Source organism: Flavobacterium sp. FG139, from assembly GCF_057809695.1.
On sequence record NZ_JBMDKL010000007.1, the window covers coordinates 115,343 to 173,013 of the forward strand.

Sequence of the window (57,671 nt, forward strand, 5' to 3'; positions counted from 1 at the left end):
TTTTGCTGGCTTGAATTACTGAGTTTACCAATCGTTCTAAAAAAGAATTCACCATACCATTGGATTTGCTTTCATTAAAAGCGATTTTTATTTGGCTAATGATTTCAAAATCACCAAGAATTTGACTATCTAAACCGGTTCCAACACGAAACATATGGTTGATGGCCTCTTGATTTTTATAGATGTAGGCTACTTCCTGAAACTCTTCAACGGTACCCTTACTGTTGGCGCACAAAAGTTTAATTAACTGATAGGGATGTTGTGCAAAACCATAAATTTCTGTTCTATTGCACGTAGAAGTAACGATTAAAGATTCAATTCCTTCGGCTTCAGCCTGGATAAGCAACGTAGCTTTCGCGTTTGCATCCAAACTAAACTTTCCTCGCATCGTAGCATCCGCTTTTTTATAACTTATTCCAAGTGCATAAAAAGTTGGGTGCTTTGACATATTATAATTTTCCATAGTTACTTCCCTAAAGTTCAACAAAAATATTATTATCCTATTTATAAAAGTAACGCTATAAGTACTTTTTGTATCGCTTAATGATTTTTAAAACCAAAATTGCCTTTTTAGCGTTATTTATTATAAATTTGTAGTGAAATCAAGACTTTCAAACCGTCTTATGTAGATTAATTCTAAATAACATTTGGACTTGTTTCAAAACTATATACGAAAAAATATCGCTATGGGTTCTCAAGAAGTAATAACTATTGAAAATGATTTTACGTTAATTCGTTTTCAAAATGATGAAAATGAAAGCTTTCAAGTGAAAAGGCACATTGCACAAGGCTTGATTCAATTTCACTTTGGTATCAAAGGAAAGGCAAAATTTGTCTTCAATGAAGGGAATTATGCCTTAGATTTAAAGGAAGAAAAATCACTTTTGTTTTACAATCCGCAGAAAGAATTGCCCTTAAATTTAGAATTGGCTCCACATTCATGGGTCATTTCGGTAATCATTTCTATTCAAAAGTTTCATGGTTTATTTTCAAATGATTCGAGCCATATTCCTTTTCTTAGTGACGACAATATCGATCGAAAGTACTATAAAGAGAACGACATAAGTCCGTCTATGGCTATTGTATTGAGTCAATTATTCCATTACAATCTGAATCCATCTATTAAAAATTTATATTACAAAGGCAAAGGATATGAATTATTAAGTTTGTTTTTTAACCGTTCTGAAGATCCTGATGCCGAACAATGTCCGTTTTTAATTGATGAGGAAAACGTATTAAAAATTAAAAAAGCCAAAGAAATCATTATCAACAATATGGCCGAACCACCGGGATTGGAAGAACTTTCAGAACAAGTAGGCTTGAGTTTGAAAAAACTAAAAATGGGATTCAAACAAATTTACGGCGACACCGTTTACGGATTTTTATTTGATTACAAAATGGACTACGCAAGGCAATTACTAGACAGCGGCTCTTATAACGTAAACGAAGTAGGTTTGAAGATTGGCTACAGCACTGGAAGTCATTTTATAGCTGCTTTCAAGAAAAAATTTGCCACAACACCCAAAAAATATTTAATGTCAATTAATCCTAATACCTAAGCTTATTAATTTCGTATATCAAACAATCAATAAAAAATTGTTAATCGATTACTAAAAAAAAGAAGTTTAATTACATTTATAAAAAATAAAATCGCACATAATGAAAGGAGTATTATTAGTAAATTTAGGTTCGCCAGAAAGTCCAACACCCAAAGATGTAAAACCTTATTTAGATGAATTTTTAATGGATAAATACGTCATTGACGTTCCGTTTTTATTACGTGCCTTGTTGGTTCGAGGAATCATTTTACAAACACGACCAAAAAAATCGGCTGAGGCATATGCTCGAATTTGGACTAGTGAAGGTTCGCCATTAATTGTACTTTCGAAAAAAATGCACCAAAAAGTGCAAAAGCTTGTAGATATTCCTGTGGCTTTAGCGATGCGATATGGCACTATGACCATTCAAAAAGGATTGCAAGAATTGAAAGATCAAGGTGTGACCGAAGTAATGCTTTTACCTTTATATCCGCAACACGCTATGGCTTCGACCACAACTATTGTGGTGTTGGCTGAAGAGTTGCGTCAGAAGTATTTTCCAGAAATGACGTTTACCAATGTACCAGCGTTTTACAACAAACCCGATTACATTCAGGCTTTAGCTAATTCGATGAAAAAACATTTGGAAGGATTTGATTACGACCATTTATTGTTTTCCTATCATGGTATTCCGAAGCGTCACATTCGCAAAACCGATGTTACCAAATCACACTGTGCCATTGATGGTTCGTGCTGTAACACGCCTTCGCCAGCACACGAATTTTGCTACCGTCATCAATGTTATGAAACCACCAAACAAGTGGTAAAATTATTAGGAATTCCCGAAGGAAAATACAGTCAAACGTTTCAATCGCGTTTGGCAGGTGACAAATGGTTAACACCGTATACTGATGTTGAAATCAACAAAATGCCCGAACAAGGCATTAAGAAATTAGCCGTGGTAACTCCCGCTTTTGTTGCCGATTGTTTAGAAACTTTAGAAGAAATTGCGATGGAAGCTAACGAACAATTTTTACATCATGGTGGCTCAGCATTTATGGCGGTTCCGTGCATGAATGATGAAGACGAATGGTGTGGTGTGGTAGCAAATTGGGTGAAGGATTTTCAAAGAAAATAGAAGAAGGAGAATAGAAAAAAGACATTGATGGAACTCTACAACTACATAAAATCACTACACTTAATCTTTGTTGTAACTTGGTTTGCCGGATTATTTTACATCGTTCGTTTGTTTGTCTATCAAATTGAAGCCAACGAAAAGCCATCGCCCGAACGCGAAATTCTGTTACAACAATACAAAATAATGACCTACCGACTTTGGTATATTATCACCTGGCCAAGTGCTATTTTGGCTAGTTTTTTTGCCTTCTGGATGTTGTTTTTTACACCCTTAGGCAAGGGCTGGTTGCCAATGCCGTGGATGCATGTTAAGTTAGGTTTTGTTTTTCTTTTGTATTTATACCATCTAAAATGCCATCAAATTTACAAGCAATTGCAAAACGACCAATTCAACTATTCTTCTAATTTTATGCGCCTTTGGAATGAAGGTGCTACAATTATTCTTTTTGCAGTAGTATTTTTAGTAATTTTAAAAAATGAAATCCACTGGATTTATGGTGTTATCGGAATCTTTTTGTTTTCGATAATCATTATGTTAGGATTCAAATTTTACAAAAGAATCCGAAAGAAAAATAAGTCGTAAATGCTAAACGGAATTAAAATGTCAATGCTTTCTCTTCGAATTAGGATTTTCCTATCGATGATTGTATTGATATTAATTGCGTCTATTTTGATGGCGTCTATTTCGGCAATTCAGTTTAAAAACGAAGCCCGACGGTACCACCAAGAACGCCTTGACCGAAAAGAAGATGCCGTTAAAGAACACATCAATTATATTTTATCCAACACCACTTATCCCTTAACAGAGCGCAATCTTCCGTATATTTTCAAAGATAAAATTCATGAACTTTCAGACATTCACAATGTAGAAATCAACATCTACAGCTTGAATGGAAATCTGTTAAAATCTTCCAAAGCATCCTTTTCTGTTGATAATATTTCGCCACCCATTCCGAAATATGTGATCAAACTCGTACAATCTTCTATCGAAAAAAGATATGTTGATATTAAAAATATTGACGGTGTAAAAATTCGTTCTTCCTACAGTCAAATTAAAGACGATAAGTTCAAACCCTTGGGAATTTTAAACTTACCTTATGTAGAAGACGACAGTTTTTACGAAAATGAAATTCAGGATTTCTTAGTTCGCTTGAGTCAGGTGTACTTTTTTATGCTGATTATTGCTTTTGCGTTGGCGTATTTCCTATCGAGTTACATCACTAAATCATTGAAAACCATTTCGGATAAAATTAACGAAACGAGTTTGGATCAAAAAAACGAAAAAATCGTAATTGAAGCCAACAGTCGTGAAATCAATTCGTTGATAAAAGCCTACAATGCCATGGTCGATAAGCTGGAAGAAAGTGCTACGATGCTCGCCCAATCGGAACGCGAACAAGCCTGGCGCGAAATGGCAAAGCAAGTTGCACACGAGATCAAAAATCCGCTTACACCAATGCGTTTGACGGTTCAAAGTTTTCAACGAAAATTTGACCCCGAAGATCCCGATTTGAAACAAAAACTGAACGATTATACCAAAACGTTGATTCAGCAAATTGATACTATGAGTTCGGTAGCCTCAGCCTTTTCTAACTTTGCTTCGATGCCGGCACAGCAAAATGAAACACTTAATGTGGTAGAAGTAGTTGAGTTTTCTTTGGATATTTTTAATGAAGAATACATCCAATTTGAAAATGACGAACAAGAGATTATTACCATTATGGATCGTACTCAATTGATACGAATCATTACTAATTTGGTAAAAAATGCCATTCAAGCGATTCCAGAAGAACAAGAATTAAAATCAATTGTTGTAGCGGTAAAACGAACAGAAAATAGTGTAAATATTACGGTAAAAGACAACGGTATTGGGATTGAATTGGAAAATATTGAACACATATTTGAGCCAAAATTCACTACTAAAACCAGCGGTATGGGACTTGGTCTAGGAATTATCAAAAACATTATTGAAAATTACAAAGGAACTATTACATTTGAAACGCAATACGGAACAGGAACTACTTTTATTGTTTCACTTCCAATACTATAAAACAAATAACATGAACTTCGAAAACATAATCGTTACTACCGAAAACGGAATCGGTCTAATCACCATCAATCGTCCATCTAAATTAAATGCGTTAAACGTGGCTACCATCAATGAGCTTCATAACGGATTGGAACATTTAGACAATACTCCTGAAATACGTGTCATTATAGTTACTGGCGAAGGTGAAAAAGCCTTTGTAGCTGGAGCTGATATTTCTGAATTTGCAAATTTTTCAGTGGAAGAAGGCGCGCAATTGGCGCAACAAGGACAAGAATTGTTGTTTGATTTCATCGAAAACTTAAGAACTCCAGTAATAGCAGCCGTTAATGGATTTGCTTTAGGCGGCGGATTGGAACTGGCGATGGCATGCCATTTTAGAATAGCTTCAGACAATGCTAAAATGGGATTACCAGAAGTTTCTCTTGGAGTCATTCCGGGTTATGGCGGTACGCAACGCCTACCACAATTGATTGGGAAAGGCAGAGCTATGGAAATGATTATGACAGCCGGAATGATTACTGCAGAAGATGCCTACAGAGCCGGATTGGTAAATCATGTGGTACCACAAGCAGCGCTTTTAGATTTCACCAAATCGTTAGCGCAACGCATCATGAAAAACTCGCCTGTAGCTATTGGTCAAGCAATCAAAGCCGTAAATGCTAATTTTAAAGATGGTGTTGACGGCTATAAAACCGAGATAAAATCATTTGGAAAATGTTTTGGAACTGGCGATTTTAAAGAAGGAACCACCGCATTTTTAGAAAAAAGAAAACCCGATTTTAAAGGGAATTAATACGCATACCAATACTCATAACCTCTAACCCTTTTTACATGAAAAAACTTTTTTTCAGCATAGCCATTGCTTTGCTTTCACATGCTTCATTGCAAGCACAGGACATTCCATTTAAGATTAAAATGAGTGATGTCTTTAAAGACGAATACAAATATTCAACTATTATGTCGGTTGAAGAAGACGGAAATGGTGGTTTAATTATTGTTCGTTCCTTTAGAGGCGGCGCCTTTTCGAGTGCTTTTGGGTATTATTTTGAGCATTACGATTCGGAAATGAAACTGATAAAAGAATTCGAATACGATTCTAAACGCAGTGGTGTTATGGGAATTATCGTGAATGAAGACAAAGTTAATATCATCGATTTCACGTATGAAAAAGACAGAAAAGCTTTTGTTTGTAACTCAAATACTGCAAGTATAAACGACTTTAATTTTTCGAAAAAAGAGCTTTTTACCTTGCCGAGTGAAGAAGTTGGTGGGTTTTCCTTTTTTGGTTCTGGAGGAAATTCAGATAGTGACACTGGTGCTCAAATGATTGTGAACGAAGATAAATCGGCATTTTCTATCATTGTTGACATTTCCAACAAAAATCAAGAAACACACAAATTGTATTTATACGATGCCAAACTAAATCAAAAATTCATTCACGAATTTAAACGTGATATCAAAGACAAGAAGTTTCGATATGAAAACATCGATGTTTCTAAAGACGGAAACACATTATACCTTTTAGGAAAAGTATATTCTACGGAAAAGAAAAAGAAAAAAGAAGGTGGAAAATACCAATACGAATTGTCTCGAATTGACAAAGACGGAATAGCAACCCAAGTATTTGATACGGAAGAACATTTCTCTGGTTCTCTAAAAACAATCGTTTTTACCGATAGAGTGGCTTGTGTTGGATTCTATTCTGACCGAAACGATTCGCGTTACAAAGGGTTGAGTTATTTTGAAATGGATCCGAAAACATTAGTGATTAACAAATCAAAATTCAATCCGTTTACCGAACAATTTATGATTGATAAATACGGAAAAGACAAAGACAAAGAACTGCGTAACCTATCCTTTAGAGGGATTTCGATAACTGCTTCGGGCGATATTGTTTTTAATGCCGAAGAATTTTATGTGATTACTACTACTATGATGCAGCCAGGTGGCGGAATGTCGACCAGAACTACATATTATTACAATGATATTGTAAGTGCCAAACTAAACAGAAGCGGCGATTTAATTTGGGCGAGAAACATCAACAAACGTCAATCAACTAGTGGAGACGATTCGTATATTTCATATACCTCAACTATAAAAGGTGATGATACTTTTTTCTTTATTAATACGGGTGAAAAAGTTAAGAAGTTGAGTAATGACCGCATTCAATTTGGACAAACAAGCGCGAAACGTTCCAACTTAAACATCATTAGAATTAAACCTAATGGCGATTTTGACTACCAAGAAATTCTAGACGATAAAGACAGTGAAGTTCCGTTTATGGTTTCTGATGGTGCCGTTAACAATAACTCTACCTACTTTATTGGACGAAAAGGAAAGAAAAAACAACTTTTAAAAGTGACTTTGTAAAAAGTAAAAAGAGTCTATCTTTGGCAAATAATTATTTCAAACAAAATCAAAATTTAAAAGAATGAAAAAAATCACATTACTGTTAATTGCCTTAAGCATTTTTGGATGTAGTAAAAAAGACGTTTCTGAAGAAATTCCGGCTCCTACAATAGAAGGAAAATGGCAATTTACTAAAGAAGGAGGAATTGTTAGCGGACAAGAAGTCTTGACTGATTATCAACACTCTGCAGGATGCACAAAAGACTTTACTGAAATTCTAACTGGAGGTGTATTAAAAGATCATTATTTTAATTCTTCTTGTACGGAAAGTGTAGATACTGGAACTTGGGTGAAAAACAATACTACTTTAACGCTGAACTATCCTGGAGAATCTCCAACGAATGCAGAAATATTAGAGTTGACCGCAACAACTTTAAAAGTAAAAATTGTTACTTCTGGAACAATATACATCTCCGTTTTAACGAGAATTTAAACCGAAAAGCATAAATTAAAAACGCCTCAAATAATACTATTTGAGGCGTTTTTTTTATTGTTCTCCATCCCATTCGGCATAAAACTGCGACAGAAAAAGTTCCATAAATTCATGACGCTTTTGAGCAATTCGCTTCCCAGTTTGGGTATTCATTTTATCTTTCAGTAACAGCAATTTCTCATAAAAATGATTGATAGTAGGCGCATTATTATTTTTATATTCTTCTTTAGTCATATGAAGATTAGGCGCAATATTGGGATTATAAAGCGGTCTGTTTTTAAAACCTCCATAATTAAACGTTCTTGCAATACCTATAGCTCCAATAGCATCCAATCGGTCGGCATCTTGAACAATTTCAAGTTCTTTGGAATTGAATTTTTTTTCAAAATTTCCACCTTTAAACGAAATATTCTCAATAATATTCACCACGTGAACAATAGTTTCTTCAGAAGCATTTTGAGATTCTAAAAACGTTCGTGCCACTTTAGGACCAACAGTTTCGTCACCATCATGAAATTTACTATCGGCAATATCATGCAGTAAGGCGCCTAATTTTACAATCAACACGTCACAATTTTCACCTTCGGCAATCAATAACGCGTTTTTATACACGCGTTCTATGTGAAACCAATCATGGCCTGCTTCAGCATTTTCTAGTTTTTGCTGTACAAATAAAATCGTGTTCCCTATTAAACTCACTTTTGCATTATTTATATTAAAAATGTTGCCCTGAAAAACTCAAGGCAACATCTATTTTCTGTATTCTTTTATCTATTTATTTAACTAAGGCTGGTTGTACCCATTTGAAAATGTGATTTTCCTCTGGCAAGACCAATCGTTCTGATATTTTCGCCATTCTTCCTGGTAATTTCATCAAATAATCTCGTGCTTTTTCGGCTTCATCAGTCAAACCAGAAATTTTATCAATATCCCATTTTACTAATAATTTTTGCATGATTTCTACATAATCATTAGCCGTGTAAACGCCTAATTTCTGTGCCGAATTTGAAAATTGTTCAAAAGCAGTTCCTATTTTCTCTCCCGATTCTCTTAAAAAGTGAGCTGGCATTGAAATTTTTTGTTTCATCATGTATTGAAACGCCAACATCATTTCGGAAGGATCTACCTTGAATATTTGTGTGATAAATTCGGAATACGCATGATGGTGTCTCATTTCGTCGCCTGCAATCATTTTACACGCTTTAGAAAGCTTAACATCGCCATATTGTTTGGCAATTTGTGAAACTCTGTTGTGCGAAATATAGGTAGCTAATTCTTGAAAACTAGTATACACAAAATTCTTATACGGATCTTTTCCAGTTCCAATATCAAATCCGTCATTGATAAGATGTTGCGTAGTAATTTCTACTTCTCTCATGTTAATGCGACCCGATAAATAAAGGTATTTATTCAATAAATCTCCATGGCGGTTTTCTTCACCAGTCCATTGGCGTACCCATCTTGACCAACCATTTCTTCCTTCATTGTCTACGCCTTCAACTTCCATAAGCCACGACTCATAAGTGGGAAGCGCTTCTTCGGTAATGGTATCACCTACCATAGCCACCCAAAAATCATAGGGTAAATCTTTAGCAATTTCTTGCAATTCTTTTACGTCGTCAAAGAACGTTTCACTTTGTGCATCAGGAAGAAAATCGGAGGGTTGCCAAATTTTTTCAACTGGAATTAAGAATTGGTCAACAAAATCGTCCACCTTATTTTCCAGAAATTGCATTACTTCCAGACGAATGTTTTTTATAGACATTACTTTTTATTTTTAAGATTTTAGATTTGGGTCTAATAATCTAATTACTGTTTAATTGTTTTCACGACGGCCTGTTCGGTTTTTTCCATTAATTCTTCAAAAGAAAAATCTTTAACCGCCAAAGGCTCATGAATGGTAAATTCTAATTTATTTCCCAATCCCATTGGAAAGGCACCAAATTTAACCATTTTCCACGAATTATTAATGGTAATTGGCACAACATAGGCAGAAGGAGCATATTTGCATAGAATTTTCAATCCACTTTGTGCGAATTCCTTTGGTTTTCCATTTTTACTTCGGGTTCCTTCTGGAAAAATTACGGCCGAACGATTGTTTTTTTCAATGTATTCGGACAAACCTTTTATCAGTGGAATGGCTTGTTTTGGATCTTTTCTATCTATAAGAACGGAACCACCATGCCTTAAATTGTATGACACACTCGGAATTCCTTTTCCCAACTCTTTTTTACTTACAAATTTGGCATGTGCTTTTCGCAAATACCAGATTATCCCAACAATATCATACAAACTTTGATGATTTGCCACAAAAATTATAGGGGCATTTTCGGGAATTAAGTCTCTATTTTTAAAGGTATAGGTAGTTCCAAGAATATTGGTGCAGCGCACTAAAAAGAAGTTTAAATAATCAACACTTTTTTTATGTGCTTGATATCCAAAAACATTGAAACAAACCCACTGAATGGGATGAAATATACACAAAGTCAATCCAAAACAAAGGTAGTAAATGATTGAAATTGGATACGAAATCAGCTTTTCCATAACTGTTAAAAAATTGTTGGCTAAAGTAAGAAATATATTTTGGTTAGAATTGTTTAAAACTCATTTTGATAAACTTCTTTTACATCAAAAAAATATTTATTTTTACACTTTAATAGCCTTTAAAATTTAGTGAAATGAGTTCAGAAAAAGATGCCAAATTAAAAGCGTTACAACTTACGCTTGACAAATTAGACAAAACCTACGGAAAGGGAACCGTAATGAAAATGGGAGATAAAGCCGTTGAAGAAGTAGAAACTATTTCTTCTGGTTCGTTAGGTTTAGATTTAGCTTTAGGAGTAAACGGATATCCAAAAGGAAGAATAATAGAGATTTACGGACCAGAATCTTCTGGTAAAACAACCCTAACCCTTCACGCCATTGCCGAAGCACAAAAAGCTGGTGGTATAGCTGCTTTTATTGATGCAGAACATGCATTTGATAGAAATTATGCTGAGAAATTAGGTGTTGACATTGAAAATCTAATTATCTCACAACCGGATAATGGAGAACAAGCGTTGGAAATTGCAGAAAACTTAATTCGTTCAGGCGCCATTGATATTGTGGTAATTGACTCGGTTGCAGCTTTAACTCCAAAAAGTGAAATTGAAGGTGAAATGGGTGATTCTAAAATGGGATTACACGCTCGTTTGATGTCGCAAGCTTTACGAAAATTAACCGGAACCATCAGTAAAACCCATTGTACCGTTTTCTTCATTAACCAACTGAGAGAGAAAATTGGGGTAATGTTTGGAAATCCAGAGACTACTACTGGAGGAAATGCTTTGAAATTTTATGCTTCGGTGCGTTTAGATATTCGTCGTTCGTCACAAATTAAAGATGGTGAAAACGTAATCGGAAACCGAACCAAAGTAAAAGTGGTAAAAAACAAAGTAGCACCTCCATTCAAAACAGCCGAATTCGACATCATGTATGGTGAAGGCGTTTCAAAAACAGGAGAAATTTTAGATTTAGCTGTTGAATTTGAAATCGTGAAAAAAGCCGGTTCATGGTTTAGTTATGGCGAAACCAAATTAGGACAAGGTCGAGATGCCGTAAAAGCATTGATCAAAGACAATCCAGAATTAGCCGACGAGCTGGAACAAAAAATCAAAGCGTTTATCAAAGAAAACAACGCTTAAAAATTCATTATCCCGTTAAAATTTAACGGGATAATTTTTTTTATATTTTGACGCAACCTTTTAAACCTTTTTGCATCTAATCATAAAACACATTATATAATGAAACCTATTTTTTTAATTTTAGCAGTTAGTTTTTTAATCATTTCTTGTGATGCTAGCTATCAAGAACCCGAACAAACTCTGGAAACAATTCCTGTTTCTCTAGTAGACATGCCTACACAATATGCTAAGGACAGCATAACCGAAATTCCTGTTAGCTATATTCGACCAACGGTTTGTCACACCTTTTTTGATTTTTATTATACTAGAGAAAACAATGATAGAACTGTTGCCATAATCGCTTTAAAACAAAACAATTCGAGTTGCCCTGCAAGTCAGACTTCTTACACTGTGCCTTTAAAGTTTAAGCCTACAGCTTTAGGAACCTACCACTTTAAATTTTGGACTGGCGTAGATAGTGCTGGCGTAGATCAATATTTACAATACGATGCAATAGTTAATCATTAATTGAAACGGTTTGACTTTAGAACAACTCATAAATGGTTGTAAAAAAAATGATATTAAAGCACAAGAACTTCTATACAGGCAGTATTCGCCAAAGATGTTCTCTGTATGCTTAAAGTATTCACGCAGTCATGCAGAAGCTCAAGATCATTTACAAGATGCGTTCTTATTAATTTTTGAAAAAATACATTTATTTGAATTCAGAGGTTCTTTTGATGGTTGGATAAAAAGAGTTGTAGTCAATCACGTATTGCAACAATATCGAAACAAAAGTTTTTTGAGTGTAATTGATGAAGATGTTGCCGAAGAAGTTGAAGTTGAAATAGATGATGAAGTGTCAATGGAGTTTCTACTGAAAATTATTCAAGAACTGCCTGATAGGTACCGATTGGTTTTCAACTTAAATGTGTTTGAAAATTATTCGCACCAAGAAATAGCAGATGCTCTCGGAATTACTGTAGGCACCTCAAAATCGAATTTGGCACGAGCCAAAATGACTTTAAAAGAAAAAATAGAAAATAACACGGGTAGTGCCAAAATGCCTTCTATAAAATGAGTGAAAGAAAAGACATAAATAAACTCTTTCAGGAAAAATTTGAAAATTTCGAAGTAAGTCCAAATGAAATCGTTTGGGAAAATATCGAAATCGAATTAAAAGAAAAGAAAAAGAGACGCATAATTCCATTTTGGTGGAAGTTGTCGGGTATTGCAGCGGCATTACTTATCGGATTATTTATTTATAACAATAGCTTTAAGTCGTCTGTAACTGTTGAAAATGGTGTTGTTAACCAAGAAAGTAAAGACGCAAAATCCAATGGTTCGTCTGTCATTAAACCGTCTGAAACCAATACAATTTCTAAAACAATAAACAAGCCTAACACAACGGTTACTAATACCTCTACTACTGATGCGGTCGTAACGATTACTAATAAAAAAGCAGTAAATCCTTCTAATGATGAAAGTGTAACCACTATAAACAAGTTACCTAAAACCAATACAATCCACAACAATAACAACAGAACTGGAGTAGCAAGTTCTGAACATAATACAATCACTAATACATCAAATCAACAAAACGGTTTGAAAAATAATAACGTAATGTCTAATAATTCGGAAGAAAAATTAGCTTATCACACTTCAAAACATAAAAAATCTAATAAGAATAAAACTGCAGTACCATCTGAAAAAAACACTGCATTAGCGATTAAATCTTCTAATAAAAAAGAAGAAACATCGTTACAAAATGCCACTATAACTAAAGAATCTAACAATGGTGTTGCCAACAATACCATAGATAACAATAAATCGGTTTTAAACCCTTCCGTTAAAACTGATGGTACTATAAATAAAAAAATTGATTCAACAAAAATTGCTATTGTTGAGCCAAATGCGCTGGAAGAATTGCTAAACGAAAAAGAAAGCAAATCGATTACTGAACCAAAATTAAATAGGTGGCAAGTTTCATCAAACGTTGCGCCTATTTATTTTAGTTCAATTTCAAAAGGATCGCCTTTAGACGATGGTTTGAAAAACAATGACAAAAGCTATGCAGCCAACAATCAAAGTTATGGTATTGGCGTAAATTATGCTTTGAACAAAAAATTAAAAGTAAGAACGGGTGTCAATATTTTGAATGTAGATTACAATACCAACGGCATTGTTTATTATCAAACGCAATCGGTTAGTGGAAAATTGGCTAATGTAAATCCGAATTTAATTGGCTCTTCAATTATGATTGAAAACTTGAGCAACGTTAACAATGCTTTCAATAAAATGATTCAAAAATCGGAAGGAAGCTTGAACCAAAAATTAGGCTACATCGAAATGCCATTAGAAGTAACATATAAAGTATTAGACAAAAAATTAGGCATTGATTTTATTGGCGGTATGAGTACGATGATTTTGAACAGAAATGAGATTTACCTTCAATCGTCTGAATTGAATTTGAAAATTGGTGAAGCCAATAATCTTAATAACGTTCACTTTAGCGGAAATGTAGGTTTAGGGTTTAAATATGATATTTTTAGACGTATCGAAGCACGTATCGAACCTGTTTTTAAATATCAAATCAACACATTTAACAACGATGCTGGAAACTTTAAACCTTATGTGTTTGGAGTGTATTCAGGTATAAATTTTACTTTTTAGGTTAGATTATAAGGTTAGTTTAAAATTAGTTAAGTGATGTTATTGCTTCCGAGTAATAACGAAAAAGAGCGCCTAGTTAAGCGCTCTTTTTTATGGATTAAATTCTTGTAATTGCTTTAAAATTATTGTTCTGGTTTGCTCTTTAATTTCCTTTCTGTTGTCTAATGTTTTCCCTTTGGTTTCTATAAAAGGATGGACTTTCGCTCTTAACAAACCTGGACTGCCACTAAAAAATGTATAGGAAAAACGTTTTTTATTATCGGCAAACGTCATGGGTACAATTGGAATTTGATGCTCAATCGCCAATCGAAAAGCACCGTCCTTAAACTCATCCAAAACAATAGACTCATCGGGAACACCTCCTTCTGGAAAAATACAAATACTCATCCCTTGACTAAGGCGTTTTTGGGCTCTATTGTATACTTCACCTCTACTTTTCGGGCTATTTCTATCCACTAAAATACACGTTCTTTTGTAAAAAAATCCGAATAACGGAATGTTAACCAATTCTTTTTTCCCAACGAAAACAAAAGGGTTTTTATCAATTGCCAACATCAACATAATATCAATCATGGAAGTATGATTAGCAACCAACATGTAGCTTTTACCCACTTCCATTTCTTGTTCGCGCTCAATTTTAGTGCTAAATCCCATACAAAATAGAATGCCTTTAGCCCAAATTCGAGCCATCACAAAAAAATAAGGATACCATTCTTCTCTTAGAATTGATAATACCAAAAACGGAAACAATATCACAATTAATGCTCCCATAACAATATAAAACCAAACGCGCCAAAGAATCCAAAAAAGACATTTTACTATTCTCATAGTGTCAAAAATAAGGAATAGTATGCAATTTTTAATACAAAGGTTTAACTTTGCAATAAATAATATCAGATACTGAAAAATTTATCAGCACATGGCAAAAATACTCACAGGCGTTCAAAGCACCGGCACACCTCATTTAGGAAACTTATTGGGAGCCATCATTCCAGCTATTGAATTATCTAACAATCCGGCTAATCAATCCTTTTTGTTTATTGCCGATTTGCATTCTATTACGCAAATAAAAGATGGCGAAACCTTAAAAGCTAATACCTACAGCACTGCTGCGGCTTGGTTAGCTTGTGGTTTAGATATTGATAAAGTGACGTTTTACCGCCAAAGTGATGTGCCTCAAACTGCCGAATTATCTTGGTATTTGAGTTGCTTTTTCCCATTTCAACGGTTGACATTGGCACACTCTTTTAAAGATAAATCCGATCGATTGGAAGATGTAAACGCTGGATTATTTACCTATCCCATGCTTATGGCTGCCGATATTTTATTATACGATGCCAATTTTGTTCCTGTTGGGAAAGACCAAATGCAACACATAGAAATCACGCGTGATGTAGCTTCACGTTTCAACCATCAAATGGGCGAAACTTTTGTCATTCCGGAAGGAAAAGTACAAGAAGAAACCATGTATGTTCCAGGCACTGACGGACAAAAAATGAGTAAATCTCGGGGTAACTTAATTAATATTTTTATTGACGATAAAGCCCTTCGAAAACAAGTGATGAGTATTGAAAGTGACAGCACACCATTGGAAGAACCCAAAAATCCGGATACGTGTAAAATATTTGCTATTTATAAATTGGTTGCCAATGCGGAACAAATTACTGCAATGAGAGCGCTTTACTTGGGTGGTAATTATGGTTACGGTCACGCCAAACAAGCCTTATTTGAACTCATTTGCGAACGATTTAAAACAGAAAGAGAAAAGTATAATTACTACATAAACAACCTTTCCGAAGTAGATGCTTTATTAGAAAAAGGTGCTTCAAAAGCACATGCCGTTGCAAATGAAGTTTTAAAAAGAGTTCGTGTTAAATTAGGCTTCTTATAAAAAGCACAAAAATATTTGTCTTGATAAATAGTGGCAGTTCATTAACTAAAAATTGATGAACTGCCATTGTTTTTTAATCTGAAGTTATCTCTATTTTACCTTTATTATCCTTAATGACTACATTACTGTCAAAATGATAATCTTGTTTTAAAATAGCTTTACTATCGGGTAATAATTGGGTAAATCGTGGCTCCATAACCGACTGATTTCGAACAAATATATGGTTGCTTTTGGTTACGAATGATGCCAATTTCTTTCCAATATAAAAATTATAAACCCTTTTCATCTGTAACGGAACATCGTCCAATTTATAGGTACTTCCAGATTTAATAAAATAAGCCCTTCCTGGCATTTTTATGGAGTCAAATGCTAATGGATTTTCAAATAATATTACATCATATTTGGTTTTATTTTTAAAAAAAACAGGGTTTCCATTACTTGGTAAAGAGGAGTTTTTATACACATTTTCAAACGGGTTATCACCAGTTTGTATCGTGTCATTAAACTTTGCATATTGAATTTCATCTTTGTTATAACCCACTAAAAAAGTTTGAAAACTATCTATCTTTCGCTGCATGTTAACATAGTAAGGATCTAATGTTCTAGGCGGTTCTTCTGTTATTAAGGTATCAACACTTTCTTGATTGTCGTAGGTATCGTAGCGGTTTCTCGAATTATCTGAAGATACTTTAATCACAAAAAACACCAGTCGCACTAGTATTATTAATCCGATAACAATGGTTTTCCATGGATATTTAGTGGTTGGACCACCCGAACTTGTTCTTTCGTCGTATACTACATTTCGGTTCCTTTTGATTTTCTCCAATAATTCAGTTCCAACCGGATTGTAATTATACATTGAAACTATTGTGCTTCCTGCAAACTCCGACTGTCTATTGACAGCAAAAACACTCAAGACTTTATCCAAAAGTAATCCTACTTTTTCATCTAATTCTGGACTTCTAAAATGGGATAAAAAATCATAAAAAGATGTTTTTTTAACGAATTGAACTTTAGATAAATCGGTATTTGCAATTGATAATATTTCAATGGCAAAATCCATTTTAGCATATATTTTTTCCAATAAAAAAGCGTTACTGTTTTCTGGAAAGTACTTCTGAACGGTCATAAATCGGTTTAATTCTTCGAAATTATGTTGACTTATGCATTGATCTAAATACAAATCCAAATCTTGATATAAATAAGCACCTATAAACAATTTAATTCTATCGTCACTAACACTATTATTATCGGCAGGAAAACTGTTAGTTGGTAAGTCTTTTTTAGTGAAAAAATTGAATAAAATTCTATTGTTCACAACAAATTGAAGTTCCTCTTTATAGTTTTTTATGGCTTCTATCAATTGAGATAATAGGATTGTATCAACCATCGAATTGGTGATTTTTTCTACTTCTAACTGATGTAAAACAGCAACAAAATCTATGTCATTTGATGCACTAGCGGTTGTTTTATTGAGGTATTGCTGGTCTAATAATTCTATAATGTTCATGTTGAAAATAAATTAACTATTGCATCTAACCATTAACAGAATTATTCTGATAACAATAATTATCAATACAATGGTTCCGCCTGTTGATAGTGCCGAACTGCTACTAGAACCTATTTTTTGAGTATTTGCAAGCGTTTGATCTTTATTGAATTTTAATGTGCTGGCTAAATCATTGTCAACGGCCTTGTAATTTCCCATAGCAATCATCATTTGATTTAAAAAAACACTTTTAATATTAAAATCAACCAAAGTACTTGTCATTGTGTTGAGTAGTGTTCGAATGCGTTCGTCATTTTTAGACGATCTAAAATGCGATAGTAAATCGTAGAAACTTCGATGTTTGATGAAATTGAAACTTAACGTGCTTTCTTGACTCGGATTATTGGTAATTATATTTAAAACAGCATCAAATTTATCATCAATAAATTGACTCAAGGCATTCAAAGACGTTTCTGGCAAATAGTCTTTTACAGCTAGAAAATCTTCAACATCGTCAAATCTATTTTGGGCAATTTTTTCTTCAAAAAAACCATCTAAATCTGCACTTAAAAACATTGAGATAAAACTTTTTACTGCCTCATTTGTGACAGAAACACTATGGTCTGAACTAAATCTATTGCGAGAATGGTTGGTTTTTGCAAAGAAATTATACAGTATTCGATTGGAAGAAATAAACAACAACTCTTTTGGAAATTCATTCATAGCCTTGATCAAATCTTGTTGAAGGCTTGAGCTTAAATTTGGATTGTGTGTGCGTTCAATTTCAAATTGCTTTTGAACTTTTACAGTATCATCAAAAGTAAATTCGGTTATATTTTCTCTGTAAATTCCTGCGTTTTCATATAATTCAATAATGTTCATTGCCAAAAGAGTATAAGTGAAAAACAAAAATATAATTTTAATCTTTCTTTCCTAATTAATTTCAAAATAAAAGACTAAATAGCCTCAAATTGCTTTCCTGGTAAAGGACGAATCAACCCTTTTAATTCCATATTCATTAACATAGAAGACATTTTAAAAACTGGAAATCCGCAGTCTAACGCCAAAATATCTAGTTCTACTTTTCCATGTTCCAATAAGTAATCATAAATTTTTTGCTCATCATCATCTAACGTAATAAAAAGTTGTTTTTGTACCGCATTAAGATTGCGATTTGGCGTTTCTAGTTCCCAGTTGAGCATGTACATTAAATCAGCTGCCGAAGTCAACATATTAGCGCGTTGGGTTTTAATTAAAATATTACAACCTTGACTGTATTTATCGGATATTCTTCCGGGAACGGCAAAAACATCTCTATTGTAATCGTTGGCTAAATTGGCCGTGATTAACGACCCTCCTTTCTCGGCACTTTCAATCACAATGGTAGCTTCACTCATTCCGGCAACAATCCGATTGCGTTTTACAAAATTCTCTTTTTCTGGGTTCGATGTACTCCAAAATTCGGTTAGAAATCCGCCCTGTTCTTCTATTTTAGCCACATATTTTTTATGAACTTTGGGGTAAACTTGGTTCAACCCATGAGCCACCACGCCAATAGTTTGCAAGTTGTGTTCAAGAGCCGCTTTGTGTGCTACAATATCAACGCCATAGGCAAATCCGCTGACAATAATTGGATTTAACGGAGCCAAATCTTCTATAAGCTTTTTGCAAAACTCAGTGCCATACGATGTAATTTCTCGCGTTCCAACAATGCTAATTATTTTGCGATTGTTTAAATTGATATTCCCTGAGCCGAACAATAAAACTGGTCCGTCGATGCAATGTTTCAATCGATCGGGATAATTTTCATCTTGGTAAAAAAGACAATCAAGGCTGTTTTCTTGAATAAATTTAAGTTCGACTTCTGCCAAATTAAAAACCGATTTGTCTTTTAATTTTTTAATTAAAACCTGTCCGATTCCGTCGATTGAAGACAAGATTGATGCCTTGGTTTTGAAGATTTTTTCGGGACTTCCGCAGTGATTGATTAATTTTTTGGCTATAATATCGCCAACGCCTTCAATTTTTTGCAAGGCCAATAAGTGGAGTAATTCGGTGTCGTTCATATAATTAAATCGGAATGGTGTATAAATAGAACTCCAAAAGTAAGCACTATCAAAATTGTTAACAAAGTTTGTTGATAAAATTTTGCATTCCCCATTAAATAATTAAATTTGTCATTATGAAGATTGACCAATACATTTCGCAATTACTTTACCGTTACCAATGTGTCACTGTGCCTGGATTTGGAGCTTTTTTAACCGAAATCCAATCGGCACAATTGCATGAAGGTTCCCATTCGTTTTACCCACCTAAAAAATTGGTGTCGTTTAATTCGTATTTGAAAAACAACGATGGGTTATTAGCTAATCATATTGCTCAGGCAGAAAAAATGTCTTATGAAATTGCGGTTACCGTTATTCAAAATGAAGTCAATGCATGGAAAAATAAACTTCAAGAATACGGTTCGACTTCACTTAAAAACATCGGTGAATTGACTTTAAACGCCGAAAAAAGTCTGGTTTTTATTCCGGCTGATCAAATTAACTATTTAACGACTTCTTTTGGATTATCTACTTTTGCTTCGCCTAATGTAAAACGTGAAGAATACAAACAAGAGATAGAAACTCTTGAAGAAAAAGTACCCATTGCTTTTACTCCAGAAAAAAGAAGTTCTAACAATTTCTTGAAATACGCCGCCATTTTTGTTTTAGGTGCTGGATTACTGGGTGCTGGCGGTTTCTTTGGAAATCAATATTATCAGAAACAAATTCAACAAGAAACGATAGCGGTTCAAACTAAAGTTCAAAAACAAGTGGAACAAAAAATACAAGAAGCAACGTTCTTTATTTCCAATCCACTGCCTGCTGTAACACTTACTGTTTCTGAAGGAAAAATGCCGTATCATGTTGTAGCTGGTGCTTTTTTACAAGAAGAAAACGCTACAAAAATGTATGATGAATTGATCAAATTGGGGTATCATGCTCAAAAAATACGTCAAAACAAACACGGATTATATCCTGTAATTTACGGTAGTTTTGCTTCCTACTCTGAAGCTCAAACCGAAATGGAACGCATCAAAAAATCACACAATCCAGAAGCTTGGGTGTTGATTGAAGAACTATAAGAAAGTCCCGATTATTTCGGGATTTTTTGTTTTTTAGTCGTTCTTGATTCTGTTTTAAACGGACAAATAAATACCTTTGCAAAAAAAACTATGACTCCGAAACATCCCATCGATTCATTAACTATACTTACTGATTTGGTTTTGCCCAGTGAAACCAATCCTTTAAACAATCTTTTTGGAGGCGAACTATTAGCCCGAATGGACCGAGCAGCCAGCATTGCAGCCCGAAGACATTCTAGAAGAATTGTAGTTACGGCTTCTGTAAATCATGTCGCTTTCAACCGATCTATTCCCTTAGGAAGTGTGGTAACTATTGAAGCTAAAGTTTCACGTGCCTTTACCTCGTCTATGGAAATATATCTTGACGTTTGGATTGAAGATAGAGAATCGGGTAATAAAACCAAAGCCAACGAAGCCATTTACACGTTTGTTGCCGTTGACGAAACAGGCAATCCGGTTGCTGTGCCGTTATTAGAACCCGAAACAGAAGAAGAAAAATTGCGCTTTGATGCTGCTTTACGAAGAAAACAATTGAGTTTAGTGCTTGCTGGAAAAATGAATCCGCATGAAGCTACCGAGTTAAAAGCATTGTTTGTATAATAAAGAAGTCCGCTACTCGCGGACTTCTTTATTATCTACTTATCCATTGTGATGGATTGGTGTAAGTAACGTTTTGAGAAATCATAAACCTTAAAACTGTTTTGCCTTCTGCATCGGTTCTGATTTTTCCTAAGCTTTGTTTGGCAGCTACTTTATCTCCAACAGTAACACTTACCGAACTTAGATTTTGATACACGGTAAAAAAGTCTCCGTGCTTAACAATTACTGCAATTTTTAAAGGTGAAATTTTTTGTATTTGCGTTACTTCACCACCAAAAACCGCTCGAGCAGAAGCGCCTGACTCGGTTGTAATATCAATTCCATTATTGTGTACCATCACCGATTTATACACTGGATGCGGTTGATCTCCATAACCCGAAGTGATAGCACCTTTTTCTACTGGCCAAGGCAATCTTCCTTTATTGGCTTTAAAGTTATTGGAAATGATTTGCCCTTCTGGCGTTAATACAATTTTAGTTGACTCTTCAATTTTCTTAGTCTCTGCGGCAGTCGTTGTTTTCGGATTGGCTTTGGCTTTGGCTGCTGCTGTTTTTCTATTCGCTTCAGCAATGGCCTCACGAATCATCTTCTGAATTTGAGCATCAATTTTCTTAGATTCCTGTTGCTTTTTCTTGATTTCAGCAGCAATTTGCTTTTTATCTTTCTTTAAACTATTGGCTATAACTTCTTGCTCCTTTTTTTCTTTTTCTAAATCGGCACGTTGTTTTTCTTGTTCCGCGAGGAGTTTAACTTTTTCTGTTTTTTGACCGCCTAATGTGGCAATATGCTCGGCTAATTTTGTCGTTTTATCTTTAATTTCTTCACCTTGCATTTTTCGATAGCTCGAATACTGCTTCATGTATTGCAGCCTTTTGTAGGCTTGTGAGAAACTTTCTGACGAAAGCAAGAACATTGCTCTACTTTGTTGAGAACGGCTCTTATATGACTTTATAATCATTTGAGCGTAGTCTTCTTTGAGGATGACCAAATCTCTTTTGAGTTTATTAATTTGCAATTGATTGATGTAAATGTCATCACTCAGCAGTTTTGTTTGTTTGGCCGTTGTATTGATTAATTTTACTTTCAAACCAATTTTTTCTTTTTGAATTGATAGTAATTGTACAACCGACTTTTCTTTACTTCTCACCTCTTGAAGCATGCGCTCTTTTTCACGAATTTCTTCCTGAATTTTAGCTTTCTTTTGCTCTAATTCTTCCTGCGTTTGTTGGCTCCAAGCCAATGAAGTCAAAAAAATAAAAAATAAGGTAATTAATCTTTTTTGCATAATCTTATTTCTGATCGATGTAAATTCTTTCGTAACCTTCTGGAACGCTGTAAGGAAAAGAAAGATCTTCGTTGAATATAATGTTTTTGTATTCGATGTTGATGTTGGTTTTATTCTCATTTTGACGCGCATCGATGGTCAAAGATAACGGTAAAATCTTTTCATCATATCTTTTATACTCTGGATAAGCCACCTGCAAGGTTCTATCTAACGAAGGTTGATTAATTTCTTGTCGTTTCATTAAGAAATTATCACTTTCAAAAAAATAGGATTTGTCGTCATTTCCTTCATTTTTAGATTGCAATTTATACATTTTTTCCATGACAGAAACGGCAAATTTTCCTTTATGCAAATCGTCAAATGCTTTTCCAAGAAACATGTTTTGAACTTTATGAAAATCCAAATCGGTTCCCAACCATTGACTCAATCCAGCATAATCACCTTCAAAATATTTGTTACCAATTTTTTCATAATACTGAACTGAAGTTGGCGTAATCAATCCTTTGGCCATGGTAATTCCCAAAACACGGATAATGACCATGATTTTTTCATCTTTTTTTATTCTGATTTCAGCTGAAACATTTTGCGTGTTTTTTTCGTCTTCGTATCGCGCACCTGCTTTTATGTTTACTGTAGAGAACTCCATTTTATTGTTGTAATGGCCCTCAATTATTTTTTCTGCCGAAATGGTATTGCTGGCATTGACGGTGCTGTCTGTTAAAATCGCTTTCGATTTACAAGAAACTAATACCATTACTAGTAAAAAGGCTAACTGTTTTTTCATATAAGAATCCTAAAAAAGGAATTTGAATGTTATTTTTTTTGTTTTTCTAATAATGCGTTGGCTTTAGAAAAATACAGATCTTTCTTTTTCATATCGCCCAAACCATTATATGCTTCTCCCAGTTGAAGGTTAAAATTGATTTCTAAAACCGCATCATCAATGATAAAATCGATTCCAGATTCGAGTACATCTTTCGCTTTTTTGAAATTCTTAAGTTGGTTATTGGCCAAACCATTATAGTAATACAATTGTGGCTGCGTTGGAAACAACTGCATTTCTTCTTCAGATGCTTTGGCTAATTTATCAAATTGTAGATTTTCAGTATACGCTTGCATCAATAACAAAATGGCTTCCATGTCGTCATTAGTGGTCTTCAAGTGCATTTCATAATACTTAATAGCATGCGTCCAATCTTTTTTGGCTTGATAGAATTTTGCAATTTCTTTAGCTACTTTCACTTCTTTATCATCACTAAAATAACCAATAGCGGTATCTAAATCTTTTTCATATTGCGGATTATTTTTGGTGAAAATCAAGAACTCATTCAGCATGCGGTGCTTAATTTTTTTATCAATTTTATCACTTGCAAAAACAATGTTCATGGCTTTTGCCGCTTTTTCGCCATCATTATTATTCAAATGAAATTTAAACAAACTCACTTGTGCCCAATCCGATGTTGGGATTTCTTTTTCTAATTGTTTGGCTACTTCCAATGCTTTTTCTTCTTGATTGCTCTGTGAATACAAATAAATTAAAGCGATATAATTGGTTTCGTCTTTTGGGTTTTGCTTTATTTTATCAATCAGATTCGCCTTTTCCGATCCTTGGTATTTGACATCTTGAAGAATTTGAGCTTTGTATAATTCTCTTTTATCCGACTTACCAACGGTTGCATTCAATTCGTTAATTAAGTCTAACGCTTTGTCAAATTGTTGGGTATTCATGTATAACGAAACCAAATCTTCTTTGTAATCTGCTTTAAATTCTACAAGTTTTTGAACTATAGCAATGGCGCGATTGTAATCGTGCGTTTCGTAACACACATCATACATTCCGGCCCAAGCCCAGCGGTTATTAGGATCTATTTTGGTTGTTTTTTCAAAATTATCAAAGGCCTCTTTATACTTTTTAAGTGCTAAATAATTCTTACCAAGTTCAAAATAAACTACCGCATTATCTGTTTGAAGTGCTTGGCATTTTTCTAATGACTCAATAGCTTTATCATAGTTTTCCATGCCTTTTTGCTTCAAAGATTCGTAGAAAGAATCTTCAAATTTGTTTTCTGCCAATGCCAAAGTATCTTTAGGTTCGCTTTGAGCCAAAAGTGCTGTGGGAAGGAAAAACATTCCAAAAAGAATACTATGTAAAACTATTTTTTTCATTTTTAAGCTGAATTAATTTCAGTTTCTTTATTCTAAAACCGAATAATCTCCAATGCTAATGTTGGTAAAATTACCGTCAAAACTCACATGATTTCCTATCATGGCATTGTCTAAATTAGCATTTTTAATGTGTGCGTGCGTTTGAATCAAACTATTTTTGATGGTGCTGTTTTGAACGTGACACCCGTCACCAAGCGATACGTTGGGTCCAATGGTTGCATTGATTAACACTACATTTTTTCCTATATAACATGGCGGAATGATGGTTGCATTTTCTTGTTTTATGTCATAATCAATTAAATGAATGCCGTCGTTATGAAGGAAATTCAACATGCGATTATTAGTATCAACCGTTACATCTTTATTGCCACAATCCATCCACTCGTCTACTTTTCCTGGAACAAATTTCATGCCTTTGGCCATCATTTGTTTGATTCCATCATTAATTTGATATTCACCACCATGAATGATGTTGTTATCTAGAACTGCTTGCAATTCATTTTTTAAAACGGCAACATCCTTGAAATAGTATATTCCGATAACGGCTAAATCAGAAACAAATTCTTTTGGTTTTTCTACCAACTCAATTATTTCATTGGCTTCATTCAAATTGATTACACCAAAAGCTTCGGGTTGATCGACTTGTTTCACCCAAATTACACTATCGGCGGTGGTATCTAAATCGAAATCGGCTCGAATCAACGTATCGGCATACGCGATTACCGCAGGACCACTCAAAGAATCTTTGGCACACATAATGGCATGACCTGTTCCTAAAGCTTCATTTTGGTAATAAATAGTTCCTTTTGCGCCAAGTTTTTGAGCAATCGCAATCAATTCTTCTTCAACTTTTTTACCAAAACTTTCGTGAATGATAAAGGCCACTTCATCGATAGCTTGGTTTAAAACTCCAGCAATATCTTCTACTAATCGGTGTACGATTGGTTTACCCGCAATGGGAATTAAGGGTTTTGGGATGGTTAATGTGTGTGGACGTAATCGTGAGCCACGGCCCGCCATGGGTACTATTATTTTCATTTTTACTATTTTTAAACTTCAACATTCGTTATTCCAAGTTGAATATTCAATATTTTGAACTTGGACTATTGAACAACGGGTTTTGAATGAGGAAGCATTTTTACTATTTTACTCCAGTACTACCAAATCCGCCTTCACCTCTTGAAGTTTCAGATAATTCTTGAACTTCAATCCACTCGGCGCGTTCGTGTTTAGCAATGATTAATTGGGCAATGCGTTCGCCATTTTCTATTACAAAATCTTCATTGGATAAATTTACTAAAATTACTCCAATTTCGCCACGATAATCGGCATCAACCGTTCCGGGTGAATTTAAAACTGTGATTCCTTTTTTGGCCGCTAATCCACTTCTCGGACGCACTTGAGCTTCATAACCAATGGGAAGTTCAATAAAAAGTCCGGTTTTTACAATGGTTCGTTCCAATGATTTTAACGTAATTGATTCTGATATATTGGCTCGTAAGTCCATTCCGGCCGAAGCAATCGTTTCATAATTAGGTAAATCGTGTTGCGACTTATTGATGATTTTAATGGTCATTATTTTGCTTTTCTTTTAATAATTCGTAACAAAGTTTCTTTTTCGCTGTAGTAAATAAAATATAAAAACACTGCTAATAATAGTGTCTTTACATAATAATTTTCTCTAATAGCTGGAATATAAAATGAAACGGCTGAGAACACTATAGTCAGTCCAAGATAACTAAATATTTTGTTCATATCATACGGTATTGGATACCTTTTTTGTCCCATTTTATAAGATATTATCATCATAGTTCCATAGGCTGCAATGGTTGCTATAGCCGAACCATAATAGCTCATTTTAGGAATTAATAAATAATTTAAAAACAGTGTTACCACCGCGCCAACAATTGAAATATAAGCACCTATTTTTGTCTTGTCTATCAACTTATACCAAACCGATAAATTGGTGTAAATACCAAGGAAAAAATTGGCTAATACAATTAACGGAACTACTTTAATGGCATCCCAATAATCTGGATTTGGCACCAATGGTCTTTTTAATAAATCGATAAAAACAATCACAAAAAGACAAATGAATGACCCAAAAATCACAAAGTACTTAGTGATGGTGGCATAGGTTTGCGTTGCATTTTCATTGCTAGCATGACTGAAAAAGAATGGTTCAATACCAAGTGTGTATGCTGTTCTAAATAACACCATAAACATACCAATTTTATAACACGCAGAATATGCACCAATATCTGCCATTGGAATGTGCATCCAATCTAGGAGAATTTTATCAAAATGTTCATTAACCGCAAAAGCGATTCCGGCTACTAAAATAGGAATACCGTATTGCATCATTCTCTTCCACAATTGGCTATCAAATTTCCATTTTATATTGAAATAATTTGGAGATAGAACAACCAAAGTTAACAAACTGGCAATTAAACTGGAGACAAAAATATATCCGATTTGAAAATTATCAGAATAAATAGTGCTTAAAAATCCATTTGGATTGTTGGCCACAATTTTGGGTAAAATCGCTAAAAAGAAAACATTTAATAGAAGGTTAATGGTAACATTGGCCATCTTAATAGCGGCATAACGCATTGGTCTTTTTTCTGCTCTTAATTTTGAAAAAGGAATAATTGCTAAAGCATCCAGAGTGAGTATCCAAATGGTGTAGGTAATGTATTCTACATTAATGTGTGACCATCTTGCTAGGGTGTTTCTGAATAATAAAGAGAGAACTAAAAACCCTAAAGACGACCAAAAGAGGGAAATGGTAGAAGTTGAAATTACACTCTTTTTATTGTCTTCTGAATTGTAAAACCGAAAGAAAGCCGTTTCCATTCCATAAGATAAAATAACATTAAAAAAAACTAAATAAGAAAAGATTACAGAAACCTCACCCATTTTGCTTTTATCTGGCAAATAATATACAAACAAAGGATTAAGAATAAAGCTAATTATTCTTGGAAAAACCGTTGCCAGTCCATAAATAAGTGTTTGTTTGAAAAGGTTTTTGTATAAACTCAAAGTAGATCTTCTTTAATTAGAAACAAAAATAGGTATTATATTGAAGTAATAAAAAAAGAGCCAACAAATGTTGACTCTTCTATGAATTTATTTTGAATTAAATTAGCCTTTCAAAGCCTCAGCACCACCAACAATCTCAAGGATTTCGTTAGTAATTGCTGCTTGACGTGCTTTGTTGTATGTAAGTTTTAATTGATCTCTTAATTCAGTAGCATTATCGGTTGCTTTGTGCATAGCAGTCATACGAGCACCATGTTCTGAAGCAAATGAATCACGAATGGCTTTATACAATTGTGTTCTTAACGATTTAGGAATTAAAGTTAAAACGATTTCTTCTTTTGATGGTTCAAAAATATAATCTCCTGTAGAAGCTGGCGTATCCGATTTTACTGGCGCTAACGGTAAAAACTGTTCGGTTTGAACAATTTGTGTTGCAGCATTTTTGAATTGGTTGTACACAATTTCGATTTTATCGTATTCGCCTGTGGTAAATTTATCGGTTAGTATTTGAGCAATTTCGGCTACATTATCAAATGTTAAATTGTCAAAAACCTCACTTTTATTACCTACAATAGTATTGGTTTTAGACAAAGCATCATTTCCTTTTTTACCGATTGCAAAAACGTCAACCTGCTTTCCAGCATACGAATCGGCAATTAATTTAGCTTGCTTGATAACGTTCGAATTGAAAGCACCACACAAACCTCTATTGGAAGTAATAGCTACTATTAAAACTTTGTTAACCTCGCGTTGGGCTGTAAAACTTCCGCCTACTTCACCATCTAGAGTTGCACTTAAACTTTGTAATAATTCCGTTAATTTTTCGGCATAAGGGCGCATTGCTGTAATAGCATCTTGTGCTTTTTTCAACTTTGCCGCAGAAACCATTTTCATCGCAGAAGTAATCTGCATCGTTGATGAAACGGAAGTAATTCTATTACGGATTTCCTTTAAGTTTGCCATATTGAATTTGAAAATTAGTTAATTTGAAAATTTGAAAATGAATACCATCTCCAAATTTTCAAATCTTCAAATTATTATTAGTTATATTTTGCTGAAATTTCTTTAGCTGCTTTTTCAATAACATCAGTGATATTATCGTCTAATTTACCTGCTTTTAAAGCATCAAGAGTATCTCTGTGTTTGTTGTTCAAGTATTCGATAAAATCTTTTTCGAACTCTTTTACTTTATTTACAGGAACACTTCTTAACAAGTTTTTAGAACCTGCATAAATAATAGCAACTTGATCTTCAACAGTATATGGATCGTTCAAACCTTGTTTTAAGATTTCAACGTTTCTTCTACCTTTTTCAATAACGTTTAAAGTTACCGCATCTAAATCAGAACCAAATTTTGCAAACGCTTCCAATTCACGGAATTGCGCTTGGTCTAATTTCAAGGTACCAGCCACTTTTTTCATTGACTTAATCTGTGCGTTACCTCCAACACGAGATACCGAAATACCTACGTTGATTGCAGGACGAACCCCAGAGTTAAACAAATCACCATCAAGAAAGATTTGTCCGTCTGTAATCGAAATTACGTTAGTTGGAATATAAGCAGATACGTCACCAGCTTGAGTTTCAATAATTGGTAAAGCGGTTAACGAACCACCACCTTTTACGATTGGCTTCAAGTTATCAGGTAAGTCGTTCATGTTTTTTGCGATATCATCATCGGCGATTACTTTACACGCTCTTTCTAATAAACGAGAGTGTAAGTAAAAAACGTCTCCAGGATATGCCTCACGACCCGGTGGTCTTCTTAATAAAAGAGATACCTCACGATATGCTACTGCTTGTTTAGATAAATCATCATAAACAATTAATGCTGGACGACCTGAATCGCGGAAATATTCTCCAATTGCAGCTCCGGCCATTGGTGCATATACTTGCATTGGTGCTGGGTCAGAGGCATTAGCGGCAACAATTACTGTGTAGGCCATTGCTCCTTTTTCTTCCAACATTTTTGCAATACCTGCTACTGTAGACGCTTTTTGTCCAATAGCAACATAAATACAAAATACTGGTTTCCCTGCATCATAAAATTCTTTTTGATTTAAGATGGTGTCAATACAAACCGAAGATTTACCTGTTTGACGGTCACCAATTACCAACTCACGTTGTCCACGACCAACTGGAATCATAGCATCTACCGCTTTGATACCTGTTTGTAATGGTTCTGTTACGGGTTGACGAAAGATAACTCCTGGTGCTTTTCTTTCTAATGGCATTTCATACAAATCACCACCGATTGGTCCTTTACCGTCGATTGGTTCACCAAGTGTATTGACTACACGGCCGATGATTTGCTCACCAACTTTTAAGGAAGCGATACGTTGTGTACGTTTTACTGTAGAACCTTCTCTAATTCCAGTAGATGGTCCTAAAAGTACAACCCCAACATTGTCTTCTTCTAAGTTCAATACGATAGCTTCCAATCCGTTGTCGAATTGCACTAACTCACCATATTGAGCGTTTGATAAACCGTAAACACGAGCGATTCCATCACCCACTTGAAGTACAGTTCCTACTTCTTCTAACGATGCACCTGATTCAAAACCAGATAATTGTTTTTTTAATATTGCTGTAATTTCAGCTGGTTTAATTTCTGCCATTTTGATATATCTTTAATGGAAATCTAATTACTAAACTCTCTTTTCAATTCACTCAATTTGCTAGCCACCGAAGCATTGTACTGCTGGTCGCCAACGCGTAATATAAATCCACCAATAATTGTTGGATCTACTATATTTTCAATCGTAATTTTCTTGTTTGAAAACTCTGCAATTTTAGCCAATACTTTAGTTTGTAATTCTGGAGTAATTGGAAACGCAGTAGTTACTTTGGCTACTTGAATTCCGTTACTCTCGTCAAACAATCTATTGTATTCTGAAGCTATTGATTCTAAAATTTCAAATCTTTTATTTTCAAATAACAAGTTAAACAAACTGTTTGTTTCTGCTTGAACTGTTGAAAATATTTCAGACAAAGCCGATTTTTTAACGTCCATTTTAATAACAGGACTTGATAAAAAATCTTTCAATTCAGCACTATCCGCAACAGCAGCTACAATCGACTTCATGTCGTTGTTAACCGCGTCGGCTTTTCCCGAAGTTTGTGCAATGTCTAATATTGCTTTGGCGTATCTAATCGCTGCTCTAGACATAATGATTAGTTTAATTTAGCGTCACCCAACATTTTCTCAACCAATTTAGTTTGAGAATCTTTGTTAGATAATTCGTCTCTTAATACTTTTTCTGCGATTTCTAATGACAAAGATGAAACTTGATTTTTCAATTCTGCCATAGCTGCATTTTTCTCACTAGTGATTGCTGCTTTCGCTTGTTCAATCATTTTTTCACCAGCTGCTTGTGCTTCTGATTTAGCATCGTTAATCATTTTTTCTCTGATTTCACGAGCTTCTTTCATCATGGCATCACGCTCAGCTCTTGCATCAGCTAATAATTTTTCATTATCTGATTTCAAGTTTTGCATTTCTTTCTTAGCATTTTCAGCAGAGAGTAATGCACTTCTGATTCCTTCTTCTCTTTCGTTAACGGCATCAAGAATTGGTTTCCAAGCAAATTTTTTCAAAAGGATTACTAATCCAACAAAAATAATTAATGCCCAAAAGAACAATCCAAAACCAAAATCATTTATTAACTTATCCATATTATGTTATAATTATAGTATGTATTTACTTTTTCAAAATTAGAAACAAAAGCTATAACCAACCGTTATAGCTTTTGATTTTTTCTACTAGTTTTCAGCAACAGCAAATAATGCTGCGAAACCAATACCTTCAATAAGTGCAGCTGCAATAAGCATAGCTGTTTGGATTTTTCCAGATGCTTCTGGTTGACGAGCGATAGCGTCCATTGCAGAACCACCGATTCTACCAATACCAATACCAGCTCCGATAACCACTAATCCTGCTCCAACAATTCTTGGGATGTTCATAATATATGTATTAAAAATTAAACATTCTTTTTAAAATAGATATCGCTATCTAAACTATTAATGATGAGCTTCTTCGTGATGATGCTCTTCTACTGCTGCTCCAAAGAACAAGGCAGATAACATTGTAAAAATATAGGCTTGTAGCAATGCTACTAATATTTCTATTGATGAAATGGCAAACGAAAGTAAGAAAGATAAACTGCTTCCTAACCAACTTTTGAAAATAAACATTAAAGCAATCAAACTCATTAATACGATGTGGCCCGCAAAAATGTTGGCATACAAACGAATCATTAAGGAAAATGGTTTGATGATTACTCCTAATAACTCGATTGGCGCTAAAATAAATTTCATTGGAGTAGGAACACCTGGCATCCAGAAAATGTGCCCCCAATAATTTTTATTAGCCGTAAGGTTTGTGATTAAAAATACCACAATAGCCAAACACGCCGTAACGGTAATGTTCCCTGTTGCATTGATTCCAAGTGGTGTTAATCCGATGATGTTTAAAAACCAAATAAAGAAGAACACTGTCAACAAGAAACTCATGTATTTTTTATAGTGTTTTTCTCCAATATTAGGAATCGCAATATCATCACGAACGTACAATACGATTGGCTCAAAAAATCGTCCAAATCCAGATGCAATTCCGCCATTTTTAACATACGATTTTGCCAGGCCTTTAAATAATAAAAACATTAAAAGGGCTACAAGCATCATTGAAAAAACCGCTTTTGTAATGGATAAATCAATTGGTTTTGCATTAGTTGGATGGTGCTCATCTCCTGTTAATGTTCCAGCAGCATCTGTTTTGTATATTTTTTCGTCGTGACCTAATTTGTAGTAATTACCATTAGATTCTGCAACAGCATGACCATGCTCAAACTTAGAAGAAGAAAAAATATGTACGCCATTATCCCATAAAATAATTGGTAATGGAAATCCATAGTGTTTTCCAGTAGCTTCATCTTCAAACAAAGAAAATTCGTGAGCATCTAAAACGTGGTGATTGATATAAGCATTAATTTTAGACTTTAAATCGGTCGGCTCTTCGTGCTTTTCATGAGTCGTTGCTTCTCCATGAGCAGTTGCCTCAACAGGAGTAGCTTCTGTTTTGGCAGCAACAGAATCGGTTGGGGTATTTGCAGAACTAAATAATGGAAGACAAGCAACTAAAACAGTTACTATAAATTGGAGTGGTTTGTTTGAAAACACCATATCTGATAATTATCTTTAATTTATTTTCTGAAATTTGGTGCAAAAGTACAATTTTAATTAATATTTAAAAGTAATAGTTTTATTTTTTTTGATGAAATTATCGATTTTCAATGCATTTATTGTTTATTGTTCAACATTCTAATGGTTAATACCGTTTCTATTATCAAAAAAAGAATGAAAATAACAAAAAAGTTGATTTTTTCTGAAAAAGCAAATGCATGCTTAGCATTTAATATAGGTTGCATTAAAACATAGGCTATTAGCATTTTGCCTCCTGTTAAAAACAAATAAGCAAATCCAACATTGTCAACTCCTTTTTGGTTAATTACTATTAAAACAAATAGTATTACTGCAGTGAACAAAAAAAACAGACCATACAGTTCTTCTAGAGAATACACCATTTCATTAAGAAACACATTGGGGCACACTAATTTAAATACCAATTTGTGAATGAAAAATAGAATTAAAGAAACTACTAAAGAGAAAAAAACAGGTTTGAATGATACTATTTTCATGAGTTTATTCAGAAGAGTTGATGTCTTTTAGTTGTCTATTTAAATTGTAAAAGGCAATCGCGACACCTAATAGCGTACTAATTTTTACAAAAACAGTGTGGTCGTTTGGAAATTTTCCATCAAGCCAAGTACCTAATAAAGAAAAAAGATAAATTATTATTCCCATTTGAACCGGAATGTTTATCAATGCCAACCATTTGTTACGCTGTCTTTTCTTCGGTTGATTGTCCATGATGTGGTAGGTTTTTTACATGAGGTTTCATAACACAAGTTGCGCTGAACTCGGCTCCTGGTTCTACCGAAAGTTTTCCGCAGATTACTTCACCGTGAATACTGGCTTTCGATTTTAAATTGAGTATTTCGGTTACTTGAATTTTACCATCAAACTTACCTTCTATATCGCAGTTTTTACAAACAATATCTCCTTGTACACTTCCTGCTGGACCAATAACCAATTTCCCTTTGGACTCGAAATTTCCAATCAAATGTCCGTCCAAACGAAAATCGGCTGGAGAAACTATATCGCCTTTAATAGTAGTCCCTTCCACAATTCTGTTGGTCTTACCTAATAGATCGGTATATGATTTTGGTTTTTTATCAAACATAACATTAGGGTTTTTTGGGCATGTCTGGTGTTGGTGGCATCATGCTTTGTGGAGGTAAATCATCCGAATTCATGTTGTCTTTTGGAACGTTCTGTGGGTCAAATCCTTTTCCTTTTCCATTATCTTGCTTTGGATTGGTTAATGGTTGTCCGGCTTTTGATGGTTCGCCTCCTTTTTTGTTAGCATCTGTTTTTTCTTGTGGAACCACAATAGTTCTTTGAACAGGAACAATAGGTTTATTCAACCAATCGCCGGTAACATACTCGTCAATATTCTTTTTAACCTGAACCACTTTATAGTTTTCACTAGAAATGATAATGGCTGGTTCCGCAATTTTATACTCTTTAAATTCTTTTAGAACTTGCGCTATTCCCTTAGCATTATCCAAATCTTTTATACCGTGAATTACAATAAAATTTTTGTCAATGGTATAAAGATCTGTAGAAATAGATAACTTTTCAATGGTTCTTTCTTTAGCGAATTTTTTTAATTTTTCTAAAAGTGCTTTGGTATTTTTGTCTTCTAAATTATCCGCCTTATACAAGATATTCCATGACAACGGAAATTCGGAGTTGAACGACAACGATTCTAAATATGGGATTTTATTCGTAATAAATAATTCTGTCGATTTTCCTTCTTCACTATTTGGATACGTTAACGCCACATAATTTAGGGCTTTCTTATATTCAGCTAGTCCTTTTAATTTTCCAATTAAATGTGCTTTTAAAAGCTCAAATTTTGGAAGCATCTCATCGCCTGTAAATTGTTCAATAGCGGCTTCTGCTTTAGGATAAATTTCTCTGTAAAGTCCGTTTTCATATTCCTTGTACATCAAATGATACACCACTTCTGGCTCGGAACTCATTTGACTATCGGCGTTGGGGTTACTGATAATTTGCGCGTATCTAGAATCGGGATATTGAGCCATAATTTTCGATTTCATGGCCGATGCTTTCTGTTTGTCTATGATTTCATAAATCTTATACAAATTATACATTGACGGCAAAATCAATCGTTCTTCTGGTTTGTTGTCTAACAATTTTTCCAACTTATCAGCCGCTCTTTTATACTCCTTAAATTTTTCCTTGTAAATAACTCCCAATTGATAATAGGCAAAATTTCGTTCAGTGCCAATACTATCCAAAGCTTTTGCAGATGTTGGTAGTTGTTTTAAATAAAAATCGGTAGTGAATTTTGGATCTACTTCTTTTGGTTTACCTCCATTTTCTGTTGCATCAGCAGTAGTTTCATCTGGATTTTTATCGTCTTTAGTGGCTTCCTTAGATAATCTCCAATTTTCAACATGGGCTCTGTCACCCCATTTTTTCTTAAACTCTATTTTTCCAAAAGCTACCGTTGAAGGATTGTAAAAATAAAAAGTGCTTCCAGTAGTGTTATTTGAAAATGATGGCAGTGGTGCTGCTGATTTTGTAACATCTTGCTTAGAACCTGAAGTAAGAGGCTCATCTTTTGATCCGCCTTTGTTTGGAAAAGGATTGTCGTTAGAACCTGAAGTTTGACTGTCTTCTTTTGCTTTTTTGGCGGCTAATTCTTGTTGTTTTTTCTCTTCTTTTTTTAACTTTTCAATGTATTCGTTATAATAATTTTCTCGCGCTGATGGCGAAAGTGCAGCTATTTTTAAAATACTGTCGTTGCGTTGTGCAATGCCTTCAAACTTAATAACATCTTCTAAATTTTGTCGTTTCTTAGTAATCAATTTAAACTCTCTGGTTCTCGGGTTTAAAACCGTTAACGTACTATCAAAATACTTTCCTGCCGTTACATATTTAGCATTATTAAAATAAATATCCGCCAAGTTTCTGTAATTACTCGCCATCAAATACTGATCGTCTGACCGTTTTCTCAACGATCTATTGTAATAAATCTTGGCTGTTTCGGGTTTTTTTAGTTTATCATAAAACAACGCCATTTGGTGGTTCAAAACGTCTAGAAATGGTCTGTTTTCTCTGTCTTTTAAAAGGTCTTTGTATTTTTTTACAAAAGCCGTGGTATCGCCTTTAGCAACATCAAATTGTGAAGCCTGACGTGCATGTGCTTGAATAACATATTGACGTGCCGACTTTCTTTTCATATCTATTACTTCTTGATACTTTACAAAAGCACTGTCTTTAAGTCCCATTTGCTCATAAACTTGCCCTAAAATAAATCGATAACGCGCTTTTTCTTCATCCGATTTAGTGAATTTTGTAGCTATTCTGAGTTTAGCAGCGGCACTATCATTCTCTTTTAAATTCAAAAAAGCTTGTGCTAATGTAGCGTTTGCATCGGCAAAAATTTGATCTTTAAATTTAATTTCTTTTAGTAATTTTCTAAGATTAACAATGGCTAACGCATCGTTGTCCATTCGCATGTTGGTTTTTTCTCTCCAAATTTTCACTTCATAAATCTTATCACTATTTGGATATTTATACAATACATAATTAAACGCTTCTAATGCTGGTACAAAGCGTTGATCGTAATAACGTGTTTTACCCAACATCAAATGCGCTTCATCCATTTGAGGGTTTTTTTCGGAACCATCAATATTCATAGAATGCTTCTGAATGGCTTTGGTAGCTTTCTCTTCTGCTTTTTCAAAATTGGCGTTTTTGGTTTGACCAGGCGTCATTTGCTCTTGAGAAACCTGCATGCGCTCCACAGGAAGCGTTTCCCAAAAATTATCTTTGAATTGCAATTTTAAATCGGAGATTCCTTTTTCTAGAGCAATTCCACCATTATAAAGAATATTATCTTTGGTGCTCAACGCATGATAATTTCTAGAAAGAAATGTGTTTTTCTTTGTAGAACACGCTACAAAAAAAAGGACTATAATGGCAACTATTGTGTATTTGAATGTACTGGTTTTCAATGTAAAAAACGTTTTTATAATTAACTTAAAAAAGCTAATTTTAGTATAACTAACTGGTAAAAATACGTTTCTTTTTGATACCTGAAAAAAAATAATGCTTTTTTTAAATAAGAAATCCGCAGGAGCATAAAATCTACTGCGGATTGTATTTTAATTTGTTAAAAAATTACACGGCGAAAAAAGCTTCTAACTCTTTTAAAGTTTCTTCCGAAGTTTGAATGTCTTTTACCACTTCGCCCAAATGCAAGGCAACAATTCGATTGCAAACTTCAACCGTATGCACCAAATCATGGGATGAAACCAAAACGGTTACTTCTGGGTTATCGGCTAATTCTTTGATGATTTTCTTCAATCGATTCACCGTAGTTGGGTCTAAATTGGCAAACGGTTCGTCTAAAATTACCACTTCTGGATTACCAATTAAAGCAGCTATAATTCCCACTTTTTTCATGTTCCCTTTCGATAAATCACGCAAATATTTCTTGCTGTTTAAAATTTCGCCATTAAAAAATTCTTCATGCTTTTTTAACAATGTATCCACATCGGCTTTGTTTTGATTGCGTAAATCACCAATAAAATAGAAATATTCTTCGGCCGTTAAATAGCCAATTAGGAAACTTTCGTCAATAAATGCAGATGTAAAAGGTTTCCAGGCTTCGCTTGTGTTTACTTGAATTCCGTTGTTTTTAATATAACCTGTACTGGGTTGAATTAAGTCCAATAACAAACTGAAAAAAGTAGTTTTCCCAGCACCGTTATTCCCTACTAATCCGAAACTTTGCCCTTTGGTAATGTCAAGATTGGTAATGTTTAATACTTTAACTCCGTTGGTATATGTTTTTGAAAGATTGTTTACTTGTATCATGATTTCTGTGAATTTTTTGTTATTAATTTTTCTGTTTGTAAGCCGCAATGGTGGCGTATTTTTCGGTTTTGTAAATTTTTTCAATCATGTTAAAAACCTTTCCTCGAAGCGCAAATCCAATAACACCAGCAATAACCACTAAAAGCAATCCGATATTTTCGTTGAAAATTGTTTTACCCAAACCATATAACAAAACAGGGATCAGTAATTTTGGAATCGCAATCAACATCGTTTTTACATTAAAGGCTTGTTTGTCACCAAAAGCTTGTTTGCTGGTTGATAAATCAATGGGTGTTTTCACAAAGGCACCTCCCAGAAGCACTAAATGTGAATTAACCCCAATATTGTATACAGCTCCAACCACTATCAATAAATAAGTATGCCAACCAAAATACAAATAAAAAGAAGCTAATAATGTAGAAATTATAGTAGCAAAAACCACCAACCACCATTTGGAACTTAGGTATTCTTTGTATTGAATGTTTTGGCTCATCATCAACTGATAATAGGCACTATCCCAACTCGGAACAAACTGTCCGAAAGTGAATAAAAATCCACCTGAAACAAAAATACCCGCGAAAATTCCCATTACCGCAGGTTGGTGCGGATTATTAAAAAATAAAAAACCATAAAATAAGAAAACCACACTCATAATCACCGTAGTTCTGGAACGTTTGTTTCTTTTGATCAGTTTGATATCATTCTTTAAGAAAGTGCCAAGCGTTCCAAATTGATTCAACCAGTTGAAATTTTCTGTTTTGGCAACTTCACTTTTCTTAGCTAATCCTTCGTCTAAATTTAAATTTGATTTGAAATAATTGAATGCAAAATAATAAGCTCCAGCTGCGGCCAAAACGGGAATAACAACCAAATAATCAGTAGTATACAATCCGTTAAAAAAAGGTGCGGTATAAACTGTTGGATCGAAAATTGCATAATATTGCGCGACACCACATCCTACAACTACTGCCAAAACCGAATAAAAAACACTGTCTTTATTGTTGAGAAGTACATTAATGAAATTATTCATGTAAATAACCCCAACAATGCCCAAATGCCATAACATAACGTGAACTACATCAAAGTCGTTTTGAATCAATCGTATAGAAAACGGAATAAATAAAAACGCATGCAATACATTAAAAAATGAAATCGCTGTTTTTCCTAGTGAAAAATGAACAATTGTATTTCTTTTTATAGGCAAAGTCAACAATGGTCTAATGTTCATCACGGGCATTTTTTGTAAAAAATACCGAATAATTAAATCCACTATAAAATAATAAATCAAAAATTTGTTTACGGTTTGCAACGGATTTAATTCAGAATTTTCTAAAATAGAATATAACCCAAACCCGATGATAAGAAACATCGAAAGAAAATAAAGTGCCATCAATCCCATAAAGACTTTTAGCACTACATTAGTTCCAAAGGAAGCCGAACGAAAAAAAGATTTCCATTCTAATCTAATAAAATGTTTGAACATAAATTGGTTGTTTTGGTTTAGTAATTAGTTTATTATTCTATGTAAATGTTACAAATAATTTGAAAATGATGTCTATTTCTTACCTTTGTAAAAAAATAGTTCATGTCATCTTTTTATAAATTACACATCAAAGAAGTAAAGCGCGAAACACCAAGCGCTATTTCTGTTGCTTTTACAATTCCAACCGAATTACAATCGGCCTATAAATTCATTGCGGGTCAATATATTAATTTAAAATTGACCCTTGACGGAAAAGAAATTCGTCGTGCTTATTCTATTTGTTCGTCTCCCAATAGTAACGAATTACGCATTGCCATTAAGTCGGTTAAAAACGGACATTTTTCCAAATTTGCCAATGAAAACTTGAAGCCTAGTGACATTTTGGAGGTAGGTCAACCCGAAGGAAAATTCACGTTTGAACCCAACGCTGAACGACAAAAAAACTATGCTGCTTTTGTGGCTGGTAGTGGTATTACACCAGTAATGGCTATCCTGCAATCGGTTTTGGAAAGCGAGCCTAACAGTTCTTTTGTATTGGTATACGGAAACAAAACTCCCGAAGAAACCATCTTTCACAATCAACTACACGAACTGCAATTAAAGTATGTAGGTCGCTTATTTGTACATTATGTATACAGCCAAACCAAAGTGGAAAACGAACTTTTTGGTAGAATTGACAAATCCAACATCAATTTTGTATTGAATAACAAACACAAAGAAAAAGAATTCGATAAGTTCTATTTATGTGGTCCAGAAGAAATGATTAATCTTGCCACTACCGTTTTAAAAGAACATAATGTTGCTGATAAAAATATCAAATTTGAATTGTTTACAACGTCATCTGCCGAAAATACAGAAGCTAGTTCGCATGAGGGCCACACTAAAATTACTGTTTTAGTGGACGATGAAGAAACTGCTTTTGAAATGAGTCAGAAACAAACGCTTTTGGAAGCCGCTTTAAAACAAGGCATTGACGCACCTTATTCCTGTCAAGGTGGTATTTGCAGCAGTTGTTTAGCTCGAATTTCTAAAGGAACAGCCGAAATGAAAAAGAATTCAATTCTAACCGATAAAGAAGTAGTTTCTGGTTTGATTTTAACCTGTCAAGCGCATCCAACGTCGAGCGAAATCTTTGTTGATTTTGACGATGTATAAATAAAAAAATAGTGTTTCGAAAAACTAAGAATTCCAATTTTGTTTAGGCAAGATTGGAATTTATTTTTTGAATAATATCGTCAACAGAAATGGTGCGCATAGCCTCTTCATATCCGACCACTTGTTTATTTCCATACACCGATGTTGGCAAAAAAGGAAACTGATTTCTATCGGAAACCAAACCGTTTTCAAGCGGCTGATTAAACGGATAAAAACCTGCAAAAGGATGTGTTGCGCCCCAAAGTGTAATTACTTTTATACCTAACATTGCTGCAATATGGGCATTTCCAGAATCCATAGAAAGCATGACATCTAAATTGGAAATAAGTTGTAATTCTTCTTGAAGTTCTAATTTTCCGGCTACGACGACTACATTTTGTTTTGTTGAAGCAAATAAATTTAAGGTTTCAATTTCTTTACTTCCACCACCAAAAAGAAAGATTTTAGTAATTGAATTCGAAGCCAGTTCATCGATCACTTGTTGCATCAAATCTAAAGGATAGACCTTGCTTTCATATTGTGCAAAAGGTGCAACTCCAATCCATTTCTCATTTTGTTTTTCGCCCGAAATTGTCGTTATTTTTGAAGATAAAACACCTTTTTTGGGAAACACGGGTTGTGCTAAATCGACCAAAAAACCCAATTGATTGAAGGTTTCGACATGGCGCTGAACCATGGGTTTTAATGGCAAAATAGTTTTGTTTTCCAGTCGAGTTAGTGCTTTTTTGTCGGCCCTACCTTTGTCTGTAAAAGCTACTTTTTTTCCGCTCAAGGCAAATAATACCCTGACAACTTTAGAACGCAAAACATTGTGCAAATCGGCAACCGCATCTACATTGTGTTTTTTTAAATCTTCACACAATCGGAACAATCCAAAAATACCTTTATGCCTGTGCTTTAAATCCACTTCGAAAAAAGTAAGATTGGGAATTCCATCAAAAAAAGGTTTGAAAAAAGGACGCGAAACAAAAGTGATTTTTACTTCAGGATTTTGATTAACAAAAGCCCTAATAACAGGAACCGTCATGGCAACGTCGCCCATGGCAGACAGTCGGATGACGGCTATATGTTGGATTTTTTTCGACAAAATTTGCCTGAAATTATTTCTTGTTTTGATACAAAACTGGATTCAAATCATCGTCGTTGTACATTTTCATTTGTTTGTACACTTTCATAAATTTATCTCCGTTTTCAATATCGGTCAACAAATCATCAATTGCGGTTGACAAATCGGTTCTTTGCTCTAAAAGAACGTTCAATTTTTCTTGACATTTATCTCTATGTTCTTGTGAAGCTTCTGCACGAGTGGCTTCTTCGTTCATGTGATAAATTTTCAAAGCCAAAATGGAAAGTCTATCAATCGTCCAAGCCGGAGATTCTGAGTTGATTTTAGCAGTTGGTTTTACCACAACATCAGCGTATTTTTGAAGAAAATAACTGTCAATATATTCTACCATATCGGTACGTTCTTGATTGGAAGCGTCGATCTTTCTTTTCAAAGTAAGCGCAGCCACAGGGTCAATATTTGGATCACGAATAATATCCTCATAATGCCATTGCACGGTATCAATCCAGTTTTTAAAATACAATAAATGTTCGATTTTATCCTTTGGATAGGGATTGTTAATGGGCTGATCTACATTGTCATAAACGTGATAATCCTTGATACTTTGTTCAAATATAGAGTAGGCAAATTTTGAAAACATAATGATTAATTTTATTTGCAAAGATAGTTTTTATACTTTTGAAAATAGTTTAGTAGCCTAAAAAAGTTTAAAAGCGCTAACTTGTAATTCTTTTTCTGAAAATTCTTAATCCAAATTCGAAAATGCAAATTCATTATATTTCTGAAAACAATAGTATTCTTAACCATTTTTTGGCTCAAATTCGCGATGTAACGATTCAAAAAGACAGCATGCGTTTTAGAAAAAACATTGAACGAATTGGCGAAATTATGGCGTATGAACTGAGTAAAACATTAGAATATAAAGCTATTGATGTTCAAACACCGCTCGGAATCAAGCACACTACAACCATTGCCGATAATGTGGTTTTGTGCTCTATCCTTCGTGCTGGATTGGCTTTACATACAGGATTTATGAACATTTTTGACAATGCTGAAAACGGATTTGTATCGGCTTACCGTCACCATCCCAATAACGACGATGCGTTTGAAATTTTGGTTGAATACCAAGCGGCACCATCCTTTGAAAATAAAAATTTGATCTTAATTGACCCGATGTTGGCAACAGGTCAATCGATTGTGGCCGTTTTAAACAAATTGCATTTGGAACAAAAACCGAAAGAAATTCACATTGCCGTAGTAATTGCAGCTCCGGAAGGAATTGCTTATTTGCAAGAAAATCTTCCCAACAATTGTCATTTATGGGTAGCGGCATTGGACGAAAAATTAAACGAAAAAAACTACATCATTCCGGGTCTTGGTGACGCAGGAGACTTGGCTTACGGAAGCAAATTATAATTGCGAAAAAAAACAAAAAAATGCACAAGCAATTGAGAAAAATAATATGATCTCTTGCTGCAATTTATTCTGTAAATATTCTACAGTATTGGTTGCCATTATAGCCAAGGGTAGAAATGTAAAAACCAAAATATCATTACTTTTATTGACTGAAATTACAAAAATTACGATTCCAATTAAAGCGGTAAAAATTACTTTTTTATAAGACGCTTGAAGATTTAATGGTTTGCTCGTAAGAGAAAAAATAGACGGAAAAATAAAAAACACCACGAAAACAGCATAAATAGAAAAAGCAATGTTTTGGTACTTGTTGGTGAAATAATCTAGTTGTAAATTCATCATTTCAGATTGTAAATAAGTACTTACAGCAGCATTGTCTACAACCAAATCATACAATACAAAAATCACAGCAGTAGCAAAAAAAGCAATAAACGGAATCAACCAATTTCGATAATCTCTAGAAACATGAAAGATGATGGAAATGTAGACAACGATTATAAATAGAATGCACCAAAAATGAAACAAACTGGCTACAAATATCCAAAGTGCAGCATCAAATATTTTTTCCTTTGGTGCTTTCAAGGTCTGTAACGACACCAATCTCCTTAGAGACAGCAAAATGAAAAAGTTAGCTAAAAGCAGTTTAGTATTGTTCAGAATATTCGGAAAAAACAATAAAAAAAGAAAGAAAAACAAAATAGTGTACGAACTATTTTTAGTCAATCCGTTCTTTTTTACAATAAAATTGGAAAGAAATAACGACGCAATTAAAAGCACTAATAGTCCGACTTTTTGCAACATTCCACCAGCAGAAGTGGTATGAAATTGATACAAAAAAAAGAACACCACCATCAATATTCCCATTAAAGAATAATTAATTGGTGTAGATTTTTTAAAAATGCTTGTAATCATAAGGATATTTTATACTTTTGTGGATGTAAATATAATACTTGTTTAAAGATGAGAGCATTTTTCGAAGGAATACAAACACTTTTTGTTGATTTTTTATTTAAACCATTCGATTGGTTACGTGCATTAGAACTAAGTAATTGGTGGTTAGCTAATATTGTTAGCTGGACGTTAATGTCAATTTGTGCATATTATATTGTGTACTGGTGTAAACAGTTAACAATTCATCAAAAAAATAACGAAGAAAACCAAGATACTACGGCACATTCGTTCTTAAAGTAAGTCGAAACCGATATCTTTTCTAAAATACATCTTATCAAAATGTAGCTTGTCTATGTTTTGGTAAGATTTTTTTATGGCTTCTTGAAAGCTATCGCCAAATGATGTAATGGCTATAACTCGACCACCATTGGTAACTACTTTTCCGTTTTCTGCCTTAGTTCCGGCATGAAAAACAATCGAATCTTCTATCGTTTCTAAACCCGAAATTTCAAATCCTTTATCATAATCTTCTGGATAACCGCCCGAAACTACCATAATTGTTGTGGCACTTCGTTTGTCAATTTCTAAGGAAACTTCATTTAATTTTTGATGAGCAACTGCTTGAAAAAGTGCTACTAAATCACTTTTCAATCTCGGAATAACGACTTCCGTTTCAGGATCACCCATTCTTACATTGTATTCAATAACTATTGGTTCGCCTTTTACGTTTATTAATCCAATGAAAACGAAACCTTTATATTCAATTCCGTCGTGTTGCAACCCAGCAATGGTTGGTTTTACAATTCGAGTTTCAATTTTTTCTAACAAAACAGCGTCTGCAAAAGGCACTGGAGAAACCGCGCCCATTCCGCCTGTATTTAAACCCGTATCACCTTCACCAATACGTTTATAATCTTTGGCTGTTGGTAGAATTTTGTAATTTTTTCCGTCGGTTAATACAAAACAACTTAGTTCAATTCCATCCAAAAATTCTTCAATTACCACTTTTGCACTTGCGGTTCCAAATTTTTCGTGAACCAACATATTTCGCAATTCGGTTTTGGCTTCGTCTAAATCTTGAATGATTAAAACACCTTTTCCTGCAGCCAATCCATCTGCTTTCAATACAAAAGGTGGTTGTAAAGTTTCCAAAAACTTACACCCTTTTTCAACGGTTTCTTTTGTAAAACTATCGTAAGCTGCCGTCGGAATTTTGTGTTTGATAAGAAATTCTTTGGCAAATTCTTTACTTCCTTCCAATTGCGCGCCAACTTTTGACGGACCAATTACGGGAATGTGATTGATTTGTGAATCGTTTTTGAAAAAATCATAAATTCCATGAACCAATGGATCTTCTGGCCCAACCACAACCATATCAACTTTTTCTTGAAGTGAAAATACTTTTATGGCTTCAAAATCTAAAATATTTAGAGAAACATTGATTGCAATTTGGGATGTTCCAGCGTTTCCAGGAGCTACAAAAAGTTTAGAGCATTTGTCTGATTGTAACATTTTCCATGCTAATGCGTGTTCGCGTCCGCCTGAACCAAGTAGTAAAATTGTCATTGTGTGTGTAGTTATGTTGTCCTGCAAAAATAGTTTCTTTTCAAAAGAATTTAAAGCTAATCAACAGAAAAGTTTTTGTTTTTAGTATTTTTGAACAAAATAGATTTCTTGTGTTCCACCTTTTCGATTTAACGCTCAAGCTAAATGGTTTTCCGATGAAGGAAGCGATTGCTGAATTTGAAAAAATTCAATCGGTTTCTGATTCCGATTATGAAAACCATAGCATTTTAAAACGAAAAGAACTTGTTGAATATCATTTAAAAAACAATAAATCATATCAAGAATTTGTTGGGAAATCTGATTTCAATCCCGAAGTTTTGGGATGGAATGAACTTCCAATTATGACCAAAAAAGATTTTCAAAAACCTTTACAAGAACGCCTTTCTAAGGGATATACTTTAAAAAATGTTTATGTCAATAAAACGTCTGGTTCCAGTGGTGATCCCTTTGTTTTTGCGAAAGATAAGTTTTCGCATGCCCTAACTTGGACCAATATTATCAACCGATTTGGTTGGTTTGGAATTGATTTTAATTCGTCGTTGCAAGCACGTTTTTACGGAATTCCATTGGATTTTATCGGCAATACCAAAGAACGATTAAAAGATTTTTTAAAGAACAGTTATCGTTTTCCTATTTTCGATTTGTCGGATGCTGTTTTAGAAACTGTTTTAGTAAAATTTCAAAATAAAAAATTTGATTACATCAACGGATACACTTCTTCCATCGTCTTATTTGCAAAATTTCTTCAAAAGAAAAATATTGTCTTAACCTCGGTTTGTCCAACTTTAAAATGTTGTGTTGTTACTTCGGAAATGTTATTTGAAGAAGATAAACTTTTGATGGAAAAACAATTTGGCGTTGCGGTGATTAATGAATATGGCGCTTCAGAGTTGGATTTAATTGCATTTCAAAATCCACAAGGTGAATGGCAAGTCAATTCGGAAACGCTTTTTGTAGAAATTTTAGACGAAGAAAATAATGTGTTGCCTAATGGAAAAGAAGGGCGAATTGTTATTACGTCATTTTACAATAAAGCACATCCATTTATTCGGTATGATATTGGGGATGTTGGGGTTTTGGATGAAAAAAGCACGTTTAAAAAACCCATTCTTAAAAAGTTAATCGGAAGAACCAACGATATTGCTATCCTTCCAAGTGGAAAAAAATCACCCGGATTAACCTTTTACTACGTGACCAAAAGCATTATTGAAGACGATGGAAATGTAAAAGAATTTGTGGTAAAACAAACTAAAATTGATACTTTTGATATTGAATATGTAAGCCAAAATAAATTAACTGAAAACCAAATTCTAAATATTGAGAAAGCGATTGCAACGTATTTAGAAAGCGGATTAACCTTCACTTTTACTCGAAAAGAAAAATTGGAACGAAGTAAAAGTGGGAAGTTGAAGCAGTTTGTATCGTTAATAAAATAAATATATGAGCCAAAATTTAATGATTTCAGAAGAAACGATTTCAGATAAAATTTACTTTATCCGAAATCAAAAAGTTATGTTAGACAGAGATTTAGCTGTGCTTTATGGTATTGAAACCAAAAGATTAAAAGAACAAGTAAAACGTAATCTTTCTAGATTTCCTGAAGATTTTATGTTTGAATTAACAAAAGATGAATTTGCAAATTGGAGGTCGCAATTTGCGACCTCCAATTCTGATAAAATAGGTTTGCGTTATGCACCAATGGCATTTACAGAACATGGAGTTCTTATGTTGTCAAGTGTTTTGAATAGTGATAAAGCCATTCAAACTAATATTCAAATCATGAGAATTTTTACAAAAGTGCGACAAATGCTTTTAGATACAACTGAAATTCGATTGGATATTGCTCAAATTCAGAAGAAACTTGAAAATCACGACAAAAACATCGAACTGGTTTTTAGTTATTTAGACGAATTAACAGAAAAAGAAGAAAATAAAAAACCAAGAGCCAAAATTGGTTACAAGAAATAATATGAAAATCACCCTAATTGCCGGCGCAAGACCTAATTTTATTAAAATCGCACCCATAATCAAGGCGATTGAAAAGCAACAATCTAAAGGTTCAAATATCTCTTTTAGACTAGTACATACAGGTCAACATTACGATAAAAACCTCAGCGATACTTTTTTTGAAGAATTGAATATTCCGCATCCTGATGTGAATTTGGAAGTGAAAAGCGGTTCACAAGCCGAACAAACTGCTGCTATTATGGTAGCTTTTGAAAAAGAATTGCTTCAAAATCCATGTGATTTGGTTTTGGTGGTTGGCGATGTCAATTCGACCATGGCTTGCGCGATTGTTGCCAAAAAACTCAATATTAAAGTAACGCATGTAGAAGCCGGAATTCGTTCGGGCGATATGACTATGCCCGAAGAAATTAACCGAATTGTTACCGATAGCATTACCGATTATTTCTTCACTACGTCAACTTGGGCTGGTGAGAATTTATTGAAGTACGGTGCCAATGCTGATACCATTCATTTTGTTGGAAATGTGATGATTGATACATTATATCAAAATTTAGATCGCATTGTAGCCCCAACTTTTTGGACTGAATATGGTTTAGAAACTAGAAATTATATCATATTGACTTTGCATCGCCCATCTAACGTTGATGAAGAACAATCGTTGATTGATTTGTTAAAAGGCATCGATCAAATGGTTGGTGATAAAAAAATCATCTTTCCTATCCATCCGAGAACCAAAGCGATTTTAGGAGAAAATAATTTGAAGTTGAAAAACATCCTTTTTTTAGAACCACAAGGCTATTTGAATTTTATGTATTTGATTAAAAATAGTTTTGCTGTGATTACTGATTCTGGTGGTATTTCAGAAGAAACTACCGTGTTGGGAATTCCGTGTTTTACCATGCGAACTACTACGGAACGCCCAGAAACTATTGAAATAGGCACTAATCATTTGGTAGGAACTTCAATTGAAAATTTGAAAAAAGTTTTTGGAGATTTTCTTGAAAATGGCCCCAAAAAAGCTGGAATTCCTGAACTTTGGGATGGAAAAGCATCGGAACGAATTATATCTATTTTGCTGACACAAGAAATAAGAAAATAAACACAAATTTAGATACAGTGTCAGAAACTGAAACAAGCTTAACGCAAATGGATGACATCTTAATCATATCCAATTATTATCCGCCAGAAAAAGGCGCTGCTGCCAATAGAATTGAGCAGTTGGCGTTGAAATTACATCAAAACAACTACAAAGTTTCGGTGGTTTGTCCGTTGGGAAATTATCCTAAAGGCGAACTATTTCCTGAGTACAAAGGAAAGTTTTCAGTTACTGAAAATCGTGACAATATTACTGTGAAACGTCTTTGGATTTATCCCAGTGTTAGCAAAAACATTTTGGTTAGAATTCTTTCGGTATTGTCGTTTTCGATGAGTTTGTTTTTTTATTTATTATTTAAAAAAACGCCTCATAAAGTGGTGGTTCAATCGCCGCCATTGTTGCTTTCTTTTATATCGGTTTTGGTACTTTCGTTGAAAAAGAAAAAAATAATATTAAATGTTTCCGACTTGTGGCCGTTAGCAGCAATCGAATTGAAAGCCCTGAAAGAAAACTCTCTATCACATAAATTTTCATTATTTTTAGAACGATACCTTTACAAAAAAGCAACTTTGATATTAGGACAATCGAATGAAATTATCACTCATGTCAAATCTATATTTCCAAATAAAGATTGTCACCTGTATCGTAATTTTCCAGATCATGACGCTGTAAAAATGGATTTGAATACGGAAGAAAATCAACCGATAAAAATATTCTATGCTGGTCTTTTAGGGATTGCTCAAGGCGTGTTGGAATTGTGTCAAAAAATAGATTTAAAAGAAATCAATGTTGAATTACACATCTTTGGCGATGGTGCCGAAAAGAACGAATTGGAAGCCCTAATTTCTTCTCAAAAAGAACCAAAAATATTCTTCCACGGCATGATGGAACGCAAGGCATTGCATGAAACATTAAAAACATTTGACATTGCTATTGTGCCTTTAAAAGTGCGCATTTATGGTTCGGTTCCTTCGAAGATTTTTGAATACGGTTCTTTAGGATTTCCAATAGTGTATTTTGGTGGTGGTGAAGGCGAAAACATCGTGGAAGAAAACCGTTTGGGTTGGGTGGCTTCGGTTGAAAATTATGACGATTTGAATGAAAAACTAAAACAAATTTCGAGTCTACATAAATCGGAATTGAATAGTATGAAACAGCGCATTTTCAACCAAACACAACAAGCCTTCAATTTAGACCATCAAATGAAAGAATTGATTGCGAAAAAAGTGTTTTAGTAGGCTTTTTCTTCGCCTTTAACCGCATTAATAACCGTTAAAAAAACTATTTTTAAGTCCAACATTAGCGACCAATTTTCAAGGTAAAAAATATCGTATTTTACTCGGTTGATGATGTCTTTTTCGGTTTCTACTTCACCTCTATAACCGTTGGTTTGTGCTAATCCTGTAATTCCAGGTTTGATAAAATGACGCACCATAAATTTATCAACACGCTTGGCATACATTTCGGTGTGACTAACCATGTGTGGTCTCGGACCAACCACCGACATGTCGCCTAAAAAAACATTAAAAAATTGCGGCAATTCATCGATACTTGTTTTTCTAATGAAGCGACCACTTCTCGTTATACGAGGATCGTTTTTGGAAACTTGCTCCAAATCGGCAATTTCATTTAGAGTCATCGATCTAAATTTATAACAATCAAATTCGTGATAATTTAAACCATTTCGTCTTTGCTTGAAAAAAACTGGGCCTTTGGATTCTAATTTGATAATAACCGCTAAAATCGGAATCAACCAAGATAATACTCCAATGATAATCAACGATGAAAAAACAAGGTCAAAAGTTCTTTTGATTACTTTACTTGCCGTTTCATCTAATGGAATGTTTCGTAAAGAAACGATTGGAATATAACCGTAATAATCCAATTTTAAATTTCTGGCAGTTGCTTCTTTTTCATCGGGAAGAAACTTTAAGGTTTTCAAATTATTGTCGGTAAAATCAATGAAATTATTAACGTCGGTATTGGATAAATCGGACAAAGCACAATATACTTCGTCTATTTTATTTTGGATTACAAAATCGAAACACTCTTGAATTTCTTGCTTTTTACTGGTTTTTAAATCAAAAGTCTTTACCAATTTATAGCCATAATTGGGATTATCATTAAAGAAATTAACCAATTCTTTGGTGCTTTTTTCTTCTCCGACAATGACAACTCGTCTAAAATTTCCACCAAATACCACTCGTATCTTTCTCAGAAAATAGTAGATGAATAATTTCTCAGCAGCTACTAATGCTAAAGCTAAAGAAACAAAACGCAATATTAATGAAGGCTCTGAAAACTTTAAAAAATAACCAATATAGGCAAAGTTAACAATGATAAAAATGATGTATTGCTTTACAATTTTCTCAATAATATCAATAACTTTTGTAAAACGATAGACTTCATAAAACCTAACATTCCATGAAATTACTACCCAAGACAACGATACAAAAAGATGGTAATAAAATCCGTTGAGGGAATTTATTAACATAAAGTACGCTAGAAAATTAATGATAATTAAATCCAGCAAGTACGAAAAAGGCCTTATGTATACGGAAAATCTTCCTGTGTGTCTTTGCACTTAAAAAATGTATTTTGAAAAATCTTTGTGTTCTTCTTTTAACAATTCTTCTGTTGATAAAGATTTGAAATACTCATACGTAATTTTCATCCCTTCTTCTCGGGATACTTTTGGCTCCCAGCCCAAGATGGTTCTTGCTTTAGTAATATCGGGTTGACGCTGCAACGGATCGTTTATGGGTAACGGATGGTATACTACTTTTTGAGTGGTATTGGTTAGTTTGATAATTTCTTCAGCAAAATCTTTGATGGTAATTTCATCTGGATTTCCAATATTTACTGGGTAAACATAATCCGAATGTAACAATCTAAAAATGCCATCCACTTGATCGTCAACATAGCAAAAAGAACGCGTTTGCATTCCGTCTCCAAAAATAGTTAAGTCTTCACCACGAAGCGCTTGACCAATAAAAGCTGGAATAACACGTCCGTCATTCAGTCGCATTCTTGGTCCGTAGGTATTGAAAATTCTAACAATTCTAGTTTCTACACCATGAAAAGTGTGATACGCCATGGTTATCGACTCTTGAAAACGTTTGGCTTCATCATAAACACCTCTTGGACCAATGGTGTTTACATTACCATAGTATTCTTCAGTTTGTGGATGCACTAACGGATCGCCATAAATTTCGGAAGTGGATGCAATGAGAATCCTTGCTTTTTTCACTCGCGCCAATCCCAAAAGATTGTGCGTTCCTAACGAACCAACTTTTAAAGTTTGAATCGGAATTTTTAGATAGTCTATTGGACTTGCTGGCGAAGCAAAATGTAAAATGTAATCTAATTTACCTGGAACATGAACAAATTTAGTAATGTCGTGATGGTAAAACTCAAAATTTTCGAGTTTAAATAAATGTTCTATATTTTTTAAATCTCCTGTGATAAGGTTGTCCATTCCTATAACGAAATATCCTTCTTTAATAAATTTATCACAAAGGTGTGAACCCAGAAAACCAGCTGCTCCGGTAATTAAAATTCTCTTCATATTTCGTCTAACTTATTGTCTTCTGCTGGCTTCACAAGATTGAACATGCAATAAATTGTGATGAAAAAAACGATTCCTCGTTGCCTGCAAAAAAACGATTCAGACAAAAATAGGATTATCATTGTGATTGCAAAAGCAATATGAAGAAAATCTTTCTCGCGCCATGCTTTTTTTAAGTTAAAATGAAGCATTCCAAGTAAAATTAGAAACGCCATCAGGCCTAATTCGGAAAAAGTTTGAATGTATTGGTTGTGAAAATTAAATTCGCCATAACCATCATACAGGTTATATTGCAAGGCTTTCTTTTCAATTTGATCTTGTGATGCTTCCAATCCAAAACCCGTAAATAATATATTTTGTTCTTGAAGCATTTCTTTAAAAATACGAACCTGATACACGCGTAAAGCCGTTCCTGGAAAGAAATTGTTCTTTTCAAACTTCTTGTTGTTCCAAGCCTGTTTGAGACTTACGTTATATACTTTGGCATTTTCATTTCCTATTTTATTATTAACGGTATTGTCTACAAATGCTGTTTCGTATTCTAATAAAAATCGCTGTTTTACTTCTTTTACAAAAAATAAAGAACCTAAAACAAAGGCGCCAACGGTAACAATGGTTGTAGTTTTAACTCCTTTTGGAATCGGTGCAAAAAACGAATAGTAACAGATAATTAAAATAAAATCAATGGTAATGATACTTTTGGATGACAATAAAAACACCAATATTGATAAGATAAATAAGGCTATTTTATCGAGTAGGTTTTTAGTTGGTAAGGAAATAAAATAAAAAACAGCAAACGAAGCAAATACTGAAACGTAAATGGCATTGATGTCTTTAGTAACTAGTTCGTGATAGAAAAAAACCGATATGTCGCCCGAATTAGCATATCGAACAGCCGCATTAACAAAATAATACAAGGCAAACAAGACCATTCCGAAGCTGTATACTCGGAACGATTTATAGATATCTGTTCGGCTCAATTTGGGAATACACGCAAAAGCAAGTGGAATGAAAACAAAAGGTAATTCTTTTTGTAAACCCGACAATGAAAGTTTTAAATCTCTAGTCCAAAGTAAGGATAGCACCATTATCGCATAAAATGCTAATGGTAAAATTAAAAATTTATTGATCGTAAAGTGCTCTTTTTTAATGTGGAAAAGTGCGGTTACTACAAAAAGAATGATGGACAGACTGACAAATATATTTTTGAGCGGAATAGAGATTAAAACGGCTGCTAAGAGATAAATGAATACCGAAGGATTTCTAAAAAAATCAATTGTTTTCGGAAATGCAGTCTTCAAAAAGTTGTAAATATTTGCCATTTATTGTATTCCAATTGTACTCGTTCGCAATAGCATCGAAGTTATTTTGAATCAATCGCAAGTTATCATTTTTTTTGATTTCTGTGATAATTTTTTTCACTTCTTCTGCATTCGAAAAATAATAGGCATTTTCTTTTAAAATCGCACCATTAAACTCGTTGTTATGAGCAATAATAAGCGCTTTAGACGCCATGGCTTCTAGCAATGATGGGTTGGTACCACCTACTGAATGTCCGTGAAAATAGAGGTTAGAATAATAGCGTAAGTTATCTAAATGTTCCAAATTATAAATAGCACCCATAAAACGAATGTGTGCACTGCTTTTGAATTTGTCTTTTAAGTAATTTCCAAATTTGGTGTTGTGGTTTCCAATGACCAACGTTGTGGTGGTATCGTTACTTAAAACTACACCATCTAAAATGGTTTCAATGTTGTTTTCGGGTTCTAATCGCGCCAAAATCATATTGAAATTATATTGTTCAAGCTTGTATTCTGCTAGCAACGCTTCATTGGGATGGGTAAATTGATGCGCTCCATAGGCAATATAAGTAGAGTTTTTGTTGTATTTCTTTTGAATATAATTCTGAATTCCAATAGAATCGGACACCAAGTAATCGCTACTTTTAACGGCTAATTTCTCGGCATACAAAAGCACTTTTTGAACCGCTTTAGAATATTTGGTTCGTTTCCATTCTAAACCATCCATATTGGTGATGATGATGGATTTTTTAGGTAAGAGTTTGCACCAAATAGAACTACTGGTATACCCTAATTGCAGGATGATATCAAAGTTGCGTTTTCTTGCATCTAAAATACAGTTTAAATCATAGATGAATTGCCCTGCGGTTCCTATTTTGCATTCGGGATCGAATTGATGCAAGATGTTTACTCCTTTGAACGTAGTTTCTTGATAGGGATGATCGTGGGAATTGTAGACGTAAACCTCATGTCCTTTCTCGGCAAGATATACCGAAAAAAATTCTGCAAATTGCTCAAAGCCACCGTAAAAATTGGGTACACCGCGCGTTCCTAGAATGGCTATTTTCATGCAATTAAAATCTTTTGGTTTGCAAAAGTACACGTAATATTACTCTTTTTTATTATGAATTGGTAAATTTTTACATTTTTATGCAATTGTTTTATGACTTTAATCAGTTTTTAATTAAACTTTTATTTCTACTTTTGTTTTTAAATTCTATTCATATGATTAAGTTTGATTTTTTAGAGCAAAACCTAGATAATTTACGTCTTAAATACTTAACAGCTCAGCCTTTTCCTCATTTAATTATAGATGATTTTTGTGAAGAAGAAAAGCTTTTAAAAGCTTATAATTCTATTCCTGAATTAGAGAACAAGAGCCGTGATTATGCTTTTGCGAATAATAAATTTGAAAAGTCGAACTATAAAGTTTTGTGTCCAGAACTGGATGAATTGTATCATGATTTATCGTCTGATAGGTTCAATAAAATTTTGACTCATATTACTGCTAAAGAGATTTTTGTAGATCCTAAAAATCATGGTGGTGGATTGCATCAAGGAAAGAAAAATAGTTTTTTGGATATGCACTTGGATTTCAATTACCATCCCATTAACAAAAACTGGTACCGAGAATTAAATTTGCTTTTGTATTTGAACAAAGATTGGAAAGAAGAATACAAAGGTCAATTGAAGATAAAAGATTTACGAACTGATAAAGAAGCTTCTTTAGACGTTCCATTTAACAGAATGATCATTCAACAATGTGCTCCGTATACTTTACACGGTTATGACATGACTAATTTTCCGGAAGGGAAATACAGAACTTCAATTGCGACTTATGCCTATCAAGTGCATAACAGGCATTTAGAAACTCCAAGAACTACGGATTGGTTTCCAAAAGACGATGCTTCGTTTTTTAAGAAACAGTTGGCGAAGAACTTTAATTTTTTGGTGCAAACTAAAAATAAATTTTTTGGTAGCGGAACGGCTAAGAATCAGTAGCTTTTAGGCTTTTTGATAGGCTTTTTGATAGGCTTTTAATGTTTTTTCAGCTGCTTTTTCCCAAATATATTCTTGAAGAATTTTATTTTTTAACTCTACTTGGAATGGTGCATTATAGGCGTTGTCAATAGCGTCTATAATTGAATTAACGTCATCTGGTTCACAATAAAATGCGTAATCTTCAAAATATTCTTCAGTATCGCCTTTTCTAGTAACAACAATGTTACATCCCATCGCCGCTGCTTCTAAAGAAGATAGCCCAGGTGTTTCCATCCAACTTACTAAAGCGTGTACTTTGGCAACCTGATATAATTCTTTAAGTTCTTCGTGGGGAATAGGGCCTAAAAATGTCACATTTTTACCAGCTTCCTCATGAACTAAGTCAACATATTTTTTTTGGTTTTTAGATTCATTTCCTACTAAAACCAATTGATAATTTGTTTTATTAATCGCTCGAACTAAGTTTAAAGTTGACTTTCTTCCCTCTATTCTTGCAGCGCAAACAATACAGTCTTTATATTTTAAAAACTTATTGTTTGAATCAATGTGTGAATTATTAAATATTTTTTGGTCAATCGAATTGGGAATGGCTTCAAATTTATAATTTTCTAATTTGAACTCTTTAGCAACACGATTCATTTCGGAGATAGAATTGGGAAGAAAGACATCTACGTTGTTAGTGATTTCTTTCATTAAACCATAGTACCCTTTAAATAGCATTTTAATGACTCCTTTATGAAATCTATTTTCGTGATAATGACGAATAATATTTTTTAAATATCCTATTTGGTAGGGTGATAAAACGTTAGCTATTTTTTGTGCGAATCCGCCTCTTGCTTTTTGTTCGTATTCTGTATATAAGCCATAAATGGTTGAAAGTACAATTTTTTTATTTTGTCTTTTGGCATTAATGCATTGTAAGTATATGTCTTGTGGGTCCATAAGATTGAATAAATGAACCACGTCATAACCCTCTAAATTAGGTTCAAATTCTAATGAAATATCAACGGTTACTCCTAACTTTTCAAGATATTCTTTTGTTTTTAGTATTTGGATTAAATCTCCACCTGGAGCAGTATATAGATTCGTTCTTGTCTGAAAAAGGACTTTCATTTATTAGATCTTAAAGCTTTACAAATATAGATATTATTCTTAGTTTTACAGCGTTTAAAACCACACGTAAATGAAAAAAATCCTGTTTCTTTTTGGCACTCGTCCTGAAGCGATTAAAATGGCTCCACTGATTAAAACATTCTCTTCTGATTCTAACTATCAGGTGAAGGTTGGGGTTACTGCACAGCATCGAGAAATGCTAGACCAAGTTTTAGATTTTTTTAAAATTACGGTAGACTACGACTTAAACATCATGAAGCCCAATCAAAGCCTTTATGAATTGACCTCAAATTTAATTATAAAAATTACAGAAGAAATTTTAGATAAAGAGGATTTTGATTATGTTTTTGTTCAAGGCGATACTTCAACGGTTTTGGCCGGTGCACTAGCTTCATTTTATAAAAAGATTAAAATTGTACATATTGAGGCTGGATTGAGAAGCTCTGATTTATACTCACCATTTCCAGAAGAAATGAATAGAGTATTAACTTCAAAAATTGCAAATTTCCATTTTTGTCCTACACAAAATTCTGCATTAAATTTAGAAAATGAAAATATAACCCAAAATGTGTATGTTGTAGGAAATACGGTTATTGACGCTCTTTTTTCTGGAATAAAAGTAATTGAAAATTCTTCTGAAAATATATTCTTGGACCAATATAATGATATTGATTTCTCTAAAAAAATTATATTAGTTACCTGTCATCGAAGAGAAAATTTTGGAAAACCATTTGAAGAAATTTGTAATGCCTTATTAGAAATTTCTAACTCATTTGAAAATGATGTTGTTATTGTGTATCCTGTGCATTTAAATCCAAATATTAAAGAAATAGCTCACCGTAAATTAATTCGTAAAAACATCAAGCTTATCGCGCCATTAGATTATCCTAATTTGATTTGGATGATGAATCGTTCCAATATTATTCTAACGGATTCTGGAGGCATACAAGAAGAAGCGCCTAGTTTAGGGAAACCTGTAATTGTGCTAAGAGAAGTGACTGAAAGAATGGAGGGTGTAGATGCTGGAACTGCAATTTTAGTGGGATCAAATAAAGAAAAGATTGTTTTTGAAACCAATAAACTATTGACAGATTCTGATTATTATTTAAAAATATCTAAAGCAAATAATCCATACGGAAATGGAACAACTAGCGAAAAAATTAAAGATATTATTTCGGCTGAAGCGCATTTTTCTTAATCAAGAATTCTCTCATTCCAATCAAGAAACCAATAATGATTGATTTATTATCTAATTTGAAATACACACCCATAAAAACCCAAGTAGACAGAATTAGAAACACACCGGTACCCATTAATAACATATTGATATTATTAATTAATGGATCTTCGCTTCTTTTTTGTTTGTAAATCAGACCCAAAAACGATAATAAGAAAAACAAGCCTAACAATCCCGATTTAAGAAAAATGGTCATAAAACCATTATGGGCTATAGAAATGTATTGTATTTTGGATCCGTCTGCGGTTAAAATTACCTGTCCTAAATTTAATT

Annotated in this window: 59 protein-coding genes (2 of these 59 running past the window's edge); 23 read left to right on the forward strand and 36 right to left on the reverse strand. The window is 33.8% G+C overall.

What is annotated here, in order from left to right; genetic code table 11:
* On the reverse strand, positions 1-463 hold the beginning of the coding sequence (gene hemA / locus ACODSI_RS07680) for a glutamyl-tRNA reductase (protein WP_488916254.1). The gene continues 800 nt to the left of window position 1, outside the view; only the first 463 of its 1,263 coding nucleotides appear in the window; it begins with the start codon at positions 461-463; its stop codon lies beyond the left edge, outside the window.
* Between the two features lie 223 nt (positions 464-686).
* Here hemA and ACODSI_RS07685 point away from each other — a divergent pair, with 223 nt between their 5' ends.
* From ACODSI_RS07685 to ACODSI_RS07715, 7 genes are all read left to right on the forward strand, one after another.
* Positions 687-1,559: a helix-turn-helix transcriptional regulator gene (locus ACODSI_RS07685; protein WP_488916255.1), complete on the forward strand. Its 873-nt coding sequence runs from the start codon at positions 687-689 to the stop codon at positions 1,557-1,559.
* A gap of 100 nt (positions 1,560-1,659) precedes the next feature.
* Positions 1,660-2,676: a ferrochelatase gene (gene hemH, locus ACODSI_RS07690; RefSeq protein ID WP_488916256.1), complete on the forward strand. Its 1,017-nt coding sequence runs from the start codon at positions 1,660-1,662 to the stop codon at positions 2,674-2,676.
* 27 nt (positions 2,677-2,703) lie between these two features.
* Positions 2,704-3,258 carry a CopD family protein gene (locus ACODSI_RS07695; protein WP_488916257.1) on the forward strand — a complete coding sequence of 185 codons (555 nt, stop codon included), beginning with the start codon at positions 2,704-2,706 and terminating at the stop codon, positions 3,256-3,258.
* 57 nt (positions 3,259-3,315) lie between these two features.
* Positions 3,316-4,725, forward strand: coding sequence for a sensor histidine kinase (locus ACODSI_RS07700; protein ID WP_488916332.1), 1,410 nt, complete (start codon positions 3,316-3,318; stop codon positions 4,723-4,725).
* A 10-nt stretch (positions 4,726-4,735) separates the two neighbouring features.
* Positions 4,736-5,518 carry an enoyl-CoA hydratase/isomerase family protein gene (locus ACODSI_RS07705; RefSeq protein WP_488916258.1) on the forward strand — a complete coding sequence of 261 codons (783 nt, stop codon included), beginning with the start codon at positions 4,736-4,738 and terminating at the stop codon, positions 5,516-5,518.
* A gap of 38 nt (positions 5,519-5,556) precedes the next feature.
* Positions 5,557-7,095, forward strand: a complete 1,539-nt coding sequence (locus tag ACODSI_RS07710; RefSeq protein WP_488916259.1) for a hypothetical protein — start codon at positions 5,557-5,559, stop codon at positions 7,093-7,095.
* A 61-nt stretch (positions 7,096-7,156) separates the two neighbouring features.
* A complete protein-coding gene (locus ACODSI_RS07715) occupies positions 7,157-7,567 on the forward strand; it encodes a lipocalin-like domain-containing protein (RefSeq protein WP_488916260.1) in 411 nt (136 codons plus the stop codon).
* 54 nt (positions 7,568-7,621) lie between these two features.
* On the opposite strand, the gene ACODSI_RS07720 is transcribed toward ACODSI_RS07715, so the two are convergent.
* The 3 genes from ACODSI_RS07720 to ACODSI_RS07730 form a co-directional block, all read right to left on the reverse strand.
* Positions 7,622-8,266, reverse strand: a complete 645-nt coding sequence (locus tag ACODSI_RS07720) for an HD domain-containing protein (protein WP_488916261.1) — start codon at positions 8,264-8,266, stop codon at positions 7,622-7,624.
* Positions 8,267-8,342: 76 nt separating this feature from the next.
* Positions 8,343-9,332, reverse strand: a complete 990-nt coding sequence (locus tag ACODSI_RS07725; RefSeq protein ID WP_488916262.1) for an acyl-ACP desaturase — start codon at positions 9,330-9,332, stop codon at positions 8,343-8,345.
* A gap of 44 nt (positions 9,333-9,376) precedes the next feature.
* Positions 9,377-10,111, reverse strand: coding sequence for a lysophospholipid acyltransferase family protein (locus ACODSI_RS07730; protein ID WP_488916263.1), 735 nt, complete (start codon positions 10,109-10,111; stop codon positions 9,377-9,379).
* A 134-nt stretch (positions 10,112-10,245) separates the two neighbouring features.
* Between ACODSI_RS07730 and recA the strand changes: the two genes are divergently transcribed.
* The 4 genes from recA to ACODSI_RS07750 all read left to right on the forward strand — a co-directional run bounded on the left by recA (position 10,246) and on the right by ACODSI_RS07750 (position 13,902).
* On the forward strand, positions 10,246-11,250 hold the full coding sequence (gene recA, locus ACODSI_RS07735) for a recombinase RecA (RefSeq protein WP_488916264.1): 1,005 nt from the start codon (positions 10,246-10,248) through the stop codon (positions 11,248-11,250).
* A gap of 99 nt (positions 11,251-11,349) precedes the next feature.
* The gene (locus tag ACODSI_RS07740) at positions 11,350-11,757 is read left to right on the forward strand and encodes a hypothetical protein (protein WP_488916265.1); all 408 of its coding nucleotides are present in this window, start codon (positions 11,350-11,352) and stop codon (positions 11,755-11,757) included.
* A gap of 10 nt (positions 11,758-11,767) precedes the next feature.
* Entirely contained in the window at positions 11,768-12,310 is a 543-nt protein-coding gene (locus ACODSI_RS07745; protein WP_488916266.1) for an RNA polymerase sigma factor, read from the forward strand.
* On the forward strand, positions 12,307-13,902 hold the full coding sequence (locus ACODSI_RS07750; RefSeq protein ID WP_488916267.1) for a hypothetical protein: 1,596 nt from the start codon (positions 12,307-12,309) through the stop codon (positions 13,900-13,902). The genes ACODSI_RS07745 and ACODSI_RS07750 overlap by 4 nt, the downstream gene beginning before the upstream one ends.
* Positions 13,903-13,992: 90 nt before the next feature.
* Here ACODSI_RS07750 and ACODSI_RS07755 read toward each other — a convergent pair whose 3' ends face one another.
* Positions 13,993-14,730 (reverse strand): lysophospholipid acyltransferase family protein, encoded by a 738-nt coding sequence (locus ACODSI_RS07755; RefSeq protein WP_488916268.1) that lies wholly within the window; start codon positions 14,728-14,730, stop codon positions 13,993-13,995.
* A gap of 91 nt (positions 14,731-14,821) precedes the next feature.
* Between ACODSI_RS07755 and trpS the strand changes: the two genes are divergently transcribed.
* Positions 14,822-15,793 (forward strand): tryptophan--tRNA ligase, encoded by a 972-nt coding sequence (gene trpS / locus ACODSI_RS07760; RefSeq protein ID WP_488916269.1) that lies wholly within the window; start codon positions 14,822-14,824, stop codon positions 15,791-15,793.
* A gap of 73 nt (positions 15,794-15,866) precedes the next feature.
* On the opposite strand, the gene ACODSI_RS07765 is transcribed toward trpS, so the two are convergent.
* The 3 genes from ACODSI_RS07765 to dprA form a co-directional block, all read right to left on the reverse strand.
* Entirely contained in the window at positions 15,867-17,303 is a 1,437-nt protein-coding gene (locus ACODSI_RS07765; RefSeq protein ID WP_488916270.1) for a hypothetical protein, read from the reverse strand.
* 12 nt (positions 17,304-17,315) lie between these two features.
* Entirely contained in the window at positions 17,316-18,164 is an 849-nt protein-coding gene (locus tag ACODSI_RS07770) for a hypothetical protein (RefSeq protein ID WP_488916271.1), read from the reverse strand.
* 74 nt (positions 18,165-18,238) lie between these two features.
* On the reverse strand, positions 18,239-19,348 hold the full coding sequence (gene dprA, locus ACODSI_RS07775; RefSeq protein ID WP_488916272.1) for a DNA-processing protein DprA: 1,110 nt from the start codon (positions 19,346-19,348) through the stop codon (positions 18,239-18,241).
* 116 nt (positions 19,349-19,464) lie between these two features.
* On the opposite strand from dprA, the gene ACODSI_RS07780 reads away from it, so the two are divergent.
* Positions 19,465-20,409, forward strand: coding sequence for an HU domain-containing protein (locus ACODSI_RS07780; protein ID WP_488916273.1), 945 nt, complete (start codon positions 19,465-19,467; stop codon positions 20,407-20,409).
* A gap of 90 nt (positions 20,410-20,499) precedes the next feature.
* Positions 20,500-21,009 (forward strand): acyl-CoA thioesterase, encoded by a 510-nt coding sequence (locus tag ACODSI_RS07785; RefSeq protein WP_488916274.1) that lies wholly within the window; start codon positions 20,500-20,502, stop codon positions 21,007-21,009.
* A 31-nt stretch (positions 21,010-21,040) separates the two neighbouring features.
* Here the strand turns inward: ACODSI_RS07785 and ACODSI_RS07790 are convergent, their stop codons facing one another.
* From ACODSI_RS07790 to ACODSI_RS07875, 18 genes are all read right to left on the reverse strand, one after another.
* Positions 21,041-22,294, reverse strand: a complete 1,254-nt coding sequence (locus ACODSI_RS07790; RefSeq protein ID WP_488916275.1) for a murein hydrolase activator EnvC family protein — start codon at positions 22,292-22,294, stop codon at positions 21,041-21,043.
* Positions 22,295-22,298: 4 nt separating this feature from the next.
* Positions 22,299-23,078: a lipoprotein insertase outer membrane protein LolB1 gene (gene lolB1, locus ACODSI_RS07795; protein WP_488916276.1), complete on the reverse strand. Its 780-nt coding sequence runs from the start codon at positions 23,076-23,078 to the stop codon at positions 22,299-22,301.
* A gap of 29 nt (positions 23,079-23,107) precedes the next feature.
* Positions 23,108-24,460, reverse strand: a complete 1,353-nt coding sequence (locus ACODSI_RS07800; protein WP_488916277.1) for a tetratricopeptide repeat protein — start codon at positions 24,458-24,460, stop codon at positions 23,108-23,110.
* 27 nt (positions 24,461-24,487) lie between these two features.
* The gene (locus tag ACODSI_RS07805) at positions 24,488-25,498 is read right to left on the reverse strand and encodes a sugar phosphate nucleotidyltransferase (protein ID WP_488916278.1); all 1,011 of its coding nucleotides are present in this window, start codon (positions 25,496-25,498) and stop codon (positions 24,488-24,490) included.
* Positions 25,499-25,601: 103 nt separating this feature from the next.
* Positions 25,602-26,036 (reverse strand): dUTP diphosphatase, encoded by a 435-nt coding sequence (dut, locus tag ACODSI_RS07810; RefSeq protein ID WP_448361041.1) that lies wholly within the window; start codon positions 26,034-26,036, stop codon positions 25,602-25,604.
* Complete coding sequence (locus ACODSI_RS07815; RefSeq protein WP_488916279.1) at positions 26,036-27,502, reverse strand: lipopolysaccharide biosynthesis protein; 1,467 nt, start codon at positions 27,500-27,502, stop codon at positions 26,036-26,038. Before ACODSI_RS07815 ends, dut begins: the two co-directional genes overlap by 1 nt.
* A gap of 102 nt (positions 27,503-27,604) precedes the next feature.
* Positions 27,605-28,465 (reverse strand): ATP synthase F1 subunit gamma, encoded by an 861-nt coding sequence (gene atpG, locus ACODSI_RS07820; protein WP_488916280.1) that lies wholly within the window; start codon positions 28,463-28,465, stop codon positions 27,605-27,607.
* A 77-nt stretch (positions 28,466-28,542) separates the two neighbouring features.
* Positions 28,543-30,120 carry a F0F1 ATP synthase subunit alpha gene (atpA, locus tag ACODSI_RS07825; RefSeq protein ID WP_488916281.1) on the reverse strand — a complete coding sequence of 526 codons (1,578 nt, stop codon included), beginning with the start codon at positions 30,118-30,120 and terminating at the stop codon, positions 28,543-28,545.
* A gap of 23 nt (positions 30,121-30,143) precedes the next feature.
* On the reverse strand, positions 30,144-30,677 hold the full coding sequence (gene atpH / locus ACODSI_RS07830) for an ATP synthase F1 subunit delta (protein ID WP_488916333.1): 534 nt from the start codon (positions 30,675-30,677) through the stop codon (positions 30,144-30,146).
* On the reverse strand, positions 30,677-31,177 hold the full coding sequence (locus ACODSI_RS07835) for a F0F1 ATP synthase subunit B (protein ID WP_488916282.1): 501 nt from the start codon (positions 31,175-31,177) through the stop codon (positions 30,677-30,679). The genes atpH and ACODSI_RS07835 overlap by 1 nt, the downstream gene beginning before the upstream one ends.
* Before the next feature lie 87 nt (positions 31,178-31,264).
* The gene (gene atpE / locus ACODSI_RS07840; RefSeq protein WP_395045473.1) at positions 31,265-31,465 is read right to left on the reverse strand and encodes an ATP synthase F0 subunit C; all 201 of its coding nucleotides are present in this window, start codon (positions 31,463-31,465) and stop codon (positions 31,265-31,267) included.
* A gap of 57 nt (positions 31,466-31,522) precedes the next feature.
* Positions 31,523-32,683 carry a F0F1 ATP synthase subunit A gene (atpB, locus tag ACODSI_RS07845; RefSeq protein WP_488916283.1) on the reverse strand — a complete coding sequence of 387 codons (1,161 nt, stop codon included), beginning with the start codon at positions 32,681-32,683 and terminating at the stop codon, positions 31,523-31,525.
* Positions 32,684-32,799: 116 nt separating this feature from the next.
* Positions 32,800-33,198, reverse strand: coding sequence for a hypothetical protein (locus ACODSI_RS07850; RefSeq protein WP_488916284.1), 399 nt, complete (start codon positions 33,196-33,198; stop codon positions 32,800-32,802).
* Between the two features lie 4 nt (positions 33,199-33,202).
* Positions 33,203-33,430, reverse strand: a complete 228-nt coding sequence (locus ACODSI_RS07855) for an AtpZ/AtpI family protein (protein ID WP_488916285.1) — start codon at positions 33,428-33,430, stop codon at positions 33,203-33,205.
* Positions 33,399-33,803, reverse strand: a complete 405-nt coding sequence (locus ACODSI_RS07860; protein WP_488916286.1) for a bactofilin family protein — start codon at positions 33,801-33,803, stop codon at positions 33,399-33,401. The genes ACODSI_RS07855 and ACODSI_RS07860 overlap by 32 nt, the downstream gene beginning before the upstream one ends.
* Positions 33,804-33,807: 4 nt before the next feature.
* Complete coding sequence (gene porW, locus ACODSI_RS07865) at positions 33,808-36,672, reverse strand: type IX secretion system periplasmic lipoprotein PorW/SprE (protein ID WP_488916287.1); 2,865 nt, start codon at positions 36,670-36,672, stop codon at positions 33,808-33,810.
* Positions 36,673-36,838: 166 nt separating this feature from the next.
* Complete coding sequence (locus tag ACODSI_RS07870; protein WP_488916288.1) at positions 36,839-37,537, reverse strand: ABC transporter ATP-binding protein; 699 nt, start codon at positions 37,535-37,537, stop codon at positions 36,839-36,841.
* Positions 37,538-37,559: 22 nt separating this feature from the next.
* Positions 37,560-39,020, reverse strand: a complete 1,461-nt coding sequence (locus tag ACODSI_RS07875; protein ID WP_488916289.1) for a DUF5687 family protein — start codon at positions 39,018-39,020, stop codon at positions 37,560-37,562.
* A 102-nt stretch (positions 39,021-39,122) separates the two neighbouring features.
* Here ACODSI_RS07875 and ACODSI_RS07880 point away from each other — a divergent pair, with 102 nt between their 5' ends.
* The gene (locus ACODSI_RS07880; RefSeq protein ID WP_488916290.1) at positions 39,123-40,175 is read left to right on the forward strand and encodes a 2Fe-2S iron-sulfur cluster-binding protein; all 1,053 of its coding nucleotides are present in this window, start codon (positions 39,123-39,125) and stop codon (positions 40,173-40,175) included.
* A 43-nt stretch (positions 40,176-40,218) separates the two neighbouring features.
* On the opposite strand, the gene ACODSI_RS07885 is transcribed toward ACODSI_RS07880, so the two are convergent.
* Together ACODSI_RS07885 and ACODSI_RS07890 are read right to left on the reverse strand one after the other, a co-directional pair.
* The gene (locus ACODSI_RS07885) at positions 40,219-41,217 is read right to left on the reverse strand and encodes a glycosyltransferase family 9 protein (protein ID WP_488916334.1); all 999 of its coding nucleotides are present in this window, start codon (positions 41,215-41,217) and stop codon (positions 40,219-40,221) included.
* 58 nt (positions 41,218-41,275) lie between these two features.
* On the reverse strand, positions 41,276-41,881 hold the full coding sequence (locus tag ACODSI_RS07890) for a DUF4254 domain-containing protein (RefSeq protein ID WP_488916291.1): 606 nt from the start codon (positions 41,879-41,881) through the stop codon (positions 41,276-41,278).
* A 122-nt stretch (positions 41,882-42,003) separates the two neighbouring features.
* On the opposite strand from ACODSI_RS07890, the gene upp reads away from it, so the two are divergent.
* Complete coding sequence (upp, locus tag ACODSI_RS07895) at positions 42,004-42,657, forward strand: uracil phosphoribosyltransferase (protein WP_488916292.1); 654 nt, start codon at positions 42,004-42,006, stop codon at positions 42,655-42,657.
* Here the strand turns inward: upp and ACODSI_RS07900 are convergent.
* Entirely contained in the window at positions 42,652-43,569 is a 918-nt protein-coding gene (locus ACODSI_RS07900) for a DUF6427 family protein (protein ID WP_488916293.1), read from the reverse strand. The two genes, upp and ACODSI_RS07900, sit on opposite strands and share 6 nt — an antisense overlap.
* Before the next feature lie 48 nt (positions 43,570-43,617).
* Here ACODSI_RS07900 and ACODSI_RS07905 point away from each other — a divergent pair, with 48 nt between their 5' ends.
* A complete protein-coding gene (locus ACODSI_RS07905; RefSeq protein WP_488916294.1) occupies positions 43,618-43,848 on the forward strand; it encodes a DUF6341 family protein in 231 nt (76 codons plus the stop codon).
* On the opposite strand, the gene purD is transcribed toward ACODSI_RS07905, so the two are convergent.
* Positions 43,840-45,114, reverse strand: a complete 1,275-nt coding sequence (purD, locus tag ACODSI_RS07910; protein ID WP_488916295.1) for a phosphoribosylamine--glycine ligase — start codon at positions 45,112-45,114, stop codon at positions 43,840-43,842. The genes ACODSI_RS07905 and purD overlap by 9 nt on opposite strands.
* Before the next feature lie 110 nt (positions 45,115-45,224).
* Here purD and ACODSI_RS07915 point away from each other — a divergent pair, with 110 nt between their 5' ends.
* From ACODSI_RS07915 to ACODSI_RS07930, 4 genes are read left to right on the forward strand one after another with little or no spacing between them, the layout of a single operon-like run.
* Positions 45,225-46,550 carry a phenylacetate--CoA ligase family protein gene (locus ACODSI_RS07915; RefSeq protein ID WP_488916296.1) on the forward strand — a complete coding sequence of 442 codons (1,326 nt, stop codon included), beginning with the start codon at positions 45,225-45,227 and terminating at the stop codon, positions 46,548-46,550.
* A gap of 4 nt (positions 46,551-46,554) precedes the next feature.
* Positions 46,555-47,082, forward strand: coding sequence for an ORF6N domain-containing protein (locus ACODSI_RS07920; protein ID WP_488916297.1), 528 nt, complete (start codon positions 46,555-46,557; stop codon positions 47,080-47,082).
* 1 nt (position 47,083) lies between these two features.
* The gene (wecB, locus tag ACODSI_RS07925) at positions 47,084-48,181 is read left to right on the forward strand and encodes a non-hydrolyzing UDP-N-acetylglucosamine 2-epimerase (RefSeq protein WP_488916298.1); all 1,098 of its coding nucleotides are present in this window, start codon (positions 47,084-47,086) and stop codon (positions 48,179-48,181) included.
* 17 nt (positions 48,182-48,198) lie between these two features.
* On the forward strand, positions 48,199-49,413 hold the full coding sequence (locus ACODSI_RS07930) for a glycosyltransferase family 4 protein (RefSeq protein ID WP_488916299.1): 1,215 nt from the start codon (positions 48,199-48,201) through the stop codon (positions 49,411-49,413).
* On the opposite strand, the gene ACODSI_RS07935 is transcribed toward ACODSI_RS07930, so the two are convergent.
* From ACODSI_RS07935 to ACODSI_RS07950, 4 genes are read right to left on the reverse strand one after another with little or no spacing between them, the layout of a single operon-like run.
* The gene (locus ACODSI_RS07935) at positions 49,410-50,762 is read right to left on the reverse strand and encodes an undecaprenyl-phosphate glucose phosphotransferase (RefSeq protein WP_488916300.1); all 1,353 of its coding nucleotides are present in this window, start codon (positions 50,760-50,762) and stop codon (positions 49,410-49,412) included. The genes ACODSI_RS07930 and ACODSI_RS07935 overlap by 4 nt on opposite strands.
* Positions 50,763-51,746 carry a UDP-glucuronic acid decarboxylase family protein gene (locus tag ACODSI_RS07940; RefSeq protein ID WP_488916301.1) on the reverse strand — a complete coding sequence of 328 codons (984 nt, stop codon included), beginning with the start codon at positions 51,744-51,746 and terminating at the stop codon, positions 50,763-50,765. It lies immediately after the preceding gene.
* Entirely contained in the window at positions 51,743-53,068 is a 1,326-nt protein-coding gene (locus ACODSI_RS07945) for an O-antigen ligase family protein (RefSeq protein ID WP_488916302.1), read from the reverse strand. The genes ACODSI_RS07940 and ACODSI_RS07945 overlap by 4 nt, the downstream gene beginning before the upstream one ends.
* A complete protein-coding gene (locus tag ACODSI_RS07950; RefSeq protein WP_488916303.1) occupies positions 53,019-54,116 on the reverse strand; it encodes a DUF1972 domain-containing protein in 1,098 nt (365 codons plus the stop codon). Before ACODSI_RS07950 ends, ACODSI_RS07945 begins: the two co-directional genes overlap by 50 nt.
* A 155-nt stretch (positions 54,117-54,271) precedes the next feature.
* Between ACODSI_RS07950 and ACODSI_RS07955 the strand changes: the two genes are divergently transcribed.
* Positions 54,272-55,048, forward strand: a complete 777-nt coding sequence (locus tag ACODSI_RS07955; protein ID WP_488916304.1) for a 2OG-Fe(II) oxygenase — start codon at positions 54,272-54,274, stop codon at positions 55,046-55,048.
* 3 nt (positions 55,049-55,051) lie between these two features.
* Here the strand turns inward: ACODSI_RS07955 and ACODSI_RS07960 are convergent, their stop codons facing one another.
* Positions 55,052-56,161, reverse strand: a complete 1,110-nt coding sequence (locus tag ACODSI_RS07960; RefSeq protein WP_488916305.1) for a glycosyltransferase family 4 protein — start codon at positions 56,159-56,161, stop codon at positions 55,052-55,054.
* Between the two features lie 70 nt (positions 56,162-56,231).
* Here ACODSI_RS07960 and wecB (ACODSI_RS07965) point away from each other — a divergent pair, with 70 nt between their 5' ends.
* Entirely contained in the window at positions 56,232-57,359 is a 1,128-nt protein-coding gene (wecB, locus tag ACODSI_RS07965; RefSeq protein ID WP_488916306.1) for a non-hydrolyzing UDP-N-acetylglucosamine 2-epimerase, read from the forward strand.
* Here wecB (ACODSI_RS07965) and ACODSI_RS07970 read toward each other — a convergent pair.
* Positions 57,331-57,671, reverse strand: partial view of a hypothetical protein gene (locus ACODSI_RS07970; protein WP_488916307.1) — the final stretch only. It continues 901 nt past the right edge of the window; 341 of the gene's 1,242 nt are visible here — the last part of the coding sequence; its start codon lies off the right edge, out of view — the gene reads right to left on this strand; its stop codon occupies positions 57,331-57,333. The genes wecB (ACODSI_RS07965) and ACODSI_RS07970 overlap by 29 nt on opposite strands.

What these genes read in the sequence shown, in the direction of transcription:
- ACODSI_RS07685 (WP_488916255.1), top strand. Translation starts at nt 687, where the DNA reads ATGGGTTCTCAAGAAGTAATAACTATTGAAAATGATTTTACGTTAATT.
- hemH (WP_488916256.1), top strand. Translation starts at nt 1,660, where the DNA reads ATGAAAGGAGTATTATTAGTAAATTTAGGTTCGCCAGAAAGTCCAACA.
- ACODSI_RS07695 (WP_488916257.1), top strand. Translation starts at nt 2,704, where the DNA reads ATGGAACTCTACAACTACATAAAATCACTACACTTAATCTTTGTTGTA.
- ACODSI_RS07700 (WP_488916332.1), top strand. Translation starts at nt 3,316, where the DNA reads ATGATTGTATTGATATTAATTGCGTCTATTTTGATGGCGTCTATTTCG.
- ACODSI_RS07705 (WP_488916258.1), top strand. Translation starts at nt 4,736, where the DNA reads ATGAACTTCGAAAACATAATCGTTACTACCGAAAACGGAATCGGTCTA.
- ACODSI_RS07710 (WP_488916259.1), top strand. Translation starts at nt 5,557, where the DNA reads ATGAAAAAACTTTTTTTCAGCATAGCCATTGCTTTGCTTTCACATGCT.
- ACODSI_RS07715 (WP_488916260.1), top strand. Translation starts at nt 7,157, where the DNA reads ATGAAAAAAATCACATTACTGTTAATTGCCTTAAGCATTTTTGGATGT.
- ACODSI_RS07725 (WP_488916262.1), bottom strand. Translation starts at nt 9,332, where the DNA reads ATGTCTATAAAAAACATTCGTCTGGAAGTAATGCAATTTCTGGAAAAT.
- ACODSI_RS07730 (WP_488916263.1), bottom strand. Translation starts at nt 10,111, where the DNA reads ATGGAAAAGCTGATTTCGTATCCAATTTCAATCATTTACTACCTTTGT.
- recA (WP_488916264.1), top strand. Translation starts at nt 10,246, where the DNA reads ATGAGTTCAGAAAAAGATGCCAAATTAAAAGCGTTACAACTTACGCTT.
- ACODSI_RS07740 (WP_488916265.1), top strand. Translation starts at nt 11,350, where the DNA reads ATGAAACCTATTTTTTTAATTTTAGCAGTTAGTTTTTTAATCATTTCT.
- ACODSI_RS07750 (WP_488916267.1), top strand. Translation starts at nt 12,307, where the DNA reads ATGAGTGAAAGAAAAGACATAAATAAACTCTTTCAGGAAAAATTTGAA.
- ACODSI_RS07755 (WP_488916268.1), bottom strand. Translation starts at nt 14,730, where the DNA reads ATGAGAATAGTAAAATGTCTTTTTTGGATTCTTTGGCGCGTTTGGTTT.
- trpS (WP_488916269.1), top strand. Translation starts at nt 14,822, where the DNA reads ATGGCAAAAATACTCACAGGCGTTCAAAGCACCGGCACACCTCATTTA.
- ACODSI_RS07765 (WP_488916270.1), bottom strand. Translation starts at nt 17,303, where the DNA reads ATGAACATTATAGAATTATTAGACCAGCAATACCTCAATAAAACAACC.
- ACODSI_RS07770 (WP_488916271.1), bottom strand. Translation starts at nt 18,164, where the DNA reads ATGAACATTATTGAATTATATGAAAACGCAGGAATTTACAGAGAAAAT.
- dprA (WP_488916272.1), bottom strand. Translation starts at nt 19,348, where the DNA reads ATGAACGACACCGAATTACTCCACTTATTGGCCTTGCAAAAAATTGAA.
- ACODSI_RS07780 (WP_488916273.1), top strand. Translation starts at nt 19,465, where the DNA reads ATGAAGATTGACCAATACATTTCGCAATTACTTTACCGTTACCAATGT.
- ACODSI_RS07785 (WP_488916274.1), top strand. Translation starts at nt 20,500, where the DNA reads ATGACTCCGAAACATCCCATCGATTCATTAACTATACTTACTGATTTG.
- ACODSI_RS07790 (WP_488916275.1), bottom strand. Translation starts at nt 22,294, where the DNA reads ATGCAAAAAAGATTAATTACCTTATTTTTTATTTTTTTGACTTCATTG.
- lolB1 (WP_488916276.1), bottom strand. Translation starts at nt 23,078, where the DNA reads ATGAAAAAACAGTTAGCCTTTTTACTAGTAATGGTATTAGTTTCTTGT.
- ACODSI_RS07800 (WP_488916277.1), bottom strand. Translation starts at nt 24,460, where the DNA reads ATGAAAAAAATAGTTTTACATAGTATTCTTTTTGGAATGTTTTTCCTT.
- ACODSI_RS07805 (WP_488916278.1), bottom strand. Translation starts at nt 25,498, where the DNA reads ATGAAAATAATAGTACCCATGGCGGGCCGTGGCTCACGATTACGTCCA.
- dut (WP_448361041.1), bottom strand. Translation starts at nt 26,036, where the DNA reads ATGACCATTAAAATCATCAATAAGTCGCAACACGATTTACCTAATTAT.
- atpG (WP_488916280.1), bottom strand. Translation starts at nt 28,465, where the DNA reads ATGGCAAACTTAAAGGAAATCCGTAATAGAATTACTTCCGTTTCATCA.
- atpA (WP_488916281.1), bottom strand. Translation starts at nt 30,120, where the DNA reads ATGGCAGAAATTAAACCAGCTGAAATTACAGCAATATTAAAAAAACAA.
- ACODSI_RS07835 (WP_488916282.1), bottom strand. Translation starts at nt 31,177, where the DNA reads ATGGATAAGTTAATAAATGATTTTGGTTTTGGATTGTTCTTTTGGGCA.
- atpE (WP_395045473.1), bottom strand. Translation starts at nt 31,465, where the DNA reads ATGAACATCCCAAGAATTGTTGGAGCAGGATTAGTGGTTATCGGAGCT.
- atpB (WP_488916283.1), bottom strand. Translation starts at nt 32,683, where the DNA reads ATGGTGTTTTCAAACAAACCACTCCAATTTATAGTAACTGTTTTAGTT.
- ACODSI_RS07850 (WP_488916284.1), bottom strand. Translation starts at nt 33,198, where the DNA reads ATGAAAATAGTATCATTCAAACCTGTTTTTTTCTCTTTAGTAGTTTCT.
- ACODSI_RS07855 (WP_488916285.1), bottom strand. Translation starts at nt 33,430, where the DNA reads ATGGACAATCAACCGAAGAAAAGACAGCGTAACAAATGGTTGGCATTG.
- ACODSI_RS07860 (WP_488916286.1), bottom strand. Translation starts at nt 33,803, where the DNA reads ATGTTTGATAAAAAACCAAAATCATATACCGATCTATTAGGTAAGACC.
- ACODSI_RS07870 (WP_488916288.1), bottom strand. Translation starts at nt 37,537, where the DNA reads ATGATACAAGTAAACAATCTTTCAAAAACATATACCAACGGAGTTAAA.
- ACODSI_RS07875 (WP_488916289.1), bottom strand. Translation starts at nt 39,020, where the DNA reads ATGTTCAAACATTTTATTAGATTAGAATGGAAATCTTTTTTTCGTTCG.
- ACODSI_RS07880 (WP_488916290.1), top strand. Translation starts at nt 39,123, where the DNA reads ATGTCATCTTTTTATAAATTACACATCAAAGAAGTAAAGCGCGAAACA.
- ACODSI_RS07885 (WP_488916334.1), bottom strand. Translation starts at nt 41,217, where the DNA reads ATGGGCGACGTTGCCATGACGGTTCCTGTTATTAGGGCTTTTGTTAAT.
- ACODSI_RS07890 (WP_488916291.1), bottom strand. Translation starts at nt 41,881, where the DNA reads ATGTTTTCAAAATTTGCCTACTCTATATTTGAACAAAGTATCAAGGAT.
- upp (WP_488916292.1), top strand. Translation starts at nt 42,004, where the DNA reads ATGCAAATTCATTATATTTCTGAAAACAATAGTATTCTTAACCATTTT.
- ACODSI_RS07900 (WP_488916293.1), bottom strand. Translation starts at nt 43,569, where the DNA reads ATGATTACAAGCATTTTTAAAAAATCTACACCAATTAATTATTCTTTA.
- ACODSI_RS07905 (WP_488916294.1), top strand. Translation starts at nt 43,618, where the DNA reads ATGAGAGCATTTTTCGAAGGAATACAAACACTTTTTGTTGATTTTTTA.
- purD (WP_488916295.1), bottom strand. Translation starts at nt 45,114, where the DNA reads ATGACAATTTTACTACTTGGTTCAGGCGGACGCGAACACGCATTAGCA.
- ACODSI_RS07920 (WP_488916297.1), top strand. Translation starts at nt 46,555, where the DNA reads ATGAGCCAAAATTTAATGATTTCAGAAGAAACGATTTCAGATAAAATT.
- wecB (WP_488916298.1), top strand. Translation starts at nt 47,084, where the DNA reads ATGAAAATCACCCTAATTGCCGGCGCAAGACCTAATTTTATTAAAATC.
- ACODSI_RS07940 (WP_488916301.1), bottom strand. Translation starts at nt 51,746, where the DNA reads ATGAAGAGAATTTTAATTACCGGAGCAGCTGGTTTTCTGGGTTCACAC.
- ACODSI_RS07945 (WP_488916302.1), bottom strand. Translation starts at nt 53,068, where the DNA reads ATGGCAAATATTTACAACTTTTTGAAGACTGCATTTCCGAAAACAATT.
- ACODSI_RS07950 (WP_488916303.1), bottom strand. Translation starts at nt 54,116, where the DNA reads ATGAAAATAGCCATTCTAGGAACGCGCGGTGTACCCAATTTTTACGGT.
- ACODSI_RS07955 (WP_488916304.1), top strand. Translation starts at nt 54,272, where the DNA reads ATGATTAAGTTTGATTTTTTAGAGCAAAACCTAGATAATTTACGTCTT.
- ACODSI_RS07960 (WP_488916305.1), bottom strand. Translation starts at nt 56,161, where the DNA reads ATGAAAGTCCTTTTTCAGACAAGAACGAATCTATATACTGCTCCAGGT.
- wecB (WP_488916306.1), top strand. Translation starts at nt 56,232, where the DNA reads ATGAAAAAAATCCTGTTTCTTTTTGGCACTCGTCCTGAAGCGATTAAA.